This is a genomic window from Streptomyces sp. NPDC048419, assembly GCF_043200415.1.
In the GTDB taxonomy this organism is placed as follows: domain Bacteria; phylum Actinomycetota; class Actinomycetes; order Streptomycetales; family Streptomycetaceae; genus Streptomyces.
In genome coordinates this window covers 1-57,199 of sequence record NZ_JBICXT010000020.1, presented here as the reverse complement: position 1 = coordinate 57,199, position 57,199 = coordinate 1, and the positions used below count along the sequence as shown (strand labels likewise).

General features: G+C 71.6%; 45 protein-coding genes, 3 pseudogenes and 1 riboswitch (1 of these 49 cut by a window edge). Of the genes and pseudogenes, 22 read left to right on the top strand and 26 right to left on the bottom strand.

Annotation, left to right across the window (positions count from 1 at the left end):
• Positions 1 to 648, bottom strand: partial view of an FUSC family protein gene (locus tag ACGFYN_RS33690; protein WP_393869719.1) — the start only. Its footprint begins 843 nt before the window's first position; 648 of the gene's 1,491 nt are visible here — the first part of the coding sequence; it begins with the start codon at positions 646 to 648; its stop codon lies off the left edge, out of view.
• A 238-nt stretch (positions 649 to 886) separates the two neighbouring features.
• On the opposite strand from ACGFYN_RS33690, the gene ACGFYN_RS33685 reads away from it, so the two are divergent.
• Together ACGFYN_RS33685 and ACGFYN_RS33680 are read left to right on the top strand one after the other, a co-directional pair.
• Positions 887 to 1,363 carry an Lrp/AsnC family transcriptional regulator gene (locus ACGFYN_RS33685; protein ID WP_393869718.1) on the top strand — a complete coding sequence of 159 codons (477 nt, stop codon included), beginning with the start codon at positions 887 to 889 and terminating at the stop codon, positions 1,361 to 1,363.
• Between the two features lie 40 nt (positions 1,364 to 1,403).
• On the top strand, positions 1,404 to 2,099 hold the full coding sequence (locus ACGFYN_RS33680) for an HAD family hydrolase (protein ID WP_393869717.1): 696 nt from the start codon (positions 1,404 to 1,406) through the stop codon (positions 2,097 to 2,099).
• Here ACGFYN_RS33680 and ACGFYN_RS33675 read toward each other — a convergent pair.
• A complete protein-coding gene (locus tag ACGFYN_RS33675; RefSeq protein WP_393869716.1) occupies positions 2,063 to 2,764 on the bottom strand; it encodes a TetR/AcrR family transcriptional regulator in 702 nt (233 codons plus the stop codon). The genes ACGFYN_RS33680 and ACGFYN_RS33675 overlap by 37 nt on opposite strands.
• Before the next feature lie 92 nt (positions 2,765 to 2,856).
• On the opposite strand from ACGFYN_RS33675, the gene ACGFYN_RS33670 reads away from it, so the two are divergent.
• Positions 2,857 to 5,946, top strand: a complete 3,090-nt coding sequence (locus ACGFYN_RS33670; protein ID WP_393869715.1) for a carboxyl transferase domain-containing protein — start codon at positions 2,857 to 2,859, stop codon at positions 5,944 to 5,946.
• A 57-nt stretch (positions 5,947 to 6,003) separates the two neighbouring features.
• Here ACGFYN_RS33670 and ACGFYN_RS33665 read toward each other — a convergent pair whose 3' ends face one another.
• Positions 6,004 to 7,392, bottom strand: a complete 1,389-nt coding sequence (locus ACGFYN_RS33665) for an FAD-binding oxidoreductase (protein ID WP_393869714.1) — start codon at positions 7,390 to 7,392, stop codon at positions 6,004 to 6,006.
• A gap of 105 nt (positions 7,393 to 7,497) precedes the next feature.
• Entirely contained in the window at positions 7,498 to 10,098 is a 2,601-nt protein-coding gene (locus tag ACGFYN_RS33660; protein WP_393869713.1) for an ATP-binding protein, read from the bottom strand.
• Positions 10,099 to 10,218: 120 nt separating this feature from the next.
• On the opposite strand from ACGFYN_RS33660, the pseudogene ACGFYN_RS33655 reads away from it, so the two are divergent.
• Positions 10,219 to 11,102 (top strand): annotated as a pseudogene (locus ACGFYN_RS33655) (glutamine synthetase beta-grasp domain-containing protein).
• Between the two features lie 59 nt (positions 11,103 to 11,161).
• Here the strand turns inward: ACGFYN_RS33655 and ACGFYN_RS33650 are convergent.
• The 4 genes from ACGFYN_RS33650 to ACGFYN_RS33635 all read right to left on the bottom strand — a co-directional run bounded on the left by ACGFYN_RS33650 (position 11,162) and on the right by ACGFYN_RS33635 (position 14,648).
• On the bottom strand, positions 11,162 to 11,890 hold the full coding sequence (locus ACGFYN_RS33650) for a TIGR03943 family putative permease subunit (RefSeq protein ID WP_393869712.1): 729 nt from the start codon (positions 11,888 to 11,890) through the stop codon (positions 11,162 to 11,164).
• Complete coding sequence (locus tag ACGFYN_RS33645; RefSeq protein WP_393869711.1) at positions 11,887 to 12,927, bottom strand: permease; 1,041 nt, start codon at positions 12,925 to 12,927, stop codon at positions 11,887 to 11,889. Before ACGFYN_RS33645 ends, ACGFYN_RS33650 begins: the two co-directional genes overlap by 4 nt.
• 47 nt (positions 12,928 to 12,974) lie before the next feature.
• Positions 12,975 to 13,814 carry a hypothetical protein gene (locus ACGFYN_RS33640; RefSeq protein ID WP_393869710.1) on the bottom strand — a complete coding sequence of 280 codons (840 nt, stop codon included), beginning with the start codon at positions 13,812 to 13,814 and terminating at the stop codon, positions 12,975 to 12,977.
• Between the two features lie 72 nt (positions 13,815 to 13,886).
• Positions 13,887 to 14,648 (bottom strand): LysR family transcriptional regulator substrate-binding protein, encoded by a 762-nt coding sequence (locus ACGFYN_RS33635; RefSeq protein WP_393869709.1) that lies wholly within the window; start codon positions 14,646 to 14,648, stop codon positions 13,887 to 13,889.
• A gap of 58 nt (positions 14,649 to 14,706) precedes the next feature.
• On the opposite strand from ACGFYN_RS33635, the gene ACGFYN_RS33630 reads away from it, so the two are divergent.
• From ACGFYN_RS33630 to ACGFYN_RS33620, 3 genes are all read left to right on the top strand, one after another.
• Complete coding sequence (locus ACGFYN_RS33630; RefSeq protein ID WP_393869708.1) at positions 14,707 to 15,111, top strand: DUF5997 family protein; 405 nt, start codon at positions 14,707 to 14,709, stop codon at positions 15,109 to 15,111.
• Between the two features lie 190 nt (positions 15,112 to 15,301).
• Positions 15,302 to 15,474: riboswitch (cyclic di-AMP (ydaO/yuaA leader) on the top strand.
• Between the two features lie 8 nt (positions 15,475 to 15,482).
• Positions 15,483 to 17,126 carry an NlpC/P60 family protein gene (locus ACGFYN_RS33625; protein WP_393869707.1) on the top strand — a complete coding sequence of 548 codons (1,644 nt, stop codon included), beginning with the start codon at positions 15,483 to 15,485 and terminating at the stop codon, positions 17,124 to 17,126.
• Between the two features lie 184 nt (positions 17,127 to 17,310).
• Entirely contained in the window at positions 17,311 to 18,060 is a 750-nt protein-coding gene (locus ACGFYN_RS33620) for a LuxR C-terminal-related transcriptional regulator (protein ID WP_393869825.1), read from the top strand.
• On the opposite strand, the gene ACGFYN_RS33615 is transcribed toward ACGFYN_RS33620, so the two are convergent.
• Positions 18,022 to 18,612, bottom strand: a complete 591-nt coding sequence (locus ACGFYN_RS33615; RefSeq protein WP_393869824.1) for a DinB family protein — start codon at positions 18,610 to 18,612, stop codon at positions 18,022 to 18,024. The genes ACGFYN_RS33620 and ACGFYN_RS33615 overlap by 39 nt on opposite strands.
• A 164-nt stretch (positions 18,613 to 18,776) precedes the next feature.
• On the opposite strand from ACGFYN_RS33615, the gene ACGFYN_RS33610 reads away from it, so the two are divergent.
• The gene (locus ACGFYN_RS33610; protein WP_393869706.1) at positions 18,777 to 19,214 is read left to right on the top strand and encodes a VOC family protein; all 438 of its coding nucleotides are present in this window, start codon (positions 18,777 to 18,779) and stop codon (positions 19,212 to 19,214) included.
• A gap of 5 nt (positions 19,215 to 19,219) precedes the next feature.
• On the opposite strand, the gene ACGFYN_RS33605 is transcribed toward ACGFYN_RS33610, so the two are convergent.
• A complete protein-coding gene (locus ACGFYN_RS33605) occupies positions 19,220 to 20,239 on the bottom strand; it encodes a helix-turn-helix transcriptional regulator (RefSeq protein WP_393869705.1) in 1,020 nt (339 codons plus the stop codon).
• Between the two features lie 112 nt (positions 20,240 to 20,351).
• Between ACGFYN_RS33605 and ACGFYN_RS33600 the strand changes: the two genes are divergently transcribed.
• Positions 20,352 to 20,750 carry a VOC family protein gene (locus ACGFYN_RS33600; RefSeq protein ID WP_393869704.1) on the top strand — a complete coding sequence of 133 codons (399 nt, stop codon included), beginning with the start codon at positions 20,352 to 20,354 and terminating at the stop codon, positions 20,748 to 20,750.
• 44 nt (positions 20,751 to 20,794) lie between these two features.
• Here ACGFYN_RS33600 and ACGFYN_RS33595 read toward each other — a convergent pair whose 3' ends face one another.
• The 3 genes from ACGFYN_RS33595 to ACGFYN_RS33585 all read right to left on the bottom strand — a co-directional run bounded on the left by ACGFYN_RS33595 (position 20,795) and on the right by ACGFYN_RS33585 (position 24,118).
• Positions 20,795 to 22,354: an MFS transporter gene (locus ACGFYN_RS33595; RefSeq protein ID WP_393869703.1), complete on the bottom strand. Its 1,560-nt coding sequence runs from the start codon at positions 22,352 to 22,354 to the stop codon at positions 20,795 to 20,797.
• Positions 22,355 to 22,505: 151 nt separating this feature from the next.
• Positions 22,506 to 23,435 (bottom strand): carbohydrate kinase family protein, encoded by a 930-nt coding sequence (locus ACGFYN_RS33590; RefSeq protein WP_393869702.1) that lies wholly within the window; start codon positions 23,433 to 23,435, stop codon positions 22,506 to 22,508.
• On the bottom strand, positions 23,432 to 24,118 hold the full coding sequence (locus ACGFYN_RS33585; RefSeq protein WP_393869701.1) for a class II aldolase/adducin family protein: 687 nt from the start codon (positions 24,116 to 24,118) through the stop codon (positions 23,432 to 23,434). Before ACGFYN_RS33585 ends, ACGFYN_RS33590 begins: the two co-directional genes overlap by 4 nt.
• 58 nt (positions 24,119 to 24,176) lie before the next feature.
• Here ACGFYN_RS33585 and ACGFYN_RS33580 point away from each other — a divergent pair, with 58 nt between their 5' ends.
• The gene (locus ACGFYN_RS33580) at positions 24,177 to 24,803 is read left to right on the top strand and encodes a TetR family transcriptional regulator (RefSeq protein ID WP_393869700.1); all 627 of its coding nucleotides are present in this window, start codon (positions 24,177 to 24,179) and stop codon (positions 24,801 to 24,803) included.
• 167 nt (positions 24,804 to 24,970) lie between these two features.
• Here ACGFYN_RS33580 and ACGFYN_RS33575 read toward each other — a convergent pair whose 3' ends face one another.
• Positions 24,971 to 26,146, bottom strand: a complete 1,176-nt coding sequence (locus tag ACGFYN_RS33575) for an NAD(P)/FAD-dependent oxidoreductase (protein ID WP_393869699.1) — start codon at positions 26,144 to 26,146, stop codon at positions 24,971 to 24,973.
• Positions 26,147 to 26,247: 101 nt separating this feature from the next.
• On the opposite strand from ACGFYN_RS33575, the gene ACGFYN_RS33570 reads away from it, so the two are divergent.
• The gene (locus tag ACGFYN_RS33570) at positions 26,248 to 27,240 is read left to right on the top strand and encodes an ornithine cyclodeaminase family protein (RefSeq protein WP_393869698.1); all 993 of its coding nucleotides are present in this window, start codon (positions 26,248 to 26,250) and stop codon (positions 27,238 to 27,240) included.
• On the opposite strand, the gene ACGFYN_RS33565 is transcribed toward ACGFYN_RS33570, so the two are convergent.
• A complete protein-coding gene (locus ACGFYN_RS33565; RefSeq protein ID WP_393869697.1) occupies positions 27,153 to 28,004 on the bottom strand; it encodes a helix-turn-helix transcriptional regulator in 852 nt (283 codons plus the stop codon). The genes ACGFYN_RS33570 and ACGFYN_RS33565 overlap by 88 nt on opposite strands.
• 53 nt (positions 28,005 to 28,057) lie before the next feature.
• Here ACGFYN_RS33565 and ACGFYN_RS33560 point away from each other — a divergent pair, with 53 nt between their 5' ends.
• Positions 28,058 to 28,888 (top strand): SDR family NAD(P)-dependent oxidoreductase, encoded by an 831-nt coding sequence (locus ACGFYN_RS33560; RefSeq protein ID WP_393869696.1) that lies wholly within the window; start codon positions 28,058 to 28,060, stop codon positions 28,886 to 28,888.
• A 53-nt stretch (positions 28,889 to 28,941) separates the two neighbouring features.
• On the opposite strand, the gene ACGFYN_RS33555 is transcribed toward ACGFYN_RS33560, so the two are convergent.
• The 3 genes from ACGFYN_RS33555 to ACGFYN_RS33545 form a co-directional block, all read right to left on the bottom strand.
• A complete protein-coding gene (locus ACGFYN_RS33555) occupies positions 28,942 to 29,844 on the bottom strand; it encodes a trypsin-like serine peptidase (protein ID WP_393869695.1) in 903 nt (300 codons plus the stop codon).
• Positions 29,845 to 30,134: 290 nt separating this feature from the next.
• The gene (locus ACGFYN_RS33550) at positions 30,135 to 30,950 is read right to left on the bottom strand and encodes a TIGR01777 family oxidoreductase (RefSeq protein WP_393869694.1); all 816 of its coding nucleotides are present in this window, start codon (positions 30,948 to 30,950) and stop codon (positions 30,135 to 30,137) included.
• A gap of 38 nt (positions 30,951 to 30,988) precedes the next feature.
• The gene (locus ACGFYN_RS33545) at positions 30,989 to 32,194 is read right to left on the bottom strand and encodes a cysteine desulfurase-like protein (RefSeq protein ID WP_393869693.1); all 1,206 of its coding nucleotides are present in this window, start codon (positions 32,192 to 32,194) and stop codon (positions 30,989 to 30,991) included.
• 446 nt (positions 32,195 to 32,640) lie between these two features.
• Here ACGFYN_RS33545 and ACGFYN_RS33540 point away from each other — a divergent pair, with 446 nt between their 5' ends.
• The 7 genes from ACGFYN_RS33540 to ACGFYN_RS33510 all read left to right on the top strand — a co-directional run bounded on the left by ACGFYN_RS33540 (position 32,641) and on the right by ACGFYN_RS33510 (position 49,126).
• A complete protein-coding gene (locus tag ACGFYN_RS33540) occupies positions 32,641 to 33,828 on the top strand; it encodes a serine hydrolase domain-containing protein (RefSeq protein ID WP_393869692.1) in 1,188 nt (395 codons plus the stop codon).
• 284 nt (positions 33,829 to 34,112) lie between these two features.
• Positions 34,113 to 35,534, top strand: coding sequence for a hypothetical protein (locus ACGFYN_RS33535; RefSeq protein WP_393869691.1), 1,422 nt, complete (start codon positions 34,113 to 34,115; stop codon positions 35,532 to 35,534).
• A gap of 95 nt (positions 35,535 to 35,629) precedes the next feature.
• On the top strand, positions 35,630 to 36,856 hold the full coding sequence (locus tag ACGFYN_RS33530; protein WP_393869690.1) for an AAA family ATPase: 1,227 nt from the start codon (positions 35,630 to 35,632) through the stop codon (positions 36,854 to 36,856).
• Positions 36,853 to 38,268, top strand: a complete 1,416-nt coding sequence (locus tag ACGFYN_RS33525; protein WP_393869689.1) for a VWA-like domain-containing protein — start codon at positions 36,853 to 36,855, stop codon at positions 38,266 to 38,268. Before ACGFYN_RS33530 ends, ACGFYN_RS33525 begins: the two co-directional genes overlap by 4 nt.
• A gap of 234 nt (positions 38,269 to 38,502) precedes the next feature.
• Positions 38,503 to 40,113: an MFS transporter gene (locus ACGFYN_RS33520; protein ID WP_393869688.1), complete on the top strand. Its 1,611-nt coding sequence runs from the start codon at positions 38,503 to 38,505 to the stop codon at positions 40,111 to 40,113.
• 145 nt (positions 40,114 to 40,258) lie between these two features.
• Complete coding sequence (locus tag ACGFYN_RS33515; RefSeq protein WP_393869687.1) at positions 40,259 to 40,636, top strand: hypothetical protein; 378 nt, start codon at positions 40,259 to 40,261, stop codon at positions 40,634 to 40,636.
• Positions 40,637 to 41,077: 441 nt separating this feature from the next.
• Positions 41,078 to 49,126, top strand: coding sequence for an SDR family NAD(P)-dependent oxidoreductase (locus ACGFYN_RS33510; protein ID WP_393869823.1), 8,049 nt, complete (start codon positions 41,078 to 41,080; stop codon positions 49,124 to 49,126).
• A gap of 122 nt (positions 49,127 to 49,248) precedes the next feature.
• Here ACGFYN_RS33510 and ACGFYN_RS33505 read toward each other — a convergent pair whose 3' ends face one another.
• From ACGFYN_RS33505 to ACGFYN_RS33490, 4 genes and pseudogenes are all read right to left on the bottom strand, one after another.
• Positions 49,249 to 49,731, bottom strand: coding sequence for a hypothetical protein (locus ACGFYN_RS33505; protein WP_393869686.1), 483 nt, complete (start codon positions 49,729 to 49,731; stop codon positions 49,249 to 49,251).
• Positions 49,732 to 50,087: 356 nt separating this feature from the next.
• Positions 50,088 to 50,828 (bottom strand): class I SAM-dependent methyltransferase, encoded by a 741-nt coding sequence (locus ACGFYN_RS33500; RefSeq protein ID WP_393869685.1) that lies wholly within the window; start codon positions 50,826 to 50,828, stop codon positions 50,088 to 50,090.
• A gap of 277 nt (positions 50,829 to 51,105) precedes the next feature.
• Positions 51,106 to 51,846: an alpha/beta hydrolase gene (locus tag ACGFYN_RS33495; RefSeq protein WP_393869684.1), complete on the bottom strand. Its 741-nt coding sequence runs from the start codon at positions 51,844 to 51,846 to the stop codon at positions 51,106 to 51,108.
• Positions 51,847 to 52,064: 218 nt separating this feature from the next.
• Positions 52,065 to 52,291 (bottom strand): annotated as a pseudogene (locus tag ACGFYN_RS33490) (transposase); the annotation flags it as partial.
• Between the two features lie 102 nt (positions 52,292 to 52,393).
• On the opposite strand from ACGFYN_RS33490, the gene ACGFYN_RS33485 reads away from it, so the two are divergent.
• Positions 52,394 to 52,867 carry a hypothetical protein gene (locus ACGFYN_RS33485; RefSeq protein ID WP_393869683.1) on the top strand — a complete coding sequence of 158 codons (474 nt, stop codon included), beginning with the start codon at positions 52,394 to 52,396 and terminating at the stop codon, positions 52,865 to 52,867.
• A 49-nt stretch (positions 52,868 to 52,916) separates the two neighbouring features.
• Here ACGFYN_RS33485 and ACGFYN_RS33480 read toward each other — a convergent pair whose 3' ends face one another.
• The 3 genes and pseudogenes from ACGFYN_RS33480 to ACGFYN_RS33470 form a co-directional block, all read right to left on the bottom strand.
• Entirely contained in the window at positions 52,917 to 53,123 is a 207-nt protein-coding gene (locus ACGFYN_RS33480) for a hypothetical protein (RefSeq protein ID WP_393869682.1), read from the bottom strand.
• Between the two features lie 76 nt (positions 53,124 to 53,199).
• Positions 53,200 to 54,059, bottom strand: a pseudogene (locus tag ACGFYN_RS33475) (IS5 family transposase).
• 37 nt (positions 54,060 to 54,096) lie between these two features.
• Positions 54,097 to 54,603, bottom strand: a complete 507-nt coding sequence (locus ACGFYN_RS33470) for a hypothetical protein (protein WP_393869681.1) — start codon at positions 54,601 to 54,603, stop codon at positions 54,097 to 54,099.
• A gap of 345 nt (positions 54,604 to 54,948) precedes the next feature.
• Here ACGFYN_RS33470 and ACGFYN_RS33465 point away from each other — a divergent pair, with 345 nt between their 5' ends.
• Together ACGFYN_RS33465 and ACGFYN_RS33460 are read left to right on the top strand one after the other, a co-directional pair.
• A complete protein-coding gene (locus ACGFYN_RS33465) occupies positions 54,949 to 55,353 on the top strand; it encodes a hypothetical protein (RefSeq protein WP_393869680.1) in 405 nt (134 codons plus the stop codon).
• Between the two features lie 136 nt (positions 55,354 to 55,489).
• A complete protein-coding gene (locus ACGFYN_RS33460; protein WP_393869679.1) occupies positions 55,490 to 56,020 on the top strand; it encodes a hypothetical protein in 531 nt (176 codons plus the stop codon).
• A 138-nt stretch (positions 56,021 to 56,158) separates the two neighbouring features.
• On the opposite strand, the gene ACGFYN_RS33455 is transcribed toward ACGFYN_RS33460, so the two are convergent.
• Positions 56,159 to 56,842 (bottom strand): TetR/AcrR family transcriptional regulator, encoded by a 684-nt coding sequence (locus ACGFYN_RS33455; protein WP_393869678.1) that lies wholly within the window; start codon positions 56,840 to 56,842, stop codon positions 56,159 to 56,161.
• Positions 56,843 to 57,199: the final 357 nt, after the last annotated feature.

Here is a 57,199-nt window from a genome sequence, read left to right as displayed (position 1 = left end):
GGCGCCGACGGCCCAGTACCAGCGCTGTCCTGACACCAGCTGGCCCACGACCAGCGCGAAGCCCGCGCCGGCGGTGGCCTGGACGGCCTGGCGCGTGGTGACGCGGACGAGACCGCTGCCGGCCGGCGGGGCCGGCACGGGTGCCGGAGGCAGGTCGGCCTCGTAGCACCACAGGCCGAAGCGCACGGCCGAGGTGGTGAGCAGGGACAGGACGACGGCGGCGTACAGCTCGGGCAGCCGGTCGGTGGTCGCGTGCAGGAACTGCGCCATGAAGAAGGTCATGAACGCGAACACGCCGAGGCTGTGACCGCGCGGGCCCCAGCGGCGCGCGTACACGCCGGCGCCGGTGATCGCGAGGAAGGTGAGGTCGCGGGCCACCGGGAAGTCGTGCAGGACGGCCGCGGCGGCGAGCACCGGGAGGCCGACGGCGGGCAGCAGCGCGGTGCTGACGGCCTGCCCGCGGACCGTGGCGTCGGAGACGGTGAACAGGGCGAGCAGGGCGGCCAGGCCGCCGATGACGGTGCCGACGAGGGAGAGGCCGGCCAGGCCGCAGACGACGACGGCGAGGCCGATGCCGAGGACGGCGCGGGCGGCGAAGCGCAGCCGCGTCCGCCCCGGGTCCGGAGCCACGAACACCCTCTTCAGCAACTGCTTCCCGCCCCTCGAACCACGGCATGAAAAAGGCGCCGCGGGGTTCCGCAGCGCCATCGACACCCACATTGCAGCATCTGGACTGCTGCTGGCTCAAGCGGACTGAACTATGCTGGGCCATTGGCACAGTCATTTCGGTCCAGGAGCGTTCATGGGCGGACCATCGGACCACACGCATCGGACCACATCCGAATCGGACCACATCCATATCGGACGACACAGGAGGCCGGGCGCCATGGCGGTCGACGAGCTGGACACCCGGATCCTGCGGCTGCTGATGGAGCAGCCGCGCACCAGCGTGCGCGAGTACGCCCGCATCCTGGGTGTCGCCCGGGGCACGCTTCAGGCGCGGCTCGACCGGCTGGAGCGGGACGGCGTGATCACCGGTACGGGCCCGACGCTCTCGCCGGCCGCGCTCGGTCATCCGGTGCTCGCGTTCGTGCACATCGAGGTCACGCAGGGGCATCTGGACGACGTCGGGGAAGCGCTGGCCGCGGTGCCGGAGATCGTCGAGGCCTTCTCGATCACGGGCGGCGGCGATCTGCTGACCCGGGTCGTGGCCCGCGACAACGAGCATCTGGAAGATGTGATCCAGAAGCTGATCAGCCTGCCCGGCGTCGTCCGCACCCGCTCCGAGGTGGCCCTGCGCGAGCGCGTCCCGCAGCGGCTGCTGCCGCTGGTCGAGTCGATCGGCCGCGCGGCCCGGAGGTGACGGCGCGCGGCCCGCGCGCGACCTTTGCCATGCTGGGGCCATGAGCAAGCTCGGCGGCACCGCGGTCATCTTCGATCTCGACGGAACGCTCGTGGACAGCGAGCCGAACTACTACGAGGCGGGCCGCCGGACCCTCGCCGAGCACGGCGTCGCGGACTTCACCTGGGCCGAGCACGAGCGGTACGTCGGCGTCAGCACGCAGGAGACGGCCGCCCTGTGGAAGCGGGAGTACGGCCTCTCGGCCTCCGCCGAGGAGCTGCTCGCCGACACCGACCGCCGCTATCTGGAGCTGGCCCGCACGGCCACGCGCGCGTACCCGCAGATGCGCAAGTTCGTGGAGCTGCTCGCGACGGACGGCGTGCCGATGGCCGTGGCCTCGGGTTCGTCGCCGGAGGCGATCAAGGCGATCCTGGCGGGCACCGGCCTGGACGCGTTCCTGCGCACCGTGGTGTCGGCCGAGGAGGTCTCGCGCGGCAAGCCCGCCCCGGACGTCTTCCTGGAGGCGGCCCGGCGCCTGGGGGTGGCCCCGGCCGGTTGCGTGGTCCTGGAGGACGCCGTGCCGGGCGCCGCCGCCGCGCACGCCGCCGGCATGCGCTGCATCGCGATCCCGTACGTCGCCGAGCAGGCCGGTGCCCCGGAGTTCGCCACGGCGGGGCTGCTGCTGCGCGGCGGACAGGAGGAGTTCACGGCGCGCGGCGCCTACGACTGGCTCGTACGCTCGGCCCGGTCCTCCTGATCCCGCACTGTTTCGGCCCGGTCCTCCTGAACTCGCACCGTTCGGGACGTACCGGCTCCGAGCAGATGCAGATACATGGTGGTCACGTCGCGTACGGCCGCGTCGTACATGTCGGGCCGTGCGGCGACCCGGCGGGCGAACTCGGCGCACATGCCGCCCACGGCGCGGGCCACGGCGAGCGGTTCGGCGACCGGGGACGCCTCGCCCCGGTCGGCGAGGCGGCGGATGTAGCGGGCGTGGCGGCGGACGGGCCGTTCGCGGATCTCCTCCCACAGGCGCGCTACGTCGGGGTCGGTGCGGGCCTGCTGTTCCAGCAGGACGAGCAGCGGCTGGTGGCGGGCGCAGGCGGCGATGAAGGCGCCGACGGATGCCTCGGCGACGGCGCGCGTGTCGCCGCTGTCGACGCCCGGCACCTCCTGCGCGGCGAGGAACGCGTCCCGTACGCCCACCGCGAGGACGCGGAAGATCTCCTCCTTCGAGGCGAAGTACACGTAGAAGCCGGCCCGGGAGACCTCGGCCCGGGCGGTGATGTCGGCGACCGTGGCCGGGCCCAGGCCGAGCCGCGTGAAGACGGTCTCGGCCGCCTCCAGGAGCCGGGCGCGGGCCGGGGCCTCGGTGCGGTCGCGGGCGGTGCGGACCGCCCAGGCCTTGTGCGTGCGTGCCATGCGTGGAGCGTATTGACGTTGACGTCAATGTCAATGAGCATGGCGGGGCCGGTCGATGAGGTCCGTTGGGACCCGTGTCCTGGAGGGCTCCCATGGGTTCTGCCGCCGTGCTGGTCGCCAACCGCGGTGAGATCGCCGTGCGCGTGCTGCGCGCCGCGTCGGAGGCCGGGCTGCGCTCGGTCGCCGTGTACGCCGAGGGGGACGACGCGCACGTCCGGGCGGCCGACGAGGCCGTGCCGGTCGGCGGCTACCTGGACGGAGACGCGCTGATCGCCGCCGCGCGGAGCACCGGCTGCGACTTCCTCCACCCCGGTTACGGCTTCCTGAGCGAGGACGCGGACTTCGCGCGACGGTGCCTGGCGGCCGGCATCACGTTCGTCGGGCCCGCTCCGGAGGTGCTGGACGTCTTCGGGGACAAGGTGCGGGCCCGTGACATCGCCGTGGCCACAGGTGTTCCGGTGCTGCCGGGGGCGCACGGAGGACTCGAGGAGGCGCGCGCGTTCCTCGCTCAGGGCCCGGTGATGATCAAGGCGGTCGGCGGGGGCGGCGGGCGCGGCATGCGGGTGGTGCGACGGGCCGAGGAGCTGGACGAGGCGTGGGAGCGGTGCGCTTCGGAGGCGCAACAGGGATTCGGCCGGGGCGACTTGTACGCGGAACGCCTGCTGGAGGATGCCCGGCACGTGGAGGTGCAGGTCGTCGGAGACGCCACGGGAGCCGTCACGCATCTGTGGGACCGGGACTGCAGTACGCAGCGGCGCCATCAGAAGCTGATCGAGATCGCGCCCGCGCCCGAACTCCCGGACACCGTACGGGAGAAGATCCTCGACAGTGCGCTGCGGCTGGCGCGGGCCGTTCGCTGTTCGAGCCTGGTCACCTTCGAATTCCTGGTCCTGGACGACCGGTTCCACTTCATCGAGGCCAACCCCCGTCTGCAGGTGGAGCACACGGTCACCGAGGAGGTGACGGGACTGGACCTGGTCGCCGTGCAGTTGCGCCTTGCCGCCGGGGCCACGCTGGACGGGCTGGGACTGTCGGGGCCGCCCGCCGCGCCGCGCGGGTTCGCCGTGCAGGCGCGGGTCAACGCCGGGTCGACCGGACGGATCACGCGCTTCGACGTGCCGACCGGGCCCGGGGTGCGGGTCGACACGGCCGTGCGGGCCGGGAGTGACGTCGGGTCGCGCTACGACCCGTTGCTCGCGAAGGTGGTCGCACATGTGCCGTACGGCGGGGTCGAGGCGGCCGTCACGCGGGTGCGACGGGCGCTGGGCGAGTTCGGCGTGGAGGGGGTGCGCACGGGGATTCCGTTGCTGCGGGACGTTCTTGCGCGGCCGGCGTTCTGGGCGCACACACAGGTCGTCGAGGAGACCGCGCCGGAAGCCGCGGGAGCCGACGGCACGGTCCTCGCGCCGCTGGGCGGCACCGTCGTCTCCGTCGACGTCTCCCCCGGTGAACCGGTCTGCGCGGGGCAGCAGTTGCTGGTCCTTGAGGCCATGAAGATGGAGCACGTGGTGCGGGCACCCGGCTCCGGAGTCGTACGGCTGCTGCACGCGCGCGTGGGTCAAACGGTGGGCGAGGGGGCGGTGTTGGCCGTCATGGACGGCGTCAGCGGCGTGCAGGAGGACGGGCCCGAGGTGGAGCCGGTCGATCCGGACGCGGTGCGCGCGGATCTCGCCGAGGCGGTGCACCGCCACTCCTTCGGGCTGGACGAGAACCGGCCGGAGGCGGTCGCCAAGCGGCACGCGCTCGGCCGGCGCACCGCCCGCGAGAACATCGAGGACCTGTGCGACGCGGGATCGTTCACCGAGTTCGGCGCCCTCGCGATCGCCGCCCAGCGCCGGCGCCGCTCCCTGGACGACCTGATCCGCTCGACGCCCGCGGACGGCCTGGTCTGCGGCACCGGGCGGGTGGGCGGCGAGCCGTGCGTGGCGATGTCGTACGACTACACGGTCCTGGCCGGCACCCAGGGGCTGCAGAACCACCGCAAGACCGACCGGATGCTGGAGGTCGCCGAGGAACGGCGGCTGCCCGTCGTGCTGTTCGCGGAGGGCGGCGGTGGGCGGCCCGGGGACACCGACACCACGTCCGTGGCGGGTCTGGACGTGACCACCTTCCAGCGGATGGGACGGCTCAGCGGGCTCGTGCCGCTGGTCGGCATCGCCTCGGGGCGGTGCTTCGCGGGCAATGCGGCACTGCTCGGCTGCTGCGACGTGGTGATCGCCACCCCGGACGCGACGATCGGGATGGGCGGGCCCGCGATGATCGAGGGCGGTGGGCTGGGTGTGTACCGGCCCGAGGAGGTGGGGCCGCTGTCGGTGCAGGTGCCCAACGGGGTGGTGGACATCGCCGTCGCCGACGAGGCGGAGGCGGTGCGGGTCGCGCGGCGGTATCTGTCGTACTTCCAGGGCACGCAGGGGAGTTGGGAGGCGCCGGACCGGCGGCTGCTGCGCCACGTGGTGCCGGAGAACCGGCGGCGGGCGTACGACATGCGCACGGCCGTCGCGGGATTGGCGGACACGGGTTCGGTGCTGGAGCTGCGGTCCGGGTTCGGTGTAGGTGTCCTGACGTGTCTGGTGCGTGTCGAGGGGCGGCCGTTGGGCCTGCTGGCGAACAACCCGGCGCATCTGGGCGGGGCGATCGACCGGGACGCGGCCGACAAGGCGGCCCGCTTCCTGCAGTTGTGCGACGCCTTCGGGCTGCCGGTGGTCTCGCTGTGCGACACCCCTGGGTTCATGGTCGGCCCGGAGGCCGAACGGACCGCCACCGTACGGCACTTCGCGCGGCTCTTCGTGACCGGCGCCAATCTGCGGGTGCCGCTGGTGAGTCTGGTGCTGCGCAAGGCCTACGGGCTCGGCGCGATGGCGATGATGGGCGGCTCGACCCGGGCTCCCCTGGCCACGGCCGCCTGGCCGAGCGGCGAGTTCGGCGGGATGGGACTGGAGGGCGCGGTGCGGCTCGGCCACCGCAAGGAGCTGGAGGCGATCGCGGACCCGGCCGAGCGTGAGCGTGTCTTCGAACAGCGGGTCGCCGAGTTGTACGAACGCGGGAAGGCGGTCAACGCGGCGGCCGCGCTGGAGATCGACGCGGTCATCGACCCGGCCGGGTCGCGGGACTGGGTGGTCGCGGCGTTGGAGCGGTGCCCCGTCCCCCGCCCGGGGCACCGCCCGTTCATCGACGCCTGGTGAGCAAGGCGCCTGTTCCGTACGCCACTTGGTGGCTGAGACTGCTGCCGGGCAGGCCCGTCAGCTGGGCCGGATGTTCTGGTTGAGGCGGAAGACGTTGCCCGGGTCGAGCTCCGCCTTGATCCGGGCCAGCCGCTGGTAGTTGGAGCCGTAGCTGGCGCGGACACGCTCCTGGCCCTCGTCCATCATCATGTTCACGTACGCGCCGCCCGCCGAGTACGGGTGCAGGGCGTCGGAGTAGTCGACCGCCCACCGTTTGATCAGCTCGGCGTTGGCGGGGTCGGCGTCGACGCCTGCGTAGACGGTCGACCAGCGGGCGCCCCGGTAGCCCCAGGGGGTCTCTTCGGGGCCGACGTCGTGGGCGGCTCCGTCGATCGGGTAGAGGTGCATCGTCGACTGGACGGTGGGCACCTCGGCGCCGAACTTGGCGTGGAGTTCGACGGCCTCGTCGGGGATCTCGTCGACGAAGTCGGCGCGCCAGTACCACTGGTGGCCGGGCGGGTAGAGCCCGTCGAACATGGACTGCAGGTCCGGGTGCGGCATCGGCGCGACGAAGTGCAGCATCGGCTCCGGCAGGGCGTCGAGCAGCGGGGCCATCCCGCGTGCGGCCGCCTCGGGGTCGTTGCCCGCGTAGCACCAGACGACGCCGGCCGTCTTGCGCAGCTGGATCTCCTCGGGGAACGGCGGGGCGGGCGGGACGGTGCCGTAGAGGAAGAAGGCGTTCAGCTCGCGGGGCGCGTTCGGGAGGAAGTCCCGGTAGGCGGAGAGGACTTCGGAGCTGATCTCGACGGGCCAGAAGGTCGGTCCGGCGACGACGGTGCCGACCTCGTGCAGCCGGAACTGGAAGGAGGTGACGACTCCGAAGTTGCCGCCGCCGCCGCGGATCGCCCAGAACAGGTCGGTGTTCTCGTCGGCGCTCGCGCGCACCTGCCGCCCGTCGGCGAGGACGACGTCGGCGGAGAGCATGTTGTCGATGGTCAGTCCGCACTTGCGGGTGAGGTGGCCGAGTCCGCCGCCGGTGGCGATGCCGCCGACGCCGGTGGTGGACACGATGCCGCTGGGTGTGGCGAGGCCGTGCGGGTTGGTGGCGCGGTCCACCTCGCCCCATACGCAGCCGCCGCCGACGCGGACGGTGCGGGCGGCGGGGTCGACCTGGATGTCCTTCAGGGGGGAGAGGTCGGCGACCACTCCCCCGTCCACGGTGCCCATGCCGGCACCGTGGTGGCCGCCGCCGCGGACGGCGAGCGGCAGGTCGTGGGTGCGGGCGAAGCCGATCACGCGGGCGACGGCATCGGCGTCGCCGCAGCGGGCGACGAGCGCGGGGCGCCGGTCGATCATCGCGTTGTAGACGGCGCGGGCCTCGTCGTAGCCCGAGTCCTCGGGGCCGATCAGCTCCCCGTTGAAGCCGGACAGTTCACTGCGGGCGGCCTGTGCTGGTGTACTGGACATGCGATATCCCCCGTTTGGTCGGAGACGGGCCGATCTGCACGTTCTACACGTGTTGCGCGGGCCCAGGCATCCGTGGCCGTCACCTAGCTCGGGCCCGGCGATTACCTACGTTTCGTGGTCGGGGAGGAGTCCGAGCCCCGATGCCCGGTCGGCGACGTGGCGGCGGGTGGGCGCGTCCAGCTTGTCCAGGACCGCCCGGACGTGGTTGTCGACGGTACGCACGGACACCACGAGCCGGGCGGCGATCTCGGCGTTGGTCAGGCCCTGCGCGAGCAGCCGCATGACCTGCAGCTGGCGTTCGGTGAGGCCCGCGGGGTTGCCGCGGGTCGCGGCGACCGGGCCGCGCGGGATGTGCTTGACGCCCAGCCCGCGCAGCTCGGCGCGGATCAGCCGGGCCAGCGGTTCGGCGCCCAGGGCGTCGAGTGCGGCGAGCGCCTCGATCTTGTCGGCCGGGTGCGGGCTCTCCGCAACGGCGGCGGCGTGCTCGTAGGGGCAGCCGGCCGCCTGCCACAGCGCGGCCGCCTCCCGCCAGTGGCCGCGGACCTGGAGTGCGTACGGGTGGTCGGAGTCCTCGAGCGGGACCGGGTGGCCGGCCCGGGTGAGCCAGTAGCCGAGCTCGGCGCGATAGGGGACGCCGGGCAGGTCGCGGGCCTGGGCATGGACCGGGGTGGCGGCCTCGACGACGGCGGCGTGGTCGCCGCGCAGCCAGGCGGCCTCCGCGAGCGCGGCCGCGACGGGGCCGGTCCGCTGGAGCTCGCGGGTGCGGACGGCGATCTTCTGGGCCTCGGCGAGGAGTTCTCCGGCGCCGGGGCGGCCGGTGCGGGTGCGCACCCGGGCCAGGACGGTCAGCGCCGGGGAGCGCGCGGGCAGGAAGTCGTGGATGCCGAACTCGGCGTGCCGTTCGGCGTCCTCCCAGTCGGCGGCGGCGAGGCGGCGTATGGCCAGTTCGACGTGGAGGTAGGTCAGAAAGCCGAGGTGCTCGGCGCGGTCGGCGAGGTCCATGGCCGGGGGCAGGTAGCGGTCGGCCTCGGTGTACTGGAGGTGGTCGAGCAGGGTCCAGATGAGGTTGGCGTAGGCGCGGCAGGCGTGCTCGACCTCACCGGCGGCGAGGGCGACGTCGAGGCTCTCCTCCAGCTGCTTGCGTCCGCCCGGGTCGCCGGCGCGCCAGCGGGCCGTGCCGACGTTGTTGAGGGCGTGCGAGAGGATCGCCGTGTCCTCGGCCTTCTGGGCCAGGGTGATCGCGCGCTCTGCGTGTGCGACGGCCTCGGGGTAGCGGTCGTTCAGCATCCGCAGCTGGGCGATGTTGCTGACCGCGAGGGCCAGCAGCCGGTCGTCGCCCGCGTGCTCCAGGACGCTCACGGCCTCGCGGGCGGCGTCCTGGGCCTCGTCCGCGTCGCCGGCCCACCAGTGGATGCGGGAGAGCCAGCGCAGGTCGGCGCCGAGGGCGGGGATGTCGCCGAGCGAGCGGCGCAGGGCGACGGCTTCGCGCTGGGCGGCGACAGCGGCGGCCGAGTCCGCGATGGTGTAGCTCTCCACGGCGAAGCGTTCGAGCAGGTCGGCGAGGTCGGGCGGAGCGTAGCGGTGGCGCTGCTGCAGGACGAGCCCGAGCTGGGCGGCTGCCTCGCGATGGGAGCCGGCCGAGGAGGCGTCGCGGGCCGCGTCGGGCCCGTAGCGGGCGATGGCGTCCTGGTCACCCGCCTGCGCCGCGTGGTGCACGATGCGCGCCGCGTCGGAGCCGGGGCGGGCGACGAGGGCCGCGAGGACGTTGCGGTTGAGCTCGATGCGCCGGGCCGTGGGCACGGAGTCGACGACCGCCCGGCGGATCAGCTCGTGCCGGAACGCGACCCGTTCCGGTGTCACGGCCAGCAGCCCGCGCTGCTCGGCCGCCGCGAGGACGGCCACCCCGGGCGGGAGCAGTGCGTCGATCAGCGGGCGTTCCACGGCCGAGGGGACGACGGCGAGCTGTTCCAGCGCGTCCACGGTGGCCGGGTCCAGTCCGCGCAGCCGGGCGAGTACGGCCTCGACGACGGTCGGGGGCACTCCCCCGGTGCCGCCCGCCGCGACGACCTCGGCGACGAAGAAGGGGTTGCCGGACGTCACCGCGAACACCTGCGCCGGGTCGAGCCGGCCGGTGCCGCTGAGGGTGCGCACGGCGTCCAGGGAGAACCGGGCCAGGGGCAGGCGGTGCACGCGGGGTGCGCGGGAGACCTGGCCGAGGAGGTGGCGCAGCGGGTGTCCGCGGCTGAGCTCGTCGTCGCGGTAGGTGAGCACGAGCAGGGCGGGCAGCCGCTCCATGCGCCGCACCAGGAAGCGCAGGGCGTCCAGGGAGGCCTCATCGGCCCAGTGCACGTCCTCGACGACGAGTACTGCGGGGTGCGGAGTCACGGCCAGCTCTCCGTGCAGGGCCTCGTAGACGCGCTGGCGGTCGCCACCGTCGGTGACCGCGCGGGCCAGTTCGGCGCCGACGCTGCCGACAAGGTCGCGGAAGGGGCCGAGCGGGCGCCGGGTGGCGAGGTCGTCGCACTGTCCGACGAGCACGCGCGCCGGCAGGGGCAGCCGGTCGGGCATGGCTCTCACCAGGCTCGACTTGCCGATTCCGGCCTCGCCGAAGACGAGCACCACCGACCCGGCCCCGTCCGCCGCCTCCCGCGCGGCCGTGGCCAGCAGTGCCAGTTCGGGCTCGCGCTCGAGGATCCCCTGGTCCACGCACCCGATTCTGCCATCGGGCGCCCGCTCTGTCCGTCGCAGCACGCTCCCGCGGCCCCCCACCCCGTGCCTACAGCGCTCAGCACGGCACGGCGCCCCGCCTCGTGGACGGTGACCGGGATGTTCCAGGATGCCGAGGAAGCACGGAAGTTCATCGCGGACGAGGACGTGAAGTTCGTGGACGTCCGCTTCTGCGATCTGCCGGGGACCATGCAGCGCTTCACGGTGCCGGTGGAGACCTTCGCCCCGGACGAGGAGCTGGCGTTCGACGGTTCGTCGATCCGCGGCTTCCAGGCCATCCACGAGTCCGACATGGCGCTGCGTGCCGACCTGCGCACGGCCCGACTCGACTCGTTCCGCAAGGACACGACGCCGATCGTGAACTTCTTCATCCACGCCCCGGTGACCGGCGAACTCATCAAGTGCGGCATCCTCGTCGAGAAGCGGCACCACGAGGTCGGCACCGCGGGCCAGGCGGCCGAGATCAGCTACCGCTTCAACACGCTGCTGCACGCCGCCGACGACCTGCAGCTCTACAAGTACATCGTCAAGAACGTCGCCTGGCGCGACGGCAGGACCGCGGCCTTCGTGCCCAGGCCGATCTTCGGCGACAACGGCTCCGGCATGCACGCCCACCAGTCCCTGGGGCAGGCCGGCAACCCACCCTTCTACGACGAGGAGGGCTACGCCGGGCTGTCGGAGTCCGCCCGCCACAACATCGGCGGCCTGCTCAAGCACGCGCCGTCCCTGCCGGCGTTCGCCAATCCGACGGTGAACTCCTACCACCGCCTGGTCCCCGGCTTCGAGACGCCGGTCAACCTCGTCCACTCGCAGCGCAACCGCTCCGCCTGCGTCCGCATCCCGATCACGAGTACCTCCTCCAGGGCGACGTCTTCACCTCCGACCTGATCGCCACCTGGATCGACCTCAAGCGCACCCACGAGATCGCAGCGCTGCAACTACCGCCGCATCCGGATGAGTTCGAGTTGTATTTCGAGGTGTGACGGCGGCTTGCACCGGGCCGGTGCCGGCCGCGCGCCCGCGTTCTGCGGCGACGCCCTCGTCAGGACGGTGTGAGCGGGAGGTCGTCCGTGTAGGCGTTGATCGGTGGGGCGATGTGGTCGGTGTGATGGACGTCCAGGGCCGCCGGGGCCGACTTGGTGCCGAGGGCGCCGGCGGGGTGCCAGGTTCCGCTGACGGCCAGCCAGGTGTTGGCGGGTGGGGCGGGGGTGCCGTACATGCGGACCTTGACCGACTGGGAGTCGGCCGCGCAGCAGGTGAAGATGATCCGGGTCAGATACCAGCCGCCGCCCTGACCGGCCGGGGTGACGAAGCCGGTCATCTGGATGCTGCGGCTTCTGATCGCCTGTTTCGGGTCCTGCTGGACCCGGGCGGTGAAGTCCGAGAGGGTCATCGGCAGGGGGCTGGTCGCGGGCAGCGGGTCGAAGTGCTGCTCCTTCTTCACGGCCTTGTCGTGCGTGCGTGCGGCCGTGTAGGCGCCGAGGGCGGGCGGGGCGTAGAAGAGCAGGCTCAGCACCGGCAGGAAGAGCAGCCAGGCGACGCGGGGGACGGCGGAGTGGTCGTGGCCGTGTGCGTGGCCGTGGTCCTCGGGTGCCGTGCGGTCCAGGATCGCTCCCGCCAGGCCCAGCAGCACGAGCAGTGCGCCGGAGGCGATCAGGATGGGGCGTTGGCCCTCCTTGACGTAGCGCAGGCAGAGGTCGGTGAAGAGGGAGGCGTGCAGCAGGCCGAGGCCGGTCAGGACCAGCAGCGCGACCTGGAGGTGGCGTTTCACAGCAGCGCGCCTCCGATCAGGGCGCTGGCGGTGATGGCCACGAGGGTGGTCGCGGTGGAGAAGCGGAGCGCGAAGCCCCGCCCGAACGTGCCCGCCTGAAGGGCGATCAGCTTCAGGTCGACCATCGGGCCGACCACCATGAAGGCCAGCCGCGCGGTGGGCGAGAACCCGGTGAGCGAGGCGGCGACGAAGGCGTCGGCCTCCGAGCAGACGGCGAGCAGGACGGCGAGCCCGGCCAGGAAGAGCACCGACAGCCAGGGCGAGCCGGAGAAGGTGTCGAGGACGGAGCGCGGCACGGCGACGTTGAACGTGGCCGCCGCCATGGCGCCCAGCACCAGGAACCCGCCGGCCTGCAGGAAGTCGTGGCGGAAGCCGAGGCGGAACTCGCTCCAGCGGCTGTCGCCCGCCTGGTGGCCCGTGTGCCGGACGGTCTGCCGTAGCCACTCCTCGCGCCCCAGCCAGAGCCACAGCCAGCCCATCGCGGCGGCCGTGAGCAGGGACGCGACCAGGCGGGCGGCGACCATGGCGGGGTTGCCCGGGAAGGCGACCGCCGTGGCGGTCAGCACGATCGGGTTGATCGCGGGCGCGGACAGCAGGAACGCGAAGGCCGCGGCCGGCGTGACACCGCGCCGGATCAGGCTGTTCGCGACCGGCACGGAGGCGCACTCGCAGCCGGGCAGTACGGCCCCCGCGACGCCGGCCACCGGGACGGCGAGCGCGGGGCGGCGGGGCAGGATCCGGGTGAACAGGTCGGCCGGCACGAAGGCGTTGATCGCCCCCGACAGGACCGTGCCGAGGAGCAGGAAGGGCAGCGCCTGGACGGTGATGGCCAGGCAGACGGTTCGCCAGGCGGCGACGGCGGGCCGGTTCAGCCAGCCGACGCCGGTGAGCACGAGGACCGCGGCCAGGCCCGCGGCCGCGACGATGCCGAGGCCGACGAGCAAGGACCGTACGGGGGCGCGGCGCTCTGGAGGGCAGGGAGGTGCGACGACCGCCGTCTCTTCCGCCACGTCAACCAGTGCATCCGTATTTTGCATATTTACTCCGGATGTCGGATTTCGTGGCGAAGATAAGCCAGATCTCCCTACTTCACGGAGCGCACACGCCGCCGAAGACCGATCAATGGACGGGACCGGGAGCGGGCTTGGCCGCGGAGGGCCAGCACGATGGCGACGCCTATCGCTATCAGGTGCTCACGGCCGGCCAGGTTGGGCACGGCGATCGACTCCCACACCATGGACCCGCTGGTGAGCGCGAAGAGGACGGGAGCGCGGCGGACGACGGCGACGTAGGTGAACAGGCCCACGACCGCGGCGGACGGCCCGGTGTCCAGCACCCGCCCGACCTCGGGCGGCAGTCCGAGGCCGCCCCACCCGGCGCCGAGCGCGATCATCACGCGCACCATGAGGGTGCCGGCCAGAGTGGTCGCGTACGAGACGACGAGCGTCCTGGTGCGGCCGAGGACGAGTTCGGCCAGCGCGAAGGCGAGGAACAGCTGTGTGATGCCCGCCCACACGGGCAGGTCGAGGGCCGGGACGTACAGGGACACCGGCGTGCGCAAGAGGGCCAGCCACAGCGGCAGGTCGGCGTTGACGCCGCCGAGGATGCGCACCGCCACCGCACCGGTGGGATGCTGCGCCAGCGCGTGGAAGAAGATCACGCCGAAGGCGGCCACGAACCCCAGTGTCAGTGCGGACAGCCCGCGTCTCATGAGCTGCCGTACCGGATCGACCACGATGCCGTACCACTCGCCGCGCAGCGTGCGCCCGACGAAGGACGCCGACCGCCACAGCGCCGCGCGCAGCCGCGCGCGCCCCCCGCGGTCGGCCGGGACGGCCGGCGGTGCGTCGGCGTGCGGCTGGTCGGCACGTACCTCGGCGGTACGCAGCTCGTCCGCGGCGCTGTCCTCGCAGCGCTCCCCCATGCGAAGCAAGACTCCCCCTGAGAGGGTGAAGGTGACCCGTGCGACACAGGGCCACGCCACCCCACCCGAGGGCTACGCCCGGCGGCGGGGCTTCCTGCGCTTGGCGCCCTTGGAGACGTCGGATTTGCCCCTGGGGTTGCGTGCCGTCGTTTTTGCGCCGGTGGAAGTGCGCCGGTCACCGGCCTTCGCGCCGGTCTTCGCCTTCGCCTCCGGCGCGTCCGCCTTGCGGCCGCGGGAGCTGTTGACCGTACGGCCGCGGACGATGCCGATGAAGTCCTCGACCAGGTCCGTGGTGGCCTCCTCGGGCCAGGCCAGGGCGACGCCGGACTGGGGGGCGTCGATCACCGGCCGGTACACGAGGTCCTTGCGGTGGTGCAGGCGCGCCAGCGACTGGGGGACGATCAGGAGACCGACACCGGCAGCGACGAGCTCGACGGCGTCCTCCGTGGAGGCGGGCCGCTCGAAGGCCTCCTCGCCCGGCGGCCGGTCCCACTCGAAGACGTCGTCCAGCGGGTGGAAGAGGACCTCCTCCTCGAGGTCGTCCAGGGTCACCTCGTCCACGGCCGTGATCAGGTGGTCCTTGGGGACGACGACGACCGTCGTCTCGGTGTAGAGGGGGATGGCGCTGAAGTACGTACGGTCCACCGGCAGCCGTACGAGTCCGGCGTCGGCGTCACCGGCGCGCAGCAGCCCGAAGGCGTCGGCGGCCGGTACGGCGAGGAGGGTCAGCGGGATCTCGGGCAGGCGTTCGTTCCAGATCCGCGCCCACTTGGCGGGCGTCGCCCCCGGGACGTACGCGAGCCGGAACGTGGGGGATGTCTGCGAGCCTGTCACGCTGCAAGGTTACCGGCCGTGGTCGGCGCCTTCGTTCCCGCTCGATACCCTTGACCACATGACGTCGCACCAGAACACCCAGACGATGAAGCCCGCGACCGCGGCGAAGAAGCTGGGTGTGTACCTCGAGGCCACCCCCGCCGAGTTCCGGGAGAGCACTGTCTCGCGGGCCGAGCTCGGCCAGTTGCAGGCCGACCCGCCCGCGTGGCTGCGCGAGCTGCGGGCGAACGGCCCCCATCCGCGTCCGGTGGTCGCGGAGAAGCTGGGCGTCTCCATCGCCGGTCTCGCCCGCGGAGGCGTCACCGAGGCGCTCACCACCGAACAGATCGACGCCCTGAAGCAGGAGCAGCCCGAGTGGCTGCAGAAGGAGCGCGCGACCCAGGTGGAGGTCCGCAAGGAGGGTGCGCGGATCAAGAAGCGCAACGCCGAGCGGGCGGCCGGGAACGAGTCGGGTCAGTCCTGACACCCGTCCGTTCGCGACGGACCGTCGCCTTCCACACCCGCTGTGTGCACGAAGCACGCATCTGACGGAACGTCACGACGAAGGTCACAAAAGCGTATCGGACATTCCGCCCTTCAACCTTCACACGAGCCGCACAAGTTGGCTAGTTTGGCGGTAGGCCACACGAGTTCCTCCGGCGCCCCGCCGGGACGTGCGGCCTCCGCCGAGTCCGGTGCGCCCTCGTGGCAGCCGGAGCCGGGGACCCAACCGAACGATGGGGTGAATCGGCCCAGCTGCCCACCAGGGCAACGGCCGTAGGGCATACCTTCCGGATCGACCGCCCGAACCCGACAGCTAACTCGGTAGGCGGAGATGGAAGGAGTACGGCTCCCATGGCGCCGGAACGATCGTCGCGCCCCGGAGGCCTCGGCCCCGGAATGCGCAACTCCGCTCTCGCGACCGCTGCGCTCACCTCGGTGGCCCTGTTCTCACAGACCGCCGACGCCGCACCGATCACAGGGGACGAGGGCCCCAGCCGCGAGGACGTCCAGCAGCGGGTGAGCAGCCTGTACGACCGGGCCGAGAGCGACACCGGTCTTCACAACATCACCCGGGCGCAGTCGGTGCCCCGGGGCCGCGCCGCCGGTGGCCGGGCCTCGGATCCCGATCTGGACAACATCGCCCGGCAGTGGTTCCGGGGGGCACGTTCGTCGCTGGGCCCGACGGTTCCGGCGATCCTGCCTACGGACCGGATGTCCGCCCAGCGCAGCGCGCCGGCCCGCCCGAAGGCGTCCGAGCGGCCCTCCGAGACGCGTGCCGCCGGAGCCGCCCGTGAGCTGGAGGCGCCCGCCCGGCCCGTGCTCGAACTGCCCGCCGCGGAGCCCCGCCGGCGTCCCGCGGCGGAGCTGACGGCCGGACCTACGGCCGCGCTGCCCGCCGTGCCGGCTCAGCGCCAGGAGACCGCGGTCCTGCCCGCGGCCCCGCAGGAGCCGAGGCAGGTGGTGCTGCGCCGCTCCAAGCAGGCCAACCAGCGCAAGATCGCGGCGGCCAGCGACCTGCTGTACCGGTACACCGCCCGGCAGACGTCCGTGGCCCCGCTGACGGCCGCCCAGCCCCAGGCCCTCCCGACCTGGCAGGACCCGGCGGAGCAGTCCCGCCGCGCCGCCGAGGAGGCGTGGCGGATGCAGCAGCCCAGCGTCCTGGACACGGGCGTACCCGCCGCCGAGGACTGGCGGATGCGGCAGCCCACCGTGCTCGACACGGGCGTACCCGCCGCCGAGGACTGGCGGATGCGGCAGCCCACCGTGCTCGACACGGGCGTACCCGCCGCCGAGGACTGGCGGATGCGGCAGCCCACCGTGCTCGACACGGGCGCGGCCATGTCCGACGAGGCGTGGCGCATACGGCTGCGGCAGCCCAGCGTCCTGGACACGGGCGTACCGGCCGCCGAGGAGTGGCGGATGCGGCAGCCCACCGTGCTCGACACGGCCATACCGGCCGCCGAGGACTGGCGGATGCGGCAGCCCTCCGTCCTGGACACCGGCATCCCGGCCGCCGTGGACTGGCGGATGGGGCAGCCCTCCGTCCTGGACACCGGCATCCCGGCCGCCGTGGACTGGCGGATGGGGCAGCCCAGCGTCCTCGACACCGGCATCCCCGCCGTCGAGACGCCCGTCGGCACCCAGGCGGACCGGGCCGTCGCCTTCGCCCGCGCGCAGATCGGCAGGCCGTGCCTGTGGGGTGCGGTGGGACCGGAGTCGTACGACAACGCGGGTCTCACCCAGGCCGCGTGGAAGGCCGCCGGGGTCGCGTTGCCGCGGAGCACGTCCGAGCAGGCGAGCACGGGCACGGTGATCCCGCTCGCCGAGAGCCGGCCCGGAGACCTGATCTTCTTCCACGACAACTTCAGCCACGTCGGCCTGTACACAGGCAACGGCATGATGATCCATGCGCCCGGCCCCGGTTCGGTCATCCGCGAGGAGTCGATCCACAACGCCGGGGAGGCGGCCATACGGATCGCCGTGCGCCCCGCGTAAAGACATGCGGCGGGCCGCCGGTCCCCCGCTCCGGCGGCCCGCACGGTGAGAGGATCTGAGATCGTCGCGGTTGCCCGTTGCAGTCTCGGGCAGCGCAGGGTGTCGCCGGTATGGGTACAACTGCGTAGACGGCGGACGAGCGGAGAGGCACGTGGGACAGGCGCGGGGTTCGGCGCACGAGCGCATGCTGACGGTGGCCGTCGCCGCGCTCAACGAACGTGATCCCGCGCGGCTTTGGCCGCTGCTGGCCAGTGCGCTGCCGGGGGTGTGCGGCGGCGAGACCCTGGTGTACAAGCTCGACGACTGGAACGAGGACGAGGGCACGGTGGGCATGCCGCCCGCTGTCGCCGCCGCGTTCGACGGGCTCGGGGAGGCCGATCTGGGCCTGCTGCGCGCGGGGTATCCGTTCTCGCACCACTACGCCGCCGGACCTGACAGGACGCCCCTCACCGCGCGCCGTAGCGCCGGTTCCGCCTGGTCGGCGAGCCCGAGTGCCCGCCTGATCCGCGACGTACTGGACGCGGACCATGTGCTGGCGATTCCGCTGCCCCGGACGACGACGCCGATCACCGGATGCATGGTCTACCGCTCCGGCGGAGACTTCACCGACGACCAGGTCCGAGCTGCCGAGCAGGTGCAGCCGCTGCTGGCGGCGGTCGAACAGCAGCGGCAGCTCCTGGAAGGCTGGCAGCGGTCGGCCGGGCCGGGCCCCGCTCGGGAACGGCCCGCGGACTGCGCCCTCACGCCCCGCGAACTGACCGTGCTGCTCCTGCTCGCCGACGCCCTGACCGCCGCCGCGATCGGCCGCCGGCTCGGCATCTCGGACCGTACGGTCCACAAGCACGTCGAGAAGATCTACCGCAAGCTCGGCACCCGGGATCGCATCAGCACCGTGCTACGGGCCCAGCGGCTCGGGCTGATCCCCACGCCGTGAGCGGTAGAGGTCCCGCAGCAGGGCGATCTCCGCGCCGTGGTGCAGGACTTCCTGGTTGACCCACCACACGATGTCGACGAACGGCTCCTCCGCGTCGCTGCCGTGCGGATAGGTGCAGTGGCCGATCGTGTCGAGCGCCGCGTCGCCGGCGCCGAGCAGCGCCTTACGCCAGGCGGTGACGGCGGCGTCGAAGGCGGCGACGGCCGCCGTCGCGTCGCCGCTGACCAGGTAGTCGTCCCGGGTGAGGCGGTGGCTGCCCGCCGTGTGGTCGGCGCGCAGGAACAGCATTTCGCTGAGGTGGCTCAGACGCCAAGCGATGGTGGTGAAGGGCGGCGGCCACGGGTGCGGGTAGGGCGCCGCGTCGCGCCCCCACTCCCCGTCGGCGCTGCCCGCCAGATGCGTCGCACACGCCCCGGGCCCGTCCACCCGCCGCCGCACCGACCAGCACTCCGGCACCGGCTCCCAGACGTACTCCTCACCGATCAGCGGCACGACTCCGGTGTCCGACCCGTCACCGCTGTCCATCAACGGCCCCGCCATACGGTGTGCCATCCGCCGGCAGGCGAAGTCGAACTGGTCCAGCAACGGCGTGAGGCGAGATGCGGTCACTGAGGCTCCCCTGGCGAACTCGGCGACGTACGGCGCCGACCGACGGGCTAGCCTGGCACGACCGGCGCGCCACCCGCCCCTCGATTACCGCTGCCAGGGAGTCGGCCATGAACCTGAAGCCGAACCGCTCCATTCCTTCGTCGACCGTGATTCCGGTCCTGATCTATCCCGACGTGCGCGCGGCGGTCGCGTGGCTCGGCGTGGCCTTCGGGTTCGCCGAGCGGGTGCGGATCGGTGAGGACCACCGCGCCCAACTCGCCTTCGGGGACGGCGCCGTGATCGTCGGGGACACCCATGGCGAACGTAGGCCCCCGCGTCCCGGCGAGGTCACGCACTCGGTGACGGTACGGGTGGACGACGTGCGCGCCCACTGCGCGCGGGCGCGGGAACACGGTGCGCGGATCGTCATGGAGCCGACCGACTTCGAGTACGGGGAGCGCCAGTACACGGCCGAGGACCTGGCCGGACATCAGTGGACGTTCTCGGAGACCCTCGCGGACGTCGCTCCGGAGCAATGGGGTGGGCAGACGGTCTCGGGCGGCTGACGCTGTCAGGCTCGGCGGGCGTAGGACGTGAGGCGGTCGGCGAGCGCGCCGACGAGGTCACGCAGTTCGTCGGGGCGCTCGATGACGAATGGCCGGTCGAGTGCGGCGAGCAACGGAGGCAGCCAGTCGAGCCGCTCCGCCCGCAGCTCGACGCGCAGCCAGCGCTCGGTGGCCTGGTCCTCGCCCGCCCGGTCCTCGCCCGCCCGGTCCTCCCCCGCCACGGGCGCGTGTTCCTCCAGGGTCGCGACGCCGGCGGGAAGGTGGGCGCGGATCTGCCCGACGGTCCCGTGGATCCGCAAGGTCACCTCGTGCCGGTACTCGGCCGTGGCGAACGCCGACAGCACGCGCTGTGCCGGATCGAGATCCGCGGGCGCTTCGAATGAGCCGGGCAGGGTCCTGGCGTCCGCGATGCGGTCGAGCCGGAAGGTTCGGTCCTCGTCGATCCGGGCGTCCTTGCCCGTGACGTACCACCGGCCCGCATGGGCGACGATTCCGTAAGGGTGCAGCGGGCGTTCGCTGAGCCGTCCGCCGCGGTCGGTGTAGCGGATCGAGACCGGCCGGCGGTGGCGTACCGCATCGGCGAGGGTGAGCAGGACATCGGCGTCCGGGGTGTCGAAATCACCGGGCCGATCCGTGAACGCGAGAGCGTCCAGGAAGGTGTCGAGCCGACGGGCGATGTGCTTGGGCAGCACCCGCCGGATCTTCGCCGCTGCCGTCTCGCTCGCCGTGCGCTCCGTCGTCGTCAGCCCTGTCCGGCGGCCGGCGACCAGGCCGAGCAGCACGGCCAGCGCCTCGTCGTCGCTGAGCATGAGCGGGGGCAGGCGGTATCCGGGGCCGAGCCGGTATCCGCCGTAGCGGCCGCGCACCGATTCCACGGGTACGTCCAGGTCGATCAGATGGTCCACGTACCGCCGCACGGTGCGCCCTTCGACGCCGAGGCGGTCGGCGAGTTCGGCCACCGTGCGGGTGCCGCCCGACTGCAGCAGCTCCAGAAGTGTCAGTACGCGGCCGGTGGGTCGAGGCATGTTCGCAGCCTAGCGCCGATACAGGACCGATTCTGTCCTCTATTTCTCCTAGCCTGCTGAGTGCACGCCCGCAGAAAGGCCGGGCAGACCCGGCACAGCCAAGGAGATCCCCATGAACTTCGTCTCGATCCGCATCATCACCGCTGACGTGGCACGCCTCGTCGAGTTCTACGAGCGCGCCACAGGCGTGCAAGCGGTGTGGGCCACCGAGGACTTCGCCGAACTCAGGACCTCGGGCGCCACCCTGGCGATCGCCGGCACCCGCACCGTCCCGCTGTTCGCCCCGGGCTCGGCCCGCCCGGCGCACAACCACAGCGTGATCACCGAGTTCCTCGTCGACGACGTGGACCGCGTGCACCGGAACCTGTCCGGCTTCGTCAGCGACTTCGTCACCGAGCCCACCACGATGCCCTGGGGCAACCGGTCGCTGCTGTTCCGCGACCCCGATGGCAACCTGGTCAACTTCTTCACCCCCGTCACCCCGGCGGCCGTGGCGAAGTTCGCACGCTGACGCCCCGCGCTGCCGTTCACGCGGGAGAACTGGGATCCCGGGGCTCAGCCCTGCCCGGTCCCCGGCCCCACCCCGCCCTGCAGACGCTCCAGGTCCGACGGCCGTACCTGGATCACCACCACCGCGATCAGCGCGGCGACCACGGCGAAGATCGCGGCCATGACGAAGGCGGCCGAGACGCCGGAGGTGAGGACGTGGTCGGAGTAGGGGGACGGCAGCCGGCCGGTGCGGCGGAAGTGGAGCCGTTCGAGCGGGGTCGCCTGGGCCAGGAAGCGGGGGATCTGCTTGTGCGCCTCGTTCGTGCTGGCCGTGCCGAACATCGTCACCAGGATGGACAGGCCCAGTGAACCGCCCACCTGCTGCGTGGCGTTGAGGAGCCCGGAGGCCGCGCCGGTCTCCCGGACGGTGACGTTGGAGAGCGCCATGATCGTGAGGGACACGAACTGCATGCCCATGCCGAGACCGAAGACGAGGATCGGCCCGAGGATGCTGCCCGCATAGGTGGAGTCGACGTCGGTGAGGGTCAGCCAGGCCAGACCCGCCGCCGCGAGGATGGCGCCCACCACCATGAAGGGCTTGGGGCCGAATCTGGGCAGGAACTTCGAGGCGAGCGCCGCGCCGACGGCGATCACCGCGCTGACCGGCAGGAAGGCCAGCCCCGCCTCCAGCGGGCTGAAGCCGAGCACGTCCTGCACGAAGAGCGTGAGGAAGAAGAACATGCCGAAGATCGCGGCGGCGAGGCTCAGCATGATCCCGTACGTGCCTGCGCGGTTGCGGTCGGCGAACATGTGCAGCGGCGTGATGGGCTGCCGGGAGCGCCGCTCGATCAGGATGAACGCGGCCAGTACGACGACCGCCCCGGCGAACGAGGCGAGCGTGAGCGCGTCGCGCCAGCCCTCCTGCGCGGCTCTGATGAAGCCGTAGACCAGCAGCACCATGCCGACGGTGGAGGTCAGCGCGCCGGCGATGTCGAAGTGGCCGGCGTGGCGTTCGGACTCCTTGATGAAGCGGGGTGCGGCCAGGGCGATGAGCACGCCGATGGGCACGTTGACGAACAGCACCCAGCGCCAGTTCAGCCACTCGACGATCATCCCGCCCGCGAGCAGCCCGATGGCGCCGCCTCCGGAGGAGACCGCGGCGAACACGCCGAACGCACGGTTGCGTTCCGGGCCTTCGCGGAAGGTCGTGCTGATCAGGGCGAGTGAGGTCGGCGAGGCGATGGCGCCGCCCACGCCCTGCAGGGCGCGTGCGGCCAGGAGTTGGCCGGAGGTCTGCGCGAAGCCGCCCAGCAGGGAGGCCAGGGCGAAGAGCAGCACGCCGAAGATGAACACCCGCCGCCGGCCCAGGATGTCGCCGGTGCGGCCGCCGAGGAGCAGCAGGCCGCCGAAGGTGAGGGTGTAGGCGTTGACCACCCAGGACAGGCTCGTGGTGGAGAAGTCCAGGGCGCTCTGGATGTGCGGCAGCGCGATGTTCACGATGGTGATGTCGAGGACCACCATCAGCTGACACGAGGCGATGACCAGCAGCGCCATGGCGTTTCCGCCGCCGCCCGGTTCCCTGGCGGTGGCCTGTGCTGCGGGGCTTGGCTGCGGGCTGCTGCTCATGGTGCGTGCGCTCTCAGTGAACGGTGCCGTCCACTGACCGACCGTACGCTCCCCCCGTGGCCCTCACCACTCGGCCGGAGAATCTACGCTCGCAGCGGTGCAGGAGGTCCCGCTCGCGAGCGGGACCCGCCTCGCTCAGGTACGGGTGTCTTCAGGTACGGGTCTTGTGGGTCATCGCGAACTCGTCGGCCTCCGGCAGGTCGAAGTCGCCGTGATCGCTGCCCAGCCCCTGCGCCACCAGTGCCGCCGCGGCGCTGCCCAGGACGGCGGCCTCGCGCGGGGTGCGGCCCAGGCTGATGCCGCGCAGGAAGCCGGCCGAGAAGGCGTCGCCGCAACCGGTGGTGTCGACGACGTCCACGTCGAAGGCGGGGACGGTCTCGGTGCCGTGGGGCGTGACCAGGAGCGCGCCGTCGCCGCCTCGGGTGACGGCGACGAGGCCGGCCCCCGCGGCCAGGAACTTCTTCGCGCCGGTGACGAGGTCCTCCTCCTCGCTGAAACCGAGGACCTGGTCGTCGTTGGGCAGCAGGAAGTCGACGTGGGGCAGCAGCGGCTCGATCTGGTCGTAGGTGCCCAGTTCGCCGGGGGCGAGGAGATCGACGGAGGTGACCACGTCGTGCTCCTTGGCGTGCGCCAGGATGCGCGCGGCGACGTCGGCGCCGATGAGTTCGGGGCCGCCGAGGTGGAGATGGGTGGACTCGGCGACGGCGTCCCAGGGCACGTCGTCGAGGCCGTAGGTGATGTTGGCGCCCAGCAGGTGGAGGGTGGGGCGGTCGCCGTTGGGGCGGATGGGCAGGACGGTCGCGGACGTTGAGGTGTCGACGCGGCGCACGAGCAACTCGGTGTCGATGCCCGCCCGGTCGAGGAGCTGGATGAGCAGGTCGCCGGTCGGGTCGGTGCCGATCGCGCCCGTGGTGCGCACCGAGGCGCCGAGTTTGGCGAGGGTGAGCGCGGTGCCGGCGGCCGTGCCGGCGGCGGTCATCCGGATGTCGTCCACGAGGGTGGCGCCCTGGCCCTCGGGTATCTCCTCCACCGGCCGTACCAGCACGTCCAGTACGTGCACGCCCATCGTGACGACCTTCATCGGGTTCCCTCCTGCGCGGGTGGTACGGGGTGGGTGGTGCCGTAGTCGCGGGCGATCGCGGCCTCGATGACCGCGAGTTGCTGCGCCTCGTCGAGGGCCCGGGGCGTGCCGAAGGCGGCGGCGTGCTGGTAGACGCCACAGGCCCACTCCAGGAGCAGGGCGTGCTCGACGGCCTTGTCCAGGGTCGGGGCGTGGGTGACCGCGCCGTGGTTGGCCATCAGGGCGGCGCCGCGTCCCTCGAGCGCGGCGAGCACCGACTCGGCCAGTTCGGGGGTGCCGAAGGTGGCGTACGGTGCGACCCGGACGCTACCGCCCACGGCGAGCAACTGATAGTGGACGCACGGCAGTTCATCGAGCACGCAGGAGAGCGCGGTGGCCATCGGGGCATGGGTGTGAACGACCGCGCAGGTGCCGTAGCGCCGGTACACGCCGAGGTGCAGGTCGAGTTCGGAGGTGGGTTGCAGGCTTCCGTCGACGATCGTGCCGTCGAGGTCGACCACGGTCACCTGGTCCTCGGTGAGTTGGGCGAGCACCGCTCCGGTGGCGGTGATGGCGACCTGCTCCCCCACGCGCACGCTGACGTTCCCGGCCGTGCCGACGAGCAGGCCCTCGGCTCCCAGCCGGCGGCAGGCTTCGGCCACTGCGGCCCGCTCCTTGCCCAGCACCGCGCTTGAGTCGCCCATGTGCGGGAACCTAACCGAAAGGTGAAACAAAGTCACGTTCAGATTCGGAGGTTGTTTCGTGAGGGAGCCGACCACCGCACCCCTGCGCCGCACCCCCCAACAGGCGCGCAGCAAGGCCCGGTTGGCCCGGGTCCTCAAGGCCGCCGAGCGGGTCCTGATCGCGGAGGGCGTCGAGGCGCTCACCACGACCCGCGTCGCCGCGGAGGCGAAGGTCTCGGTCGGCTCGTTGTACCAGTATCTGCCCGACCGTGAGGCGATCATCGACGCCCTCGCGGCCGGATACTTCGCCAGACTCGAAGCCACCATGGACGCGTTCGTGCAGGCCGCCTCCGCAGGGCGCTGGGAGGACCCGGTCGGCGTGCTCGTCGACGAGTTCGCCGGGATCTACCGCACCGAACACGGCTTCCGCGCCCTGTGGTTCGGCAGCGGCCTGACCGAGCGGACCCGGGCCGCGGACCGCGCGCACAAGCGCCGCATGGCCGACGGCATCCGCCGCATCCTCCTCGCCCTCGGCCTCGCCCGCGACGACGAACGGCTCGCCCGGTCCTGCCTCGCCGCGATCCTGACCGCGGACGCCCTCGCCCAGGAGGCCTTCCGCCGCGACGCGACGGGCGACGCGGGCGTCCTGGACGAGGCGAAGGTCATGCTGCGGGGGTATCTCACGGCGATCGCCGGGCGCGGTTAAGCCCGCCCGGCGATCGCACCCGCACGCCAGGCGTCGGAGCCCCGACTCGCGGCCGCCGCCGGTCTCCTTCTCGCCACCCAGGCGCGGCCGATCTCCGCGCCGGACGTGCCGATGTTGACGTTGGCGAGTGGCTTCCTCAAGGGTGGGAGACGGGGGTGCGTGGCGCGTCAGACCACGTGGGCTTCGGGGCGGATCTGGGCGTCGGTGCGGAAGCGGTCGGCGCTGAGCGGGGACACGTCGACGAAGGGTTCGCGTTCAAGGTGCAGATCGCGAAGGATCTCGCCGACGGCGGGGCCCTGGAGGAAGCCGTGGCCGGAGAACCCGGTGGCGTAGAGGAAGTTGACGAGTTCGCGGGAGCGTCCGATGAGGGCGTTGTGGTCGGGGGTGATCTCGTAGAGGCCGGCCCAGCCGTCGACAGTCCTCATGTCGGCCAGTTCCGGGGCCCGTTGCCGTACGGCGTCGCGGAACAGCTCCAGCCACTCCGAGGTCCAGGTGGTGTCGAAGCCGTCGGGCTGGCGGGGGTCGGCGAGGCCGAACAGCAGGCCGTCGTCGCTGTTGTGGAAGTAGGCCGTCGAGGCGAAGTCGATGGTGAAGGGGATGCGGGGTGCCGGGGGCACGAGCCGTTCGGTGAAGGCCAGTTGACGGCGTACCGGCCGCACCGGCAGGTGGATGCCGACCATGTCGCCGATCTGCGCCGACCAGGCGCCCGCCGCACAGATCACGGTGGAGCAGTCAATACGGCCGCGGTCGGTGTGGACGGCCGTGACGCGGTCGCCCACGGTGTCGATGCCGGTGACGGTGGTGTGCGTGGCGAAGGTGACCCCGGCCCGGGCGGCGGCGTCGGCGTAGCCCTGGACGACCAGACGGGGGCGGGTGTGACCGTCTGTCGGCGAGAAGGCGGCGGCCACCAGTCCGTCGGTGCTGACGTAGGGGCACAGGCGGCGGGCCTCGTCCGGGGTGATCATGCGGGTGGGGACGTCCAGCGCGTTCTGGGTTCTGACGCTGGCCTCGAACTCCGTGGCCTGCTGATCACTGGTGAGCAGGAAGAGGTAGCCGACCGTGTCGAGGCGGATGTCGGCGCCTGGGCGGTGCGGGAAGTCCTCGTAGGCGCGCAGACTGCGGCTGCCCAGTTCGATGTTGAGCGGGTCGGAGAACTGGGCGCGGATCCCGCCGATCGGTTTGCCCGAACTGCCGCAGGCCAGTTCACCGCGCTCGACCACGACGACGTCGGTGACCCCCGCCTCGGCGAGGTGGAACGCGGCACTGGCGCCCATCACGCCACCGCCGATGATCACGACACCTGCGGTCGGCGGAACGGAGCGGAAGGTGGATGAGGAGGACACGGGCCGTCCCTTCCTCTCTGCAGGCGACGGGACGCTGATCGGCTGTCTGTCCGTCATGGTGACGCAACCCGACCTTTGACGTCCATGAACAGTTGCCGTCCATGGAGGCGGCCATCGGCGCGCTGCGTGCGAGTCTGCTCGGCGGGCTCGACCCGGAGGCCGGTCCGCCGCGTTCCGTCCTGCCGGTGCAGCAGGGGCAGTTGCCGCTCATGCCCGCCGAGTGGGACTCCTACCTCGGGGTCAAGGTGGTGACCGTGGCACCCGGCGACGCCGCACACGGACGACGCCGCATCCAGGGCAACTACCTCTTGCTGGACGGCGAGACCCTCACCCCGCTGGCCCTGCTCGACGGCAACGCGCTCACCTCCGTGCACACCGCGGCGGTCTCGGCCGTGGCCGCCGACGCGCTCGCCGAACCGGACGCGGGCAGGCTGGTGGTGTTCGGTACGGGGCCGCAGGCGCACGCGCACGTCGAGGCGCTGCGGTGCGTCCGGCCGGTCGGGGACGTCGTGGTCGTCGGCCGGGACGCCGAGCGCACGCGCGCGTTCGCGAAGGACGTCGGGGCACGCGTCGGCGGCGCGGACGACGTGGCACGCGCCGACCTCGTGGCCTGCTGCACCACGGCGCGCGCCACCTTGTTCGACGGTTGGCTGCTGCCCGCGACGGCGACCGTGGTGGCCGTCGGGTCGCACGAGCCGGACGCCCCTGAGGTCGACGATACGAGTGTTCGTCGTTGCACGGTGGTGGTCGAGTCGGCGTCGGCAGCGCTGCGCGAGGCAGGGGACGTCGTGCTGGCCGTGCAGGCGGGCGCCCTCGATCCCGGCACGCTCGTGGGTCTCGCCGACCTGGTGCAGGGCAAGGCCCAACTCCCGCCGGGACAACCGCGGTTGTTCAAGAGCGTGGGGATGGCCTGGCAGGACCTGGTGGTCGCCGCGGCCCACTACGAGGCGCATGACGGGGACGGTCGGCCGAGGACCGTGTCCGCGCGCAGCCGCGCTGTGGCGCATCAGCCGGGCACGTCCATCCGCTGCGTGCCGATGACCGACAGCAGCCGTAGCGCCTCCTCGGACGGGGAGCCGGACGCGGCGGTGTAGATGACCACGCGCTGGTCGCGGTCGGTGATGTCGAGGACGTCGCAGTTGACGGTGACGTGGCCGACGAGGGGGTGCTCGAAGGTCTTGCAGAGGGTGGGTGTGGCGGCCACCTCGTGGGCGGCCCACAGCCGGGCGAACTCCTCGCTGCCGGCGCGCAGTTCGGCGACCAGCCCGGTCACCTCGGGATCGTCGGGGTAGCGGGCCGCGACGGCGCGCAGATGCTGCGCCGAGGACCGGACGAACTCCTCCGCGTCCGAGACGCCGTAGAGCCGCTTGTCCTTCTGGTGCGGGCCGAGGAAGGCGCGTCGGACGAGGTTGCGGTCGCGGCGGGAGAGGGCGGAGAAGTCCTCCATCAGGGCGGCGGCCAGGTCGTTCCAGGCGATGACCTCGTAGGTCGCCGAGACGACGATGGCCGCCGCGTCCGGCAGCCGGTGCAGCAGGTCGACGACGCTCTGCCGTACCTCCCGCGAGGGGCCGGGCCGGGGGCCCGGCGGGACGCCTGCGAGGTGGTGGAGGTGGTCGCGTTCGGTCTCCGACAGGCGCAGGGCGCGGGCGAGCTGGGCCAGCACCTCGCGCGAGGGGTGCGGGCCGCGGGCCTGCTCCAGGCGGGTGTAGTACTCGGTCGAGATGTAGGCCAGCTGCGCCACCTCCTCGCGGCGCAGGCCCGGGGTGCGGCGGCGCGGCCCGGCGGGCAGGCCCACGTCGGCGGGGGTGATGCGCTCGCGCCGGCTGCGCAGGAAGTCGGCCAGTTCACGTCGGTCCACGTCTCAAGTGTGCGGGGACGGCGAAACCGCAGCCAGGTACTGCCGGTGCCTGGATGAGCCGGGTGGCCGGGCACAGGCTCGTCGGCATGGATACGACCACTGCAAAGACCCCCTCCACCACGGCCCGCGGCCTCCTCGCCGGAAAGGTCGCCTTCATCACCGGTGCCGGGCGCGGCATCGGTGCCGCCGCGGCGCGGCTGTTCGCCCGGGAGGGCGCCCGGGTGCTGCTCGCGGCGCGTACGGAGTCCCAGCTCAAGGCGGTGGCGGAGGAGATCCGGGCGGCCGGCGGCACGGCGGACCACGTGCGCTGCGACCTGGCCGACCCGGAGAGCGTGCGCGCGGCCGTCCACCGGACGGTGGAGCTGTACGGCCGGCTCGACGTCGCCTTCAACAACGGCGCCACGATCCAGCAGCCGGGCCCGATGGAGGAGCTCCCGGAGGCCGACTTCGACCATGTCCTCGCGGTCAACCTGAAGGGGCCGTGGCTGGCGATGCGCGCCGAGGTCGCCGCCATCCGGGCCACCGCGGGCCGCGGGGCGATCGTCAACACGTCCAGCGTCGGCAGCTTGATGGCCAATCCCTGGCTGCCGGTGTACGGCGCGGCGAAGCGGGCGGTCAACAGCCTCACGGCGTCGGCCGCGGCCACCTACGGCCCCGAGGGCATCCGCGTGAACGCGATCGCTCCCGGCACCACGCTCACCGAGATGATCGACGAGTGGGAGGCGAGCTCCCCCGGCATCGTCGGCGAGCTCACGGCCCAGACCCCGCTGGGCCGCGCCGCCGAACCGTCGGAGATCGCGGAGGCCGCCGCCTGGCTCCTGTCCGACCGCGCCTCCTTCGTCAACGGCGCGGTGCTCAGCGTGGACGGCGGGATCCGGGCCTGAGCGTGTCCTGACGTGCCGGCGCGGACCCACGCCGAAGCGGTCGGCCGAGCGAGTCAGGTGGCGGGGCCGGCGGGCGGCGCACCGGTGACCGCGGCGCGGTAGAGGGCGCGAGTGGCGGTGCTGAAGGAGGCGCTGTAGGACACCTGGGGGGTGTTGCCGCCGGTGTGGTAGCCGCCGATGACGCCGATCACCGCCCAGCCGCCCGACCACGGCACCAGCATGGGCCCGCCGCTCGTCCCGCCCACGAAGGCGTCGCAGGCGATGCGCAGGAAGGTGCCCGGGTCGGCCGGGTCGTCGCTCGACCACTTGGTGGTCCAGCTCCAGCACCCCAGCGGCTTCGCCGCGCCGCCCGGATACCCGATCATCCGGACCGGGGCGTGGAAGTACCCGGTGTCGGTGAGGAGTTGGACCCCGCCGGTCACGTCCTCAAGTCGCTTGCCGTGTTCGTTGGGCTCGGTGACCGCGAAGCCGAAGTCGTACGCCGCTCCCGCGTGCTCACCGAGGTCGTAGTACTCCTGCGCGACATAGACGCCGTTGTCCTTCACCGCGAAGACGCCGAACGGCTTCAGGCCGTCGTGGTACTGCGGCACGAACGCCAGGTGGCGCTTGGGGGAGGTTCCGGAGTACCCCTTGAGGCAGTGCCCCGCGCTGAGCACCAGGTCGCGGCCGGGGCTGCGCACCACGGAGCCGCTGCATGTGCGACCCATGCCGTTGGCGTCGGTCCAGAAGAACGTGCCGGCCTGCGGGATGCCGTCGAAGCTGCGGCTCGGCGGGATGTGCTCGCCGGGCCGGGGCCCGTCCGCCGCGGGCCCTGCCTCGCCGGTCCCGTCCGCGTCGAAGGGGAGCGCGGCCGTCATCCTGGCCGAGGTCCAGTACGTCTCCAGCTCAGGTGCTACCGAATGGCCGGCGGCCGGTGCTTTGGCGTGGGCGGCCGGTGCGAGCCCGGTACCCAGCATCAGCGCGGCCGCAAACGGGGCGGCGTATCGGAGGACTCTTATCCTTCGCACTGTCACTCCCCATCCAGAAAGACACATTGGCATGCCCATCGTCGACGGCCGGCGGTTGACGCGCAGGGAGATCGCCAAAGTGGCTGGATCATCGACGCACGAGCTCCGTGACCGTTCCCGGAGGCCAGGGAGATGTTTCCCCCGGGCCGGAACGGCCGAACTCCGCTTCAGCCGCTGCACTGAACGCCGGTGAAAGCTGAGCCGGAGGCCGTGTTCCGAGGGGCCCGACCCGGCCGGTGTCAGCCGAGCGCCTCCCCCAGCGCGGCCTCGAAGGTCGGGTGCTCGAAGGTGAAGCCGGACTCCAGCAGGCGTGTGGGCAGCACGCGTTGGCTCATCAGGATGCCGTCGGTGAATTCGCCGAGGGCCAGCCGGATCGCGGAGTCCGGGACGGTCGGCAGGGTGGGGCGGTGCAGTGTCTTGCCGACGGTGGCGGTGATGTCCCGGTTGGTTTCCGGGTGCGGGCTGGTCAGGTTGACCGGGCCACCGACCGAGTCGGTGTCGACGAGGTGGCGCGGGGCGCGGACCGTGTCAGGGAGCGAGATGAAGCCCCAGTACTGCCGGCCGCTGCCGAGGCGTCCGCCGAGCCCCGCTCGGGCCAGGGGCAGCAGTCGGCCCATGGCTCCGCCCTGCGCCGTGACGACGACGCCGAAGCGAGGGTTGGCGACGCGTGTGCCGGCCGTCCGCGCGCCCTTGGCGGCGGCTTCCCAGTCCCGGCACACGCCGGCCAGGAAGTCGTGCCCGGCGCCGGCCGATTCGTCCACCTCGTCCGTTCCGGTCTCGCCGTGGTATCCGACGGCGGACCCCGACACGAACACCGCCGGCGGCTTCTCGCAGGCGCCGATCGCGGCGGCGAGGGCGCCGGTGGTCGCCGGCCACACGGTCACGTCTCCGAGGCCGAGTATGCGTTGATCGCCGTGGTGGTCCGCCGCTCGGTCGCTGGCCAGGTGCGTGGGCGCGTGAGTGCGGCCCAGGCGCTCGGTCCAGGCCTCGAACCGGTCGCACACCGGCAGGTCGACGGTCCGCAGGAACGATTCGTCCAGCACGGCGGTCGTCAATCACACAGGTCTGAGGGGGCGTTGTGGCCGGCCGTTGCTCAAGGGGAGAGGAACTCCGACAGCCCGGCCAGGAGCCGGTCGACGTCGTCCGCGTTGTTGTAGGGGGCGAGACCGATGCGCAGGCCGCCGGTGTCGCCGAGGCCGAGGTGGCGGGAGGCTTCGATGGCGTAGAAGGAACCCGCCGGGGCGTGGACACCGCGGTTCGCGAGGAAGCCGTACGCGTCCGTCGTGGAGCGGCCCTCGAAGGTCAGCAGCACGGTGGGGGTGCGGTCGGCCGCCCGGGAGTGGATCACGATGCCGTCGAGCGCGGACAGGCCCTTGTCGATCTGGGTGCGCAGGCTGTCCTCGTGGCCTTCCAGCGCCGCGAAGGCCGCCGTCAGGCGCTCGCGCCGTGTTCCCGTGGCGCTCGGGTCGAGGCCGGCGAGGAAGTCGACCGCGGCGGCGGTGCCCGCGAGGAACTCGTAGGGCAGCGTGCCCAGTTCGAAGCGCTCGGGGACCACGTCGGTGGACGGCAGGAGCTTGTCCGGGTGCAGCGTTTCCAGCAACTCCGGGCGGGCGGCGAGGACTCCGTGGTGGGGGCCGAGGAACTTGTAGGCGGAGCAGACGAAGAAGTCGGCGCCGAGGCGTTCGAGGTCGACCAGCGTGTGGGCGGCGTGGTGGACGCCGTCGACGTGGCAGAGCGCTCCCGCCTCGTGCGCCAGGCGGGCGATCTCGGCGACCGGGGGACGCGTGCCGATCAGGTTGGAGGCGGCCGTGACGGCGACCAGCCGGGTGCGCTCGGACAGTACGGCGCCGATGTCGTCGGCGGTCAGCTCTCCGGTCGCGGGGTCGAAGTCGGCCCAGCGCACGGTCGCACCGGCCTGTTCGGCGGCCTGCACCCAGGGGCGGATGTTGGCGTCGTGGTCGAGGCGTGTGACGACGACCTCGTCGCCGGGCCGCCACGTCTTGGCGAGGGTGCGGGAGAAGTCGTAGGTGAGCTGGGTGGCACTGCGGCCGAACACGATCCCCGCCGGGTTCGCTCCCAGCAGGTCGGCCATGGCCGCGCGGGCGCCGGTGACGATGGCGTCGGCGTTGCGCTCCCCCGGCACGGTCTGTCCCCGGTTCGACAGGGGCTTGGACATGGCGTCGGCGATGGCGCGGATGACGGGCTGCGGGGTCTGGGTGCCGCCCGGGCCGTCGAAGTGCGCCGTTCCGGCGGCGAGGGCGGGGAACTGGGAGCGAATGGCGGTGATGTCGTACGTCACGAGAGAGCTCCTGTGAGTGCCGGGCCGGAGCAATGATCGTGCGTGATCAGCGGCGGGTGTGGCAACCATGCGTGCCGGGCGCCTGACCTCGGGCCGGCCCTTGCGGAGCCGCTCGCGCGGGGACGGCCCGGTGGAGGACCTTTGGGGCCGGCTTGGTCGAAGACCCTTGGGTCCGGCCCCGGCCGAGGATCCGTGGAATCAGTCTTGCTGCCGCCTTCCGACGCGAGTTGCGGCACACCACATAGCCGGATCGCTGGCGGCTGGTCTCGGGTCGTTGAGGACGGCGAGGACGGCGAGGACCGGGCCCCAGCACATGCTGACGGTGTCCGTCAGCCAGGGGCCTGTGAGAGTTCTTTGCGGAGCGCGTCCGGGGCGTTCGGATGAATGCGCGCTGGGGGGCGGCGTGGCGCTGCGGGCAAAGACTGGGACGGACTTACCTAGGACGCATGTTTATCCGGACGGGCCGAACTGCCCTGCTCAGCATCGCGATGGTCGTCTCTGCCTGCGCGGCGGCCTCCCTGCCACCGGTTGCCGCGGCGGCCGTACCGATTCCCAGGGAGTCGGCCGCCGCGCCACAGCCCTGGAAAGCGACCGCGGCGAAACTGGACCGGGTGATCAAGCAGACGGCCACCGACGCCGGTGTCCCTGGAGTGATCGTGGGCGTCTGGAAGCCTGGACAACCGCGCTACGTGCGGGCTTTCGGCGTCCGGGACACGCGCGACTGCGCCCCGATGCGAACCGACCTGAACATGCGGATCGGCAGCGAGACCAAGACCTTCACCGTCACCGCGCTGCTCCAGCTCGTCGACCGCGGCAAGGTCGGCCTGGACGACCCGATCTCCGCGTACGTCGACGGAGTGCCCGACGGAGAGCACATCACGCTGCGTCAGCTCGCGAACATGCGCAGCGGCCTGTTCGCCTACACCAAGGACCCGGGCTTCCAGCACCTGCTGGCGACCAAGCCGCATCGCCAGTGGTCGCCGAGTGAGCTGCTCAGCATCGCCTTCGAGCACCCCAACCAGTTCCCCCCCGGCACGCAGTTCGACTACTCCAACACCAACACCGTGCTGCTCGGCCTGGTCATCGAGAAGGTCACCCACCGCCCCTTGAGGGACGTGATCCGAGACCTGATCACGCGGCCGAGCGGCCTGAACCACACCTTCCTGCCGAAGGCGGCGGAGTTCCCACGGCCGCACGCCCACGGCTACACCGACCAGACGCCGGACGGCAGGGTGGCGGACGCCACGGACTTCAACCCCAGCTGGGGCTGGGCAGCCGGCGCGATGATCTCGGACCTCGACGACATGCGCTCCTGGGCGAAGAACGTCGCGACAGGCGGACTGCTGACCCCGCAGACCCAGGCGGAGCGCCTCGACGCGCAGCCCACCGGCGCGCCGGGTGACGCCTACGGGCTGGGCATCGACATCAACCACGGGTGGATCGGCCACGCGGGCTCCCTGCCCGGCTACCAGAGCCTGACGGTCTACCTGCCCGCTCAGAAGGCGACGATGGTGATCCTGCTCAACACCGACATCCCCTCGAACAACGAGAATCCCAGCACCCTGCTCGGCCGGGCCATCACCCAGGTGGTCAGCCCCGGCAACGTCTACGGCGACGCGTCCGACCAGAACTGACACACGCCCAAGGTGACGCGGGGGGGGCGTTGCCGCGCAGTCTTTCTTGCAGCCACACGGCCCAGTGCCACCACACGTGCCGCTCGGAGCAACCCACAGGGTCCTGCAGTCCCTCTTGGAACCGGCCCGGTCGAGAATCCGTGAGTCCGGTCCGGTCGAAGACCTTGAGGTCCGGCCCGGACGAAAATCCCTGGCAGGTCGGGAGCGGGCGGCGTTACGATCTCCGCGATGACTACCCACTCTGCTGTCAGATTGGGGGACCCGTCCGCGCAAGGTGAGTGCTGATGCTCACCCACACCGCGAACGGGGATTCCCGCCTCTCCTTCTGGCTGCGCGTGCGCGAGTTCGCCGTGCCGCCCTCCATGATCGACACCGCGACCACCCGCCGCCGCGTCGGCGACTGGGCCGGGGCCTGCGCCGCCGCAGGCGTCGATGTCGACCTGAATCTTCGGTCCTTGGCGCGCAGTCACGGCCGAGCGCTTGCGTCCCGAGTCCGTTCGGATCTACGGCAGTTGGCGCCCGACCTGTTGCGCTGGCACATGCCGAGGGTCGCTCCCGACGGGCTGCTGCGCCCGGGGCTGACCATCGCTCTGGCCCGCTACGACGCCGAAGGACACGACGGTTTCGGGCCGGTGCACCTCGTCGTCCGTACGCCGCCGGCCTGGGCGGACGCCGGGCAGCGGATCAGCCTCGCCCTGTGGGACGGAACCAACACCGAGGACCGCGCCCGGCGTCACCCGCACCCGCATCCCAGCGGGCGGTTCCGGCTCGACCTGCACCGGCATCTGTGGGACGCGAGCAGGGCCGGCGAGTTGCGGGCCCGCTCCGGGGCCGACCGGCCGGACGTCGCCAACAGCCTCGTACTGGATGAGGAGTTGCTGGAGCGCATGCCGCACGGGCACCGCTGTGCGCTCGACCGGTGGGCCGCCGAAGCGGGGATCCTGCTGCGCGCCGAAGGGCGGCGGCACGGGCCCGCCTCTTCTGTCCTCGTGCGGCTCGGGGGCCGGCATCGGCTGGTTCTGGATCTGTCGGGTGCGGGGCAGTCCCCCGCCGTACGGCTCGCGGACCGTGCCAAGTCCCCGCACGGGCACGGCTCCGCGCTGCCGGTTCTTCCCGATGCGGCGACCTGGGTTCCGCCCGATCTGGAGCTGGTGCGTGCCGGTGCGCTCGCGGCCGACCGGCTGCATCCGCTGGTCGCCGCAGCGCTCGTGCCCGACCATGTGCCGCACTCCGACGTCCCGCGTTGCACCCAACGGCCGAACCAGCCAAGGACGGTGGACTGCCGTGGCGCTCGGCATCGCATCGGCCTGGTCGACGGGGTGCTGGCAGCGCTGGACCACGATCCCGACGAGATCCGGCGGGAGGAGCTGCTGGTCGCGCTGACCGGTACCCCGCTCCCCTGCCTGCAGGCGATCGACGAGGCCCATCGCCGGCCGGACTGCCTCACCGGGGTCCGCGAGCGCCTGGATCACGGCGACATCGCCGGGGCGCTGTCCGTCGTCGAGGGTCTGCTCGGCCCCGGCGCGCATCTGCGCGACGGCCCGCTGCGCGACGAGCTGGAGGCGGCCGCGCAACGGCGCATCACCTACGGCCTGTTCCGGGCAGGCCTGATCGGCGCCGCCCGCGGGCCCGCCCGCCTGCGTCCCGGCGACGCCCCCCGCAGCCAGGAGCACCTGTCACATCCGCGCCACGCTTCCCGGCGCTGACCCGGCGCTGTCCCGGCGCCCTCCTTGCGCTGACCCGGCGCTGTCTCTACGCCCCCCTGCACCGCCCGCCTTCTACATACCCAAGGTGATCACCCATGCCTGCTCCGACCCATGTTCCCGCCGCCCAACTCGACGTCGCTGCCCAGTTGTTGACCCTGCTGGGCGACACAGCCACCGAACCACGGCCCGACAGTCAGCTGGAGGCCCTGACGTTGGCCGTGGCCGCCGATCTGCCCGTGCTGCTGTGGGGTGAGCCGGGGATCGGCAAGACCGCGGCCCTCACGCAGCTCGCCGAGTCCCTGGATCTGCCGCTGACCACGGTGATCGCCAGCGTGCACGAGCCGTCCGACTTCTCGGGGCTGCCCGTCGTCGGGGACGACCCGGCGGAACAGGGTGTGCCGATGGCCCCGCCGGACTGGGCGGTTCGCCTGGTGCGGGCCGGGCGGGGCCTGCTGTTCCTGGACGAACTGTCCACGGCGCCGCCCGCGGTACAGGCCGCCCTCCTGCGCCTCGTGCTGGAACGGCGGATCGGCGCCCTGCGGCTGCCGCCCGAGGTGCGCATCGTGGCCGCGGCCAATCCGCGGTCCTCGGCGGCCGACGGCTGGGAGCTGAGTCCGCCGCTGGCCAACCGGTTCGTCCACTTGCAGTGGACCCACGACCACGAGGTCGTGCTCCGTGGCCTCGGCGGCACCTGGCCCCGGGCCGCGATGCCCCAGCTCTCCCCCGCCAAGCTGCCGGAGGCGGTGGACTTCGCCCGCCGCGCGGTGCGCGGGCTGCTGACCGCGCGCCCCAAGCTCGTACACCAGCTGCCCACCAACGAGACCCGCAGGGGCGGCCCTTGGCCCTCCCCTCGCAGCTGGGAGATGACACTGCGCCTGATCGCCTTCGCGACCGCGGCCGGGTCCTCCCGCGAGGTGCTCTCCTTGCTCGTGCGGGGCACCGTGGGCGACGGCCCCGGGCTCGAACTGCTCACCAGCATCGACCGGTTGGACCTCCCGGATCCCGAGACACTGCTCGCCGACCCGGCGGGCGCCGAGCTGCCCGAGCGCGGCGATCTGCGCCAGGCCGTGCTCGACGGTGTGGTGGCAGCCGTCCGCAACCGCCCGGACAGGTCCCGCTGGGACGCGGCGTGGGCGCTTCTGGTCCGCGCGCTGGAGACCGGGGCCCCGGACCTGGTGGTCGTCCCCGCGACCACGCTCGCCACGCTGCGCCGCGAGGACTGGGACGTACCGGAGCGGATCGAGCGGCTCGCCGGTGTGGTGTCCGTGTCCCGTAGGGCGGACCGGGCGCGGGCCGCACTCACGGCGAAGGCGGGCCGATGAGCGCGGACGTACCGGAGGAATCCGCGAGGCCTGAGGCACCCGCCGTATCCGGAACGCCGACCGGACCCGCGGCACCGGCCGTATCCGAGACGCCGGCCGTATCCGAGACGCCGGCCGTATCCAAGGCGCCGACCGGACCCGAGATACCGACCGCAGCCGAGACGCCCACCAGACCCGCAGCACCGGCCGCACCAGGCCCCCTCGAACTCGACCTCGACAAGCTCTTCGCCGCCCGCCTCTACGCCGCCCGGGCCCGGCCCTACCTGGCGACCGCACTGTTCGCCCTGCACACCGTCGAGTCCCGGCACGTGCCGACGATGGCCGTCGACCGGCACTGGCGGTGCTACGTCTCGCCGGCGTTCGTGGACCGGATGCCGGTGGAGGAACTGGCGGGTGTGTGGGTGCACGAGGTGTCGCACCTGCTGCGTGACCATCACGGGCGCAGCGACCGGGTCGCCCGTGAGCGCGGGCTGAACGGCCCCGGCGAGCGGCTGCGGATGAACATCGCCGCGGACTGCGAGATCAACGACGACATCTACGGCGACGGGCTGGTCAGGCCCGAAGGCGCGGTGGCGCCAACGGCGTTGGGGCTGTCCGAAGGCGAGCTGATGGAGGACTACCTGCGCCAGTTCACGCTCGGCGCGCGAACGCTGAGCATGGCCTGGCTGGACTGCGGCAGCGGCGCCGACGGGCGGGAGCGGGGGTGGGATCTCGGTCCGGACGGTGCGCACGGTCTGAGCAAGCACGAACAGGACGCGGTGCGGTTCCGGGTGGCGCAGGGCATCAAGGGTCGTCCGGGGGATGCACCGCAGGGGTGGCGGCGGTGGGCCGAGGAGGCGTTCCATCCGCCGCAGCCTTGGCGGGAGTTGCTGGGAGCGGCGGTACGTGCGGCGGCCTCGGCTCCCGGCGCGGGCGAGGACTACAGCTATGGCCGGCCCTCGCGACGGGCGGCCGGTCTGCCCGGTGTCGTGCTGCCGAGCCTGCGGCGCAGACCGCCGCGGGTGTCGGTGGTGATCGACACGTCCGGGTCGGTCAGCGACGCCGAACTGGGCAGTGCGCTGCTGGAGGTCGCCGCGATCTCCCGTGCCGTGGGCGGCCGTCGGGATCTGGTCACGGTGGTGCCGTGCGACGCGTCGGCCCGCATCGCGCACCCGCTGTGCCGTGGCGAGGGGATACCGCTGATGGGCGGCGGCGGCACGGACCTGCGTACAGGATTCGCGAAGGCGCTGAGCACCCGCCCCGATGTCGTCGTGGTGCTCACGGACGGCCAGACCCCGTGGCCGTCCACGCGACCGGCGTGCCGGACGGTGGTGGGCCTGTTCCCCCGGGGGCGCGCGGGCTGGACCGAGGACGACCCGGACTACGTACCGGACAGGCCGCCCGCGTGGGCCCGGGTGGTCGAGATCGGCTAGGCGCCCGCGCAGCCTGCGCCCCATGCGCCCCTCGCGCCCTGGCGCCCTGGCGCCCTCGCACCCTCGCACCCTGGCGCCCTGGCGCCCTGGCGCCCTGGCGCCCTCGCACCTGCACCGCTCCCTCAATACTGGGCATCCCATTGACTGCCGTTGAAAAACTGCCCTACATTCGCAGCGATTCCCGGCGTCACCATCCCCCCTCATCTCTCGCAAACCGCCCAAAGGGGAACCCACGTGTCCACCGAAGCGCGCACTCAACCGGATTCCACCGCCGTCGGCTCGTCGCCCGGCGGTCTGCCCGTCGGCACACTGGTCGCCGGCTGCTTCGCGGTCTGTCTCGCGCAGATCGCGCTGGCCATGCCGGCCACCCTGAACGGGCTCTTCCAGGAGGACCTGCATCCCGTCGGCTCGCAACTGACCTGGATCTCGGACGCGTTCCTGCTCCCGGTGTCCGTCCTGGAGCTGACCTTCGGCGTCCTGGGCGACCTCTTCGGGCGCAAGCGTCTGCTGGTCGGCGGCGGTGGGCTGCTCGTGGTCGGCGAGGCGCTCGCGGCCGCCGCGACCGGCATCCACATGCTCTGGGTGGGCCAGGCCATCGCGGGCCTGGGCGCGGCGGCGCTGTTCCCGACCTCGCTCGCGATGATCGCCGCGGGCACGCACTCGGCCAAGGACCGCGCCCGCACCATCACGATCTGGGCCGCAGCCCTGTCCAGCGGCGGCTTCGTCGCCCCCGTGCTGGGCGGCATCACCGGCAACTACGGTTCCTGGCGCTGGGCCTTCGTCGTGGTGACGGGCCTGGCCCTGGTCAGCACCGTGCTCAGCCAACTGCTGGCGCACAACTCCAGTGCTCCGCAGGGGCGTTCACTCGACCTGGCCGGCCAGATCACCGTCGGCGTAGGCATGTTCGCCCTGCTGTACGCGGTCATCCAGGGCCCGGCGGACGGCTGGACCGCGACACCGGTGGTGATGGCCTACGTCGTCGCCGCGGTGTTCATCGCCCTGTTCGTCGTGGCCGAGCACCGGGCCGCCTCGCCGTTGCTGCGGCTCGACCTGTTCAAGAACCGGGCGTTCGCGGTGGCGTCGTTCGTCGCGGTGGTCGGCATGTTCAGCTACCTCGGCACGGCGTACGCGACCAGCATCCGGCTGGGCCCGATCCAGCACCAGAGCCCGCTGCGCGGCTCGTTCGCCTTCATCCTGCTCAACGCCTGGGCGCTGCTGCTGATGCCGGTGATCTCCCGGCTGCTGGAGAAGGTCAGCCCCCGGTGGGTCCTCGGCGCCGGCCTGGCACTCATGGCGGCGGGCGACTTCCTCGCCGCCACCCTGTCCGTCCACGACCGCGCCCTGACCTCGCTGATCCTCCCGATCGGCCTGGTCGGCATCGGCTTCGCGCTCACGGTCTCCTCGATCACGGCCACCGCCGTGAACACGGTGGAGGTCCACTACGCGGGCATGGCCAGCGCCTCCACCAGCCTGCTGCGCGACTTCGGTTTCACGCTCGGGCCGGCCGTCATCGGCGCGATCGCGCTGAGCCGCGCGGCGGACGAGTTCACGTCGAAGCTGGCCGCCTCCGGCCTCTCGGCCGAGGCCAAGGCGGCCGCGGGCCAGGTACTGGCGGAGGGCGGCCCCCTCGCCGCCAACTCGGTGCCGCCGTCGTCCCCTCCCGGCGGCGCGGTCCCCATCGCCCTGGAGACGCTCGGCAACGGCTACGCGATCGGCTACGTCGTCTGCGGCGCCGCCGCCCTGGCCTGCTGCCTCCTGAGCGTGGTCGCGCTGCGCGGGAAGGGTGACAGCGACGCCACCGTGGGTATCGAGGAGGACGCGCGGGAACAGCCCGCGGCCACATGAACAACAGCCGTCGAATATCGCTCCAGCATTTGAGCAATTTGCAGAACGAGTGACCATTTCGGGGATTCCCGAGGGAGCGTGTAACACGGCAGCGGGTCGCGCGCGCTGACATACAGGCACAGTGACGCGCCAGATTGGAAATCCAGTGAGCAATTACGACCCGGGGCCCGGGTACCAGACCTACGGCCGCCCGCCCGAGCCCTCCCCCCATCAGGAACCCGCCCCACGCCGCTACGAGCCCAGGCAGTCCGCCGGCCGCAGAACCGGCCTGCTCATCCACACGATCGCCGACATCGCGGCCGCCTTCCTGGGCCTGTGGATCGTCCTGTACCTGCTAGACGCCAACAGGGACAACGTTTTCGTCGAATTTGTGCACTCCGTGGCGAACGGACTGGCCTGGTGGTCACAGGACATTTTCACCATGGACACAGAAAGCCTTCGCGTTCTCCTCAATTTCGGTCTGCCGGCGGTGATTTATCTCGCGGTCGGTCACGGCATCTCGGCGCGACTCAGCCGTGTCTGACAGAATTTTCCGGATTGGCCCGCGCGACATGATTGAGGACCTGACACAGTGACACCCGAAACATCCGGAAACGATCACCTGCCGGTCTACGAGAGCCTGCTCCGTGAGCGCGGTGACGTCGTGGCGGAGGCACGCGTGGCGGCGGCACACATGCAGCACCAGGCGCCGCAGCCGGCGCTCCACCACGACCAGGTTCCGCCGGGACCTCACCACTCCCAGCATCAGGCGGGACCCCAGCAGCCTCAGCACCAGTAAGACTCCCGTGGGGGCAGCCGGACTCACGCGTACGGTCTGCCCCTGCGGGAAGAGCCGTGCCGGCACGCCACGCGCACGGCCGGATCCTTCGGTTCCCCGATACCCCTCCCCGTAGGCTCAACCACGTTGGCCTGCAAGGAGATTGACGACCGCCGTTTCGCGGCAGGCGTCAAGGGGGGCGGGATGATGACGCACGACGAGCTGATCCGGCCGCTGCCGGAGTTGCTGAAGGCGCACTCGGAGAAGTCACCGTCCCGTGTCGCGTTCGCGGACGACGTACGTGCCGTCACCTACCAGGAGTTGGAGCGGCGTACCGGCCGGCTGGCCGCGTACTTCGCCCGCACAGGCCTGCGGCGCGGCGACCGGGTCGCGATCTGCCTGGGCAACTGCGTGGAGACGGTGGAGAGCCTGCTGGCCGTAGTGCGGGCGGGTGCGATCGGGGTACCGCTCAACCCACGCTCCTCCGACGCCGAACTCACCCACTTCCTCCAGGACAGCGGCGCCTCGGTCCTCGTCACCGACCCGGCGCACCTGACGCGGCTGCACAGCCTCGACCCCGATACCCCCCGCGTCCTGCTCACGGGCACGGGGCCCGTCCCCGCGGACGCCCCGGACGGCACGGTCCTCTTCCGCACGGCCGCCACCGAGGCCATCGGGACGCCGCCGGACGACCTCGGGCTCGACGAGCCGGCCTGGATGCTCTACACCTCCGGCACCACGCACCGCCCCAAGGGCGTGCTGTCCACCCAGCGCGCCGCACTGTGGTCGACGGCCGCGTGCTACGTCCCGCTGTTCGGCCTCTCGCCCCAGGACCGGCTGCTGTGGCCGCTGCCGCTGTTCCACAGCTTCGCGCACTCCCTCGCCGTCCTGGGCGTCACCGCCGTAGGCGCAAGCGCCAGGATCACCGCCGAACTCCTGCCGCCCGACGGCCTGTTACGAGAACTGCGCACACCTCATCCGGCCCTGGACGGTCCCTACACCCTGCTGGCCGGAGTCCCCGCCACCTACCACCGGCTGACCGCCTCGGCCCAGCAGTCCGCTCCCCTGCCAGGCCTGCGGACATGCATCGTGGCGGGCGCACCGAGCGGACCGGCCCTGCGTACGTCGGTGGAGGCGCTGCTGGGGGCTCCGCTCCTCGACGCGTACGGCAGCACCGAGACCTGCGGCTTGATCGCGGCGAACCGTCCGCAGGGGCCACGCCTGGACGGTTCCTGCGGGGCGCCGGTTCCGGGCATGGAGGTGCGCATCGTCGATCCGGCTTCCGGCGGCGAGGGTGAGATGCCGGACGGCGGCGAGGGCGAGATATGGGTACGCGGCCCGAGCCTCATGTCCGGCTATCACAACCGGCCCGAGGAGACCGGGGCCGCGCTGCGCAACGGCTGGTACCGCACCGGCGACCTGGGCCGGCGCGCCGAGCACGGTCATCTCGTGCTCACCGGCCGGGTCAGCGAACTGATCATCCGCGGCGGGGAGAACATCCACCCCACGGAGATGGAGGAGGTCCTGCTGCGCGCTCCCGGCGTGCGGGACGCGGTGGTGGTCGGCGTACCGCACGAAGTGCTCGGCGAGGTGCCGGTCGCCTACGTCGTGCCGGGCCCGGAGGGATTCGATCCGCGCCGGGTCCTGGACGCATGCCGCGCCCAACTCGCGGAGTACAAGCTGCCCGTGGCGATCCGCGCGATCGCGGCGGTCCCGCGCACGGGGTCCGGCAAGATCGCCCGGCATGCGGTCGTGACGGATGCGGGGTCCGATACTGCATCCGATGCGGGGTCAGATGAGGATCTGCGTCCTGCGGCAGGCGGCGACGCCTCGCTACGGCAGCGACTGCTGACCCTGCAGCCGGAGGGTCGGGAACGCGCGCTGCGGGAAGCGGTGCTCGCCGAGACGGCCGCCGTCTGCAACAGCGAACCGTACGAACGACTCGACGGCGACAGCCCGTTCACCGATCTCGGACTCACGTCGGTAGGCGCCGTCACGCTGACCGACCGGCTCGGCGAGGCCACCGGCCTGCGGCTGCCCTCGACGCTGATCTTCGACCACCCCACCCCGGCCGCACTCGCCCGGCAGCTGCACCGCACCCTCTTCGTCCCGGAGCCGGCGCCCGCACCGCACTCCGCCGCGGACGCAGACGCAGACGCAGACGCAGACTCAGACTCAGACTCAGACGAGCCAGTGGTGATCGTCGCCATGGCCTGCCGCTATCCCGGCGACGTCAACTCCCCTGAAGACCTGTGGCAATTGGTCTCTGACGGCAGGGACGCGATCTCGGACTTCCCCACCGACCGCGGCTGGGACCTGGCCGCACTCTACGATCCGGACCCGGACCGCACCGGCACCTCGTACACCCGCAGCGGCGGATTCCTGCACCGGGCCGCGCAGTTCGACGCGGGCCTGTTCGGGATCTCCCCGCGCGAGGCGCTGGCCATGGACCCGCAGCAGCGGTTGCTGCTGGAGACCTCATGGGAGCTGTGGGAGCGGGGCGGCATCGCGCCGACCGCACTGCGCGACAGCGACACGGGCGTGTTCGTGGGCCTGATGCACGGGGACTACTCCTTCCGCCTCACCGAGCCGCACGAACTGGAGGCCCACCTGGCCCTCGGGGCGACCGGCAGCGTGGCCTCCGGCCGCCTCGCGTACGTCTATGGCCTGCGCGGGCCCGCCATCACGCTCGACACCGCCTGCTCCTCGTCGCTGGTGGCGATGCACTGGGCGGCGCGGGCGCTGCGCTCCGGCGAGTGCTCCCTCGCCGTGGCCGGCGGGGTCACCGTGATGGCGACACCCAAGGCGTTCACGGCGTTCAGCCGCCAGCGCAACCTCGCGCCCGACGGCCGCTGCAAGTCCTTCTCGGCCGCCGCGGACGGCACCGCCTGGGCCGAGGGCGTGGGCCTGGTGCTGCTGGAGCGCCTTTCCGACGCCCGCCGCCACGGCCATCCCGTGCTGGCCGTGCTGCGCGGCTCCGCCGTCAACTCCGACGGCGCCTCCAACGGCCTGACGGCCCCCAACGGCCAGGCCCAACAGCGCCTGATCACACAGGCGTTGACCGACGCGGGCCTCGGTGCGGGCAACGTGGACGCGGTCGAAGCCCACGGCACGGGCACCACGCTCGGCGACCCCATCGAGGCGACGGCCCTCCTCGCCACGTACGGTCAGGGACGCCCGGCCGACGGGCCGCCTCTGTGGCTTGGCTCGGTCAAGTCCAACCTCGGGCACACCCAGGCGGCCGCCGGTGTCGCCGGGGTCATCAAGATGGTGCAGGCCATGCGGCACGGGGAGCTGCCCCGGACACTACACGCGGGCACGCCCACTTCCCATGTCGACTGGTCCTCGGGCCGGGTAGAGCTGCTGAGCGAGTCCCGCCCCTGGCCGGCGACCGGCTCCGGGCCGCGCCGGGCCGGAGTCTCCGCCTTCGGCATCGGCGGGACCAACGCGCACGTGATCCTGGAGGAACCACCGGCGCCACCGGCGATACCGGAGCCGTCCGCCGACGGGCCGGGGACCGGCGCCGTGGTGGCCCCCTGGCTGCTCTACGGGGCCGACGAGCACGCCCTACGCGCGCAGGCCCGCCGCCTCGCAGACCACCTGAGTGCCCATCCCACCCTCCCGGTGGCCGACCTCGCCTTCTCACTGGCCGCATCGAGGTCGCCGCTCACCCACCGGGCGATGGTGCCGCCGGCGGACCGGGCCCGGATGACGGCTGCCCTGCACAGGCTGGCGGAGGGAGCTGACGGCATCGATGCGATGCGGGCCGTCGCCGATCCCGCCCTGCGAACGGCCTTCCTGTTCACCGGCCAGGGAGCCCAACGCCTGTGCATGGGAACGGACTTGCGCACGACCTTCTCCGCCTTCGCTGCCGCCTTCGACAAGGTATGCCATGAGCTGAACGGCCACCTGGACCGTCCGCTGGAGGAGGTGCTGTGTGCCGAACCGGGTTCGCCCGACGCCGCCCTGCTGGACCGTACGGACTTCACCCAGGCCGGTCTGTTCGCCTTCGAGGTGGCCCTGTTCCGGCTGCTGGAGTGCTGGGGCGTACGCGCCGACTTCCTGGCCGGCCACTCCGTGGGGGAGCTGACCGCCGCCCATGTCTCGGGCGTACTGGACCTGCCCGACGCCGCTCAACTGGTCGCTGCTCGCGGCCGGTTGATGCAGGCTCTGCCCGTCGGCGGGGCGATGGTGGCCCTGCACGCGACGGAGAACGCGGTGCGTGCGGTGCTCGAGAACGCCGGCGAGCGGGTGGCGATCGCCTCCGTCAACGGGCCGCGCTCGGTGGTGATCTCCGGCGTAAGGGAGCCGGTGCTCGCCATCGCGGCCGGGTTCGAGGCACGCGGACACAGAACCGTACGTCTGCGGGTCGGCCACGCCTTCCACTCACCCCTGGTGGAGCCGATGCTCGACGACTTCCGCCGGGTAGCGGAGGGATTGACGTTCCACCCGCCGCGCATCCCGATGGTCTCCACCGTGACGGGCCGGCCGGCCGAGGCGCACGAGCTCTGCTCCCCGGAGTACTGGGTAGGGCACGCCCGCCGCCCGGTGCGCTTCGCCGACGCCGTACGCTCGCTCGGCGACCAGGGGGTCTCGGCGTTCCTGGAAGTCGGACCCGGCGCCGGTCTCACGGCCGCCGCCGAGGACTGCCTGACCGACGACGCCCTCTGCGTCGCCTCCTCCCGCGGCGGCGAACCCGAACCGGAGGCCCTTCTGGCCGCGGTGGGCCGGCTCCATGTGCGCGGGGCGCGGGTCGACTGGCCTGCCGTGTTCGCGGGCACCGGGGTGCGGAGGGTGGACCTGCCGACGTACGCCTTCCAGCGGCAGCGGTACTGGCTGGAGGCACCGCGCCCCACGGACCGGACGGCCTCCGCCCATGGCCATCCGCTGCTCGGCCCGGCGTTCGCGGTACCGGACACCGACCGTACCGTGTTCGCAGGTCGGCTCTCGCCGGCGGGGCAGCCGTGGCTCGCCGACCATGTGATCGCCGGGAGGGTCGTCGTGCCCTCAACGGTGTTCGCGGAGCTGGCCGTTCGGGCGGGCCGAGATGTGGGCTGCGAGAGTTTGGAAGAGCTGGTGGTCCTGGCGCCGCTCGCCCTGCCTCCGACGGCGGACGTACGCCTCCAGGTCGTCGTAGGCGCGGCGGACGATTCGGGCCGGCGCCCCGTGGACTTTCACGCCCGCCCGGACGTGGAGGACGACGGCGCCTGGACCCGGCACGCCACAGGCCTCCTCGACCCGGCGTCCAACGCTCCGCCACCGCCACCGCCGTCGCAGGGCTCGGTGTGGCCGCCGCAGGACGCGACCGAGATCGACCTGGCCGACGCCTACGACAACCTCGCGGACACGGGCCTCGCCTACGGTCCGGCCTTCCGCTGCGTACGGGCGATGTGGCGGCGCGGCGACGAGCTGTTCGCGGAAGTCCGGCTACCCGAGACGGAGTTGTCGGGCAGCAGCCGCTTCGGCATCCATCCGGTCTTGCTGGACGCGGCCCTGCACGCTCCCCTGCTCGCGGACCCTGCACCCGAGCCCGGCACGGTCCGGGTGCCGTTCACGTGGAGCGGATTCCGCCTGCACGGAGCGGCACCCGCGGAGGCGCGGGTGCGGATCACCGTGGGTGGGCCGGACAAGACCACAGTGACCCTCGAAGACGCGTCTGGCCGCCCGGTGGCCAAGGTTGATTCGCTGATCACCCGCGAACTCCCCTCTGATGACGTGGACTTGGCGGGCCGGGCCTTGTTCCGCCCTGAGTGGATCGCGGTGGCGGGCGAGCACTCTGCTGACGCCGCACGCTGGACCCTCCTGAACGACGATCTGCACCTGCGTGACTCGCTCTCCGGCCTGCCCGAGGCCGCTGTGCCGGAGCCGGACACGGTCGTCATCACGGCCGTCGGCGACGCGACCGCCCCCGACCCGCTCACGACCGTGCACCTACTGACCGACAGGGTCCTCCGCACGCTGCAGAACTGGCAGGACGATCCGCAGTTGGCGGGCTCGCGCCTGGTGGTCGTCACGCGGAACGCCACCGCGCCGGAGCCGGATCTGGCCGGGGCGGCGGTGTGGGGCCTGGTACGCGCGGCCCAGTCGGAACTGCCCGGACGCATCGTCCTCGTCGACGTGGACGGACGGAACGAGTCTGCACACCGGCTACCCGCGGCGGTAGCCACGGGTGAGCCCCAACTCGCCATCAGGCATGGCCAATTGACGGCTCCTCGACTGACCCCGGCAACTACAGAACGTCAGGACTGGGCCCTGCACCCCGACGGCACCGTGCTGATCACGGGTGGCACCGGCGCCCTGGGCGCGGAACTCGCCCGCCACCTCGTCACTTCGTACGGCGTACGACATCTGCTGCTGACCGGACGACGCGGACCACAGGCACCGGACGCCGAGGAACTGCGGCTGGAGCTGGAGGAGTTGGGCGCCGACGTCGTCCGTATCGTGGCCTGTGACGCGGCTGACCGGGGCGGGCTGGCCGAGGTCATCGACGGATGTCAGCCCCCGTTGACGGCAGTCGTCCATGCCGCCGGAGTCATCGACGACGGCGTACTTCCGGCGCTGACGCCCGAGCGGATGGCCTCGGTGCTGCGGCCGAAGGCGGACGCGGCCTGGCATCTGCACGAGCTGACACAGGAGTTGGACCTGTCGGCGTTCGTGCTGTTCTCCTCCGTGTCCGGTCTGCTGGGCCGCGCCGGGCAGGGCAACTACGCGGCGGCGAACTCCTTCCTGGACGCTCTGGCCCACTACCGAACCCGACTAGGGCTGCCCGCGATCTCGTTGGCGTGGGGGCCATGGGAGTCCGCAAGGGGAATGGCCGGCTCGCAGCAGCTCAAGACGGACGGGCTCCGCCCTCTCACCGTGCCCCAGGGCCTCGCCTTGTTCGACGCGGCGCTCGGCGCATTCGACGCGGCGCTTGGCGCAGGCGAGCCCGTGGTGGCGCCGGTCCTGCTGGACCGTGCTGCCCTACGGGCCGCCGGAAGACATCTGCCGCCGCTCCTGCGCGACCTGGTGCGTCCCACGACGCCCGCCGTCGACAGTGCGCGCCCCGGCCCGGAGCAGCCACGGCAACCGGGAGCGTGGCGCAAGCTGCTGTCCGAGGCTCCGGCCGCTCAACGGCAGCAAAAGCTGGCTGAGTTGATGAAGACAGACGTGGCAGCCGTGCTCGGCCACCCGGACGCCGCCGCGCTCCCGGCCGGCAGGTCCTTCGCCGAGCTGGGCTTCGACTCCCTGATGGCGGTGCAGATCCGCAACCGGCTGAGCACGGCCCTGCGGCTCAGGCTCCCGGCCGGGGTGGTGTTCGAGCATCCGACGGCCGAGGATCTGGCCGACCACGTGCTCGACCTGCTCCGCGACGACCTGCCCGCAACAGTGCCGGAGAAGGGGCGGCAGCAGCCACGCCCCGCGCAGACCCTGGCCTCGCTCTACCGGCGCGTCTGCGAGGCAGGCCGGGTGGTCGAGGCGATGCACATGCTGGTCACCGCGTCCTGGTCGGTCCCGACCTACGACGCGGCCGACACCAGGCGGCACAAGCTCCCGCCGATGCGGCGTGCGACTGGTTCCGGGGACGGCCCGGTGCTCGTGTTCTTCCCGGGCACCAACCCCCCGTTTGCCGCCCCAGGCGGCGAGTTCGCCCGCTTCCACGCCTGTCTTCAGGGCGAGTTGGACGTGCTCGAGTTCCCACACCCCGGCATCGGCGCGGGCGACGCCGTCCCGGCCAACCTGGAGACCCTCGCGCTCGTGCACGCCGAGTCGGTGCTGGAGCACGTGGGCGACCGGCCCTTCGTGCTTGTCGGGGCGAGCGCCGGGGGCGCCGTGGCGCACGCCGTGACCCGGCAACTGGAGGCCATGGGTACCCCTCCCGCCGGGCAGGTGCTGCTGGACACGTACGTCATCGACGACACCAACAGCGACAAGGAGTGGCTGCTGTCCCTCCCCGCGGCCATCGCGCCGCACCTGGGCGGCCACGAGTTCACCGGCGACGAGGACGCCGCCGTCGCGGCCCTGGGCGCGTACACCCGCATGTTCCTCGGCTGGACCCCGAAACCGGTAGCGACGCCCACGCTGCTGGTACGCGCGTCGGCACCGACCCCGGAGATGGCAGCGACGGCGGCCCCGGAGGAGTGGCGGACTTCCTGGCCCCTGCCGCACACCCAACTCGACGTCCCCGGCGACCACTTCTCGCTCCTCCGGGACCACGCCGGGACCACGGCGACGGCCGTCCGCGCGTGGCTCCACCGGGCCGGTCAGGGCGCGTAGCGAGTCCTGATCAATCGCGATTATCACTGGAGGCGTGGGAGCGGGAGGCGCCGGAGAGTGGCGTGTACGGCGTCGTGAGGCGGAGCGGCAGGAGCGAGCGTCCACCAACGGGGCCCGCGCTTTCAGAATGCCCCGGCCACCCCCGCCAACCCACCGATGAGCGCGCTGAGCAACATCACAGCGCCCAGGGAGCCCAGTAGCACCCGTGATGCGCGGGGTGCACGACGGACACCGGCCCTGCCGTATACGGCGAGAATCCCGGTGAGCAGCGCCATCAGGCCGAGCAAGGACAGCGCCAGCCACCCGAACAAGGCCGCGACGCCTGTCCCCACGTATCCGCCGGAGGCTGTGCGCTGCAGGGCGACCGTGCTGCCGATCGGCAGACGGCTGTCGAGCGTGACGTCGGGATCGACGACCGTCCCGTCGGAAGAGCGGAAGATGCCGCTGCAGTGCGGATACCGGTGGCCCCCGGTGTGTTCCCATGTGCATGCTTCGACCCTGAGATGACCGGGCGTGCCCGCCAGGCCGGTGGCGTAGCCGACACGCACTCCCGCGAACCAGGTCAGGAGCGCGCCTGCGGCCAGGAGGCCGACGGCCAGTAGCATCGCGCGGCCGCCCGTCCCGGCTCTTGCCCGGGGCCGACTCCAGCGATGCATCCGTTCCCCTCCGAAGCCAGTCCGACTGGGAGGCTAGCTCGGGTGGGCGGCAACGTCACTCATCGTGCGGCAAAGATCAGTTGCCCCTCCCAGCGGCCATCGCGCCGCCCCCGGGCGGCCGCGAGTTCACCGGTGATGAGAACGCCGGCATGGCCTCCTTGAGCGCGTAGACCCGCATGTTCCTCGGCCGGCCAGGACCACGCCCGGACCACCACGACGGCCATCCGCACGTGCATCGGTCGCATCGGGTGAGGCCCAGGGCCCGTCCGGTGAGGGGATGCCTGCACGCCTCGGTGCGGCGGAGCTTACGGTTTGTGGGTTACCCAGAGCAGCTCCGCCGGCCAGCGGTGTGCCCAGTCGGGTGGGTCGGTTTCGTTGTAGCCGTTGGGTGTTCCGAGTTCGGGCCGCGGCTCGATGAGGTCGTCGATGAGGAGGCCCGCGCCGCGCAGGACCTTGACCCAGTCGCCGTAGGTGAGCTGATAGCTGGTCGCGCCGTCGTCTTCGGCGATGGTGTTCAGCCCGAAGTAGTCCTGCTGCAGTGTCGTGGTCACGCGGCCGGCGGCTTCGTCGTAGCAGGCTTCGAACCATGGGCTGGCGACGTTGAACACCAGGCGTCCACCGCGGCGCAGGATGCGTGCGGCCTGCGGTACGGCCAGGTGCGGGGGCGCCCAGCTGAGCCCGCCGAAGTCGCAGAACACCAGGTCGAAGCTGTCGGCGGCGAAGGGGAGTTGTTCGGCGGCGCCTTGTACCAGCGGGTAGCGGGTCGCTCCCATCGCGCGGGCCGCTGCGGCGAGTTGGGCTTCGGACAGGTCGAGCCCGACGACGGTGGCGCCCTCGGCGGCGAGCGCCCTGGACCACTGGCCGGCGCCGCAGCCGAGTTCGAGGACGCGCTTGCCGGTGACGTCGCCCAGGGCGTGCAGGTGCGCGTCGGGGATGGAGTACATGCCCCAAAGCCGGGGTGTGGCGCCGATTTGCGGGTCATGCTTGTGCTGATAGGCGCTGCTGATCCGGTTCCAGAGCCGCCGGTTGGCGGGGATGCTGTCCACGTGCCGACTCCAGCAGTGCCTGCCGGGGGTGGTCAACCCGATTAGGGACCGGCAGGCCCTCGCCTCGGTCCGGCCCTGGCTCGGCCCCTGAGCCGCCGGACGAACCCTTGCGGTCAGGGCCGCCTCGACCGGCCGGTACCGCCGATGGCTGGTACCGGCCGGTCGAGCGGTTCGTGCATCTGTCGGGCACCGCAATCGAAGAGAACCAGGCCTGCCCTCGATGTGCGGTATGCCGACCGGCACCGCCTACTGGCCCGGCGGCGGGGCCGGTCCGGGACTAGCGCAGATGCCGGGCGAAGAACCCGGCCGCGTCCTCCCCTGCGAAGTGCGGGACGCCCGTGTGACCGCCCATATTGGCGTGCAGGGACTTCTCCTTGGAGCCGAAGGCGTCGAACAGGTCCAAGGCCGCCTGCCGGTCGTTCCCTTCGTCGTCCCATTGCAACAGGACGTGCAGCGGAATGGTGACCTGACGGGCCTCCTCGAACATGGCGCGAGGCACGAAACTCCCGGCGAAGAGACCTGCGGCCACGATGCGCGGCTCAACCACCGCAAGGCGCACGCCGATTGAGATCACTCCCCCCGAGTACCCGACAGGGCCGCCGATCTCGGGGAGCGACAGGAGGGCGTCCAGGGAAGCCTGCCATTCCGGGACCGCCTTTTCGACGAGCGGAAGGATGAGGGCGTCGATGATCTCGTCGCCGACCGGCTCGCCGGCCTCCTTGGCCCGGCGCAGGTCGGCGCGGGCCTGGTCCAGGGCGGCCCAACTGGGCCGGTCGCCGCTGCCGGGGAGCTCGATGGTTGCGGCGGCGAAGCCATCCGCCGCGGCATGCCGGGCGCGTCCCGCCAGCCGGGGGTACATCCTGCGCAGTCCGAGCGTGGGGTGGCCGAGCAGGATCAGCGGAACCGGCGCGGACGCCGATGCGGATTCGGGCGTCCACAGGATGCCAGGGATGTCGCCGAGGGTGAATTCGCGCTCGAGGACGCCGTCGTCGAGACGCTGTTCAGAAGTGAATTGCATGGTCGTGCCTTTCGGGAGTGCGCTTGAACGGCGCTCCCGGACGACCTATCGCCCGACCGTGACCCCGGAGGAGAGCACCCATGTCGATTCTGTGTTCACGGGTACCACCTCCTCGTTCTCTCGCACGGCCTCCGAAAACGTAGCAGTGGTGGCCGAGGTCCGCCAAAGGGTTTTTGCGGAGGCTTCGGGGAAGGAGCAACTGGACCAGGGCCCTGGGTCCAGCCGATGTCGTCGACGGCATCCGCTGCGGCGAGGACGGCGGCGAAGATCTTCTCCCACGTGCCGTCGACGGCCCACCTGATCAGCGGCTTATGGGCCGTCTGGAACGAGCCGAGCTCCTCGGGGAGGTCCGCCAGGGCGAGTTGGTGCCGAACTTCCACGCGATGGCCTCGAGTGTGCCGCGGTGATCGGCCCAGCGCCGTCCCCGGACCGGATCGGCCGGCATGAGCGGCTCGATCCGGTGGTTTTCCCCATTTTTCAGGCGTAGGCGGTGGTGTTCGGGGATCCTGTCGAGGTATCTCTGAAAACCACTGTAAGGAGACCCCCAGTGCGCCGCCCGACCCGGAAAGCCTTCGCCGCCCTGATCGCCGCAGCCGGACTCGCCCTCCCCCTCCTCACCCCCACACCCGCCTCGGCTGCCACCGCCACCAGCCGCTTCGCGAACTACCGCTACGGTGACTGCCTGCGCGAGACCTCCGAATCCGGCCTCGAGGGCGACCGCTGCACCACCGGACGCGGCAGCCTCCTGTGGCAGTGGAACGGCCGCCTCAACACCAGCACCACTCTTAAGAACAACTTCTGGGGCCGCTGCCTCGACAGCAATGACCGGGGCGACGTCTACCCCCTGCGCTGTAACGGCGGCTCATACCAGAAGTGGCGCACCGTCCAGCCCGCCGCCCGCAGCGCCATCATGCTCCAAAGCGTCGGCACGGGCCGCTGCCTCTACCAGCAGGACAACGGCTACTACCGCACCGCCCGCTGCGACCGAGGCGCCCAGAACCAGCGCTTCACCATCGGCTGAACGGATCTCTCGACCGCTTCAAGATGCCGCCGGGCGAGCAGCTCTTCTTTTACGCGTTGCCGGAAGGCGGTCCGTTGGCCGCGGTGGTGATGACCTTGAACGGGGTGTTCTTCCCGTCGCAGATCAGATGGTGTTTACTGCCCGACTTTGCGCGGTCGACCGGTGACGGGCCGGTCGCCTCGCCCCTTTTTTTCGCGCGGGTGTGGGAGGCGTCCACGCAGGCCCGGGTCCAGTCCAGGGCGTCGGCCGCGTGCAACTCGGCGAGCAGGATGCCGCGCAGCGTCTCGAAGACGCCGGCCTCATGCCACCGACCTCAGGTTCTGTCTCTTTGGTCAGCGTCGTGCCCAGATGAGGATGGCGGCGAGGTTGGGTGCGGCCTGGTAGGCGATGGCGAGCTTGTCGCATCGTGTGGCCAGGCCGCGCCACTGTTTGAGGCGGTTGATGCACCGTCCGACGGTGTTGCGCTGCTTGTAGGAATCGGCATCGAAGCCGGGCGGACGGCCACCTCGGCGGCCCCGCCGCAGGCGGTGCCCTACTTGGTCCGATGGCTGCGGGATGACCACGCGGATCTGCCGGCGGCGCAGGTGGCCGCGGGTCGCGCGGGATGAGTACGCGCGGTCCGCCGGGACCATTGTGGGGCGAGTCCGGGGCCGGCCGGGGCCCGTCCTGGCACCCCGGATGCTGGCCATGACCGTCTCGAAAGCGGTCGCGTCACCGGCCTGCCCTGCGGTGACGGGCCAGAGCCAGGGGCCGTGCATGACTGTCTGCGGTCAGGTGGATCTTTGTGCTCAGCCCGCCGCGGGAGCGTCCGAGTGCGTGATCGGGTGGTTCGTTACGGCCTGCGGCCCCTTTTGAGTGCTCCCGCGGCGTGCTGGTGGGCCCGGACGACGGTGAAGTCGACCGATACGGTCCAGCCGATGTCGTCGCGGGCGTCCGCTGCGGCGAGGACGGCAGCGGAGAGCTTCTCCCACGTGCCGTCGACGGCCCACCTGATCAGCCGCTTATGGGCCGTCTGGAACGAGCCGACCTCCTCGGGGAGGTCCCGCCAGGGCGAGTTGGTGCGGTACTTCCACGCGATGGCCTCGAGTGTGCCGCGGTGATCGGCCCAGCGCCGTCCCCGGACCGGATCGGCCCGCATGAGCGGCTCGATCCGGTCCCACATCGCATCAGTGATCACTAATCGGACAGACATATCCGATCAACTGACCAACCCATCAAAGAGACACGCTCTAGCAGTCAGGACAGTCCGTCAAAGGCGGCGGCTCGGGAAAGGCTCGATTGCCGTCGAGCCAGTCCGTCAGCCACTGTGCCACGGTGAACCGCTCCGGGAAGAAGCAGTGCTGCTCGCAGCGGGCATTCGGTTCCCAGCCCCACATCCGGCCTTCTCGCGTGCTGAAATCAACGAACCACCACACGGCGCAGCCAAGCGTCATCAGAGGCACCGTCTGACGCGCGGGATGCGAGGGCTCCGGCTCGGCTGGTCCGAAGGCTCGTGCGAGCTGGAGGAGCGACTCTTCATCGCTGTACCACTGACCAGTGTCGGTGAGAGACAGGACCCGGCTGCTGGGTCCGAAACCGCCGTTGGCGACTTCGAGGTACAAACGCCGGAGCAAGTTAGGCATGGGCCATCCGACGATGGCTTCCAGCTCGACAACTGCTTCCGCGGGCGCTGGCGGGGGCAGACGGTGTTCCTGGGCGAAGACCCGGACACGGTCGATGATCTCGTCCTCAGTCACCGGCTGATCATGGAGGCCACATCGTCCGCCTGTCCATACCCATCTGCCACCACTCAGAGCCGCAGCACCATAGGAAACGACTTCTTGGAAGCCGCGCATATGGGTTTGCCCTCAGTAAGCCGCTGACCTCGTCAGCCGTACAGCTTTGCGGCGCCTTACATACCGGCTTCGGCACACACGCACAGTGCTGATCCAGCCGCGGCGACGCGGCCCGACTCCCTCACCCGCCGGGCGGCCAACCTGGACCCAGCCGTGTCGTACTTGATCCGCCATAGCGGATGTACTCGGGCAGAGCTGAGTACATGCGCTCTGGTGGGTGCGGGGGTGAGTGGAAACGCTTGGGTCATGCGTGAAGGACTACTGAAACCTGTTCCCCAACTGTCGTCGATCCTCGTGCTGGCCGGGGTGTCGCTGGCGGGGTGGGCCGCCTGGCTGGGCTGGGACCAGCATCGCGACGTGCAACCTGATGGCACGATCACCGGCCCGTACGAGGCGTGGCAGGTGATCGGGCTGGTACTGACTCTGCTGGCACCGGTGTACTGGGCGGCATCCCGGCGCTACATCGCAGGTGCCGTGCTCGGCACCACGGCCGGACTCACCGTTGCTGCCTATTCCGATTGGTCGGACGACTCCAGCGGCCTCTTCATGGTCGGCGTAGGGATGGTCATGATGGGGAGCCTCGTCGTAACCGCCATCGTTTCCGCCGTGATCGCCTCTGCGAGGCGAGACGGACGACGGATCGAAGCTTGACGGCACTCCGCGCCACCCTCGTCAGTCACTGCTGGTTCGGTTCGGCCACTGCAGGCGGAGACAGAATGCGCCATCTCTGTCTTCCCGCAGGCCAAAGCGGCTAGATCGACAATCCTCGAGCGCTACCCTCCGGCCCATGAGCCTCTCTACGGCCTCGACCGTGTTGGCGCTGGCCATATCCGTGATATCGCTCGCAACCTCCGCAGTCGTGTCTGCGCGACAGTTGCGACTCGCGAACAACTCGAATGTATTGCCCGTAGTGGTAGAGCTTTTCCGGGAGACCAGACAGCCCGAGTTCTCCAGTGCGATCGAGTACATCCGGTCAGACCTTGCCCGGGAGCACTCGCCGGAGTCCGGATACCGGAGCTTGCCTGAAGAACCCCTCCGCCGCGTCCGTCTCGTGGCCCTCTTCTACGACGACGTTGGCAAGCTGGTCGCTCACGGCGTCGTGGATGAGCGACTGATCGTCGGGTCCTACGGGCCCAACATCGTGAACATGTGGGAGGTGTTGGCTCCCTACTTCTACCGAGAGCGCGAGCTGACGACGAAGGCGATGGTCTATTTCGAGGATCTGGCGTGCCGAGCCCGAACCAGGCCACAAGCCCAAGTCCACTCGGAGTTGGGTCTTGCAGCCAGCCCCCCGCTACCGTCCCCGGACTCACACTGAGTCTCGCAAACAATGCACGTCCCAACCACACCCCCTGGACGACATCGAGACCCCGGGGAAGGGTGCAAGGTATGACGCGGTTGCGGTCCTGCGGAGAGCCTCGGCTCCCCCGCCTGCAGCGCCCGCCCAACCGCTCTGCTACTTCGTACGCGCGTCGCCCTCCAGCTCACCGAACAGCACCGCGGCGGCGGACTCCCATTCCCGAACCAGGTCGACCGTCTCCGGCGCTCGCAGCCACTGGATCTGCAGGCCGTCCATCATCGCCACGATGTGCCGGGCGAGCGATTCGGGATGGTCGCTGATGTCCTTGGCCAAGGACGCGAAGGCGGCTATCGCCTGCTCCTGCCGCTTCACGAAGTAGGCGTGCGCAGGATGGCTCGGTGTCAGCGACTCGGCTTCAAGTACCGTGAAGAGCCGGACGAATTCCGGTTGCTCCGAGTTGCGCCGCACCGTCGCCGAGCACAGCTGCCGTAGACCGACTCCGTCGGGGCCGCCGGCGGACCACTCGTCCGGGACCTCGTCCTCACCGACGCCGAGGTGTACGCGAAGCGATCGGGCATCCTCGACATCCCGGTGTTCCAGCACGGCGATGAGCAAGCCGGTCTTGGAACCGACATGACGCAGCACACCCGGAACGGTGAGCCCGCACCGATCGGCCACGTCCTGCATCGACATTCCCCAGAAACCGCGATCAGCGACAAGTGCGGAAGTTGCGTCGATGATCTGGCGCCGTCGCTCGGCGGCCGGCAGTCGCGGCCGGTCGCGCCGGTACGAGGGCGCCTCCTCAGCCATGTTCGCCAAGACCTTTCCGTCGGGCGTCAACGTCGGTCCAGGACAGCGCTGCAGGACTGCAAGTTCCCCGAGTAACGGTCGGTATCACACGGGAAGACAGCCTGACCGCCCAGAAGTTGATCCGCACCACGGTCGCAGTGGCCCGGTGTGCAGCACAACCCATCATCCAGTCGTCCAACCGTCCTCCGATCTCTGACATCACCCGCTTCCGCTTCCGGGGCGAAGGCCGCCAGCTGGCTACCAGGGCGAATTAGTTAGCAGCTACTAGCTAGTGACTCAACCGAGACGGCAGGCTAGTGTCCTGCGCCAGTAGTTGATCGTTAGTAGGTGTGTGACTTCTGCTGCTGGTGCGTCAGTTCCCCGTCGGGGCCCGAAGCTGGAACCGTT

Coding starts and splice junctions, on each gene's coding strand:
- ACGFYN_RS33685 (WP_393869718.1), top strand. CDS start 887: ATGGCGGTCGACGAGCTGGACACCCGGATCCTGCGGCTGCTGATGGAG.
- ACGFYN_RS33680 (WP_393869717.1), top strand. CDS start 1,404: ATGAGCAAGCTCGGCGGCACCGCGGTCATCTTCGATCTCGACGGAACG.
- ACGFYN_RS33675 (WP_393869716.1), bottom strand. CDS start 2,764: ATGGCACGCACGCACAAGGCCTGGGCGGTCCGCACCGCCCGCGACCGC.
- ACGFYN_RS33670 (WP_393869715.1), top strand. CDS start 2,857: ATGGGTTCTGCCGCCGTGCTGGTCGCCAACCGCGGTGAGATCGCCGTG.
- ACGFYN_RS33665 (WP_393869714.1), bottom strand. CDS start 7,392: ATGTCCAGTACACCAGCACAGGCCGCCCGCAGTGAACTGTCCGGCTTC.
- ACGFYN_RS33645 (WP_393869711.1), bottom strand. CDS start 12,927: ATGCAAAATACGGATGCACTGGTTGACGTGGCGGAAGAGACGGCGGTC.
- ACGFYN_RS33640 (WP_393869710.1), bottom strand. CDS start 13,814: ATGGGGGAGCGCTGCGAGGACAGCGCCGCGGACGAGCTGCGTACCGCC.
- ACGFYN_RS33630 (WP_393869708.1), top strand. CDS start 14,707: ATGACGTCGCACCAGAACACCCAGACGATGAAGCCCGCGACCGCGGCG.
- ACGFYN_RS33625 (WP_393869707.1), top strand. CDS start 15,483: ATGGCGCCGGAACGATCGTCGCGCCCCGGAGGCCTCGGCCCCGGAATG.
- ACGFYN_RS33620 (WP_393869825.1), top strand. CDS start 17,311: ATGCTGACGGTGGCCGTCGCCGCGCTCAACGAACGTGATCCCGCGCGG.
- ACGFYN_RS33615 (WP_393869824.1), bottom strand. CDS start 18,612: ATGGCACACCGTATGGCGGGGCCGTTGATGGACAGCGGTGACGGGTCG.
- ACGFYN_RS33610 (WP_393869706.1), top strand. CDS start 18,777: ATGAACCTGAAGCCGAACCGCTCCATTCCTTCGTCGACCGTGATTCCG.
- ACGFYN_RS33605 (WP_393869705.1), bottom strand. CDS start 20,239: ATGCCTCGACCCACCGGCCGCGTACTGACACTTCTGGAGCTGCTGCAG.
- ACGFYN_RS33600 (WP_393869704.1), top strand. CDS start 20,352: ATGAACTTCGTCTCGATCCGCATCATCACCGCTGACGTGGCACGCCTC.
- ACGFYN_RS33595 (WP_393869703.1), bottom strand. CDS start 22,354: ATGAGCAGCAGCCCGCAGCCAAGCCCCGCAGCACAGGCCACCGCCAGG.
- ACGFYN_RS33590 (WP_393869702.1), bottom strand. CDS start 23,435: ATGAAGGTCGTCACGATGGGCGTGCACGTACTGGACGTGCTGGTACGG.
- ACGFYN_RS33585 (WP_393869701.1), bottom strand. CDS start 24,118: ATGGGCGACTCAAGCGCGGTGCTGGGCAAGGAGCGGGCCGCAGTGGCC.
- ACGFYN_RS33570 (WP_393869698.1), top strand. CDS start 26,248: ATGGAGGCGGCCATCGGCGCGCTGCGTGCGAGTCTGCTCGGCGGGCTC.
- ACGFYN_RS33560 (WP_393869696.1), top strand. CDS start 28,058: ATGAGCCGGGTGGCCGGGCACAGGCTCGTCGGCATGGATACGACCACT.
- ACGFYN_RS33555 (WP_393869695.1), bottom strand. CDS start 29,844: ATGCTGGGTACCGGGCTCGCACCGGCCGCCCACGCCAAAGCACCGGCC.
- ACGFYN_RS33540 (WP_393869692.1), top strand. CDS start 32,641: ATGTTTATCCGGACGGGCCGAACTGCCCTGCTCAGCATCGCGATGGTC.
- ACGFYN_RS33535 (WP_393869691.1), top strand. CDS start 34,113: ATGCTCACCCACACCGCGAACGGGGATTCCCGCCTCTCCTTCTGGCTG.
- ACGFYN_RS33530 (WP_393869690.1), top strand. CDS start 35,630: ATGCCTGCTCCGACCCATGTTCCCGCCGCCCAACTCGACGTCGCTGCC.
- ACGFYN_RS33525 (WP_393869689.1), top strand. CDS start 36,853: ATGAGCGCGGACGTACCGGAGGAATCCGCGAGGCCTGAGGCACCCGCC.
- ACGFYN_RS33510 (WP_393869823.1), top strand. CDS start 41,078: ATGACGCACGACGAGCTGATCCGGCCGCTGCCGGAGTTGCTGAAGGCG.
- ACGFYN_RS33505 (WP_393869686.1), bottom strand. CDS start 49,731: ATGCTACTGGCCGTCGGCCTCCTGGCCGCAGGCGCGCTCCTGACCTGG.
- ACGFYN_RS33495 (WP_393869684.1), bottom strand. CDS start 51,846: ATGCAATTCACTTCTGAACAGCGTCTCGACGACGGCGTCCTCGAGCGC.
- ACGFYN_RS33465 (WP_393869680.1), top strand. CDS start 54,949: ATGCGTGAAGGACTACTGAAACCTGTTCCCCAACTGTCGTCGATCCTC.
- ACGFYN_RS33460 (WP_393869679.1), top strand. CDS start 55,490: ATGAGCCTCTCTACGGCCTCGACCGTGTTGGCGCTGGCCATATCCGTG.